The sequence below is a fragment of the Pseudogemmobacter hezensis genome (genome assembly GCF_013155295.1).
GTDB classification, from domain to species: Bacteria; Pseudomonadota; Alphaproteobacteria; order Rhodobacterales; family Rhodobacteraceae; genus Pseudogemmobacter; species Pseudogemmobacter hezensis.
Genome location: NZ_JABJXT010000011.1, coordinates 1 through 54,969 on the forward strand (window position 1 = coordinate 1; position 54,969 = coordinate 54,969).

Consider the following 54,969-nt stretch of genomic DNA (forward strand, 5'->3'; position numbering starts at 1 on the left):
GTTCAGATCCGCATCGCACTCATGAACCGCTTCACATCACTCGGAACGCCCGAGACCGTCCGCATGCGCTGAAGATAACCGGGAAAGGGGTATCTGCGCCCCCAAGCCGAATAGCGCAACAAAGCCCCTTCGAGGCAATACCTCGGCAGCCCATTGGTAAAATGAAGATGTGGATGGTGGCGGAGCTGGCGAGGCACCCCTTTGCCGGACTGCTCATTTAGGCTTTCGGCAATCCGAGTATCCGAGACTTCGCCGAGCATCATCCGAGTCCCCTGAGCGCTGCTGTATCAGCTCGGGGGAGCATCCTGCGCAGTCAGGATCGGTCTGAACGTCGTCAGGCCGAACTGCTGGTGTTCTGTGAGGCCCTTGCCTGACATGCTGATTGTCAGAATAGGAAATCCCGTGCCGAATTTTTGCACCCATAACGCCCTGATCTGATTGGGTGAATAGGTGGGCAAAAAGCCAAACCCGAACAGGGCCCGATGAATCAGCTATCCCAATATGAGAGCTATAACCTGGAAGTTGCGAGCGAAGAGGCCAAAGGTCAGTTTCTTCGCCACATGCTTGCGGGAAATGGTCCGATGCAAGCTGCCAGGTTGGCGGGTTGCGGGGTATTTGAGCTCTATCTGGCCCGCTGTGCAGATGCTGACTTTTCGGACCTCTGGCACCTCGCCGAATTGGCGCGGCGGGATGAGATAATTCATTCGACCCTGGCGAAGGCGATGGCAGCCTCCGGGACCGTTGTTGACGATTGGTTACGGGATGAGCGGGGGGAGTTCATTCTTGATGCCGATTTCAATCCTGTCCGCGCGCAACGCCTCGTCGGCGGTAACACTGCTATCCTGTCAAAGCTGTTGGAGAAGGTGCTTGCATCAGCCGATAAGCCCGCCCCCGGCGCAACGGTCCAGATCAATAATTCGCAGTCGTCGGCCGATGTTCTCCCGCCCATGCCGCGCCTTGTGAACCCTGCGGAGGACTTCGATGGCTGACACTCTTCAAATCATCACGCTCTATGTGACAGCGGGCGGTGTGGCGACAGTTCCAGTCCAGGGCGGGCACGTGACCTGCCGGGTCACCCTGGGCCACATTTCTGCCGAAGACGGCCTGTTGTCTGAACTTGAAGGCGGCGCCGAGCGGCTGCCATGGGCGTCGAAACAGAGCAAGTTGGAAGCCGCAGAGGTGATCCGATCAAGAGACAGCCTTGACGGTCTGATGAAGGAAAAGCTGCTCCGGCTGCTGGCGCAGGCGTCATTCTATGATCCCGGCATTGGAGTTGATTGATATGAGGAACCCGCGCAAAGCACGGCAGTTCTCGCAGATCGTGGGCGAAGCGTGCGGCAAGGCTGGCCTCGGCGCTGATTTCTCTGATGCTCGCAACGCCTGCCGACTTGTCGCTGCTACTATGGCAGTACAGGGCACGACCGATCTGCCTTATGGCAGCACAGTCGTTTTCCAGGACGCACTGGAGGCAGCGATCGGTCGGCGTCCTTCGAGCCAATCCATGCGTTGGTATGCGTCGAAGGTCCGGACAGACGCTAGCGCAATGGCCGCTGCCTTTGACTTCCCGCCGGAGTGGCGCGAACTGCTGGTTTGCGGTCCTTAACCTTCCCGGCATCGTGAGTGCAGCCAGAGGACTGCACCATGAACATCGCCGCCATCAAAGAAAAGCTTGCCGAACTCGCGCCCAAGGTCGCGCAGTTCCAAGCGCGAGGTCGCAAGCCGCGCGACCTCAGTGCAGACGAAAAGCGCCTTGCGCTGACAGACGGTGCGGCATTCGACGCCGTTGCCAAATCGATCCAGGACGAGACGCTCGCTGATATGCGCGCCGAGGCGGCCTATCAGACATTGCAGCAGGATTTGCAGGCCGCCGAGGCCGCCGAGCGCACGAAAGCAATGGAAGTTGCACGGGCAGAGCGCGCCGAGCTCCTGGCTCTTCGTGGTGAGGCCTCGCAGCAGGTTGATGCTGCCCTCGCTGATGCAGATGCTGCTGTGGCTCACCTGCTGGCGCTGTCAGCGAAAATTAGCCAGCTTGACCGGGCATGTGGTGAGCCGGACGCCAATCGGGCTTCGCACGGCCTGCTGACCTTGGCGCTGCGCCGCACGGTATCAGCGAAGGCCCCGGCGCTCCACAAGCTGATCGGTCAGCACATTCCGAACGCCGCAGCGCGGGGGCGCGGGCTGTCCGACATCATGACGCCAGCGGGCTATGACTTCGGGCAGCACAATGCCGCTGACCCATTTTAATGAGGGAAATCAATATGGACCCGAGGCTCAACGCTTTGCTGGCGAAGGTCGCCGAAGAAAAGAACCTTCGGAAGCGCGCGGAAATCATCCGCTCCAACGCCGACGAGATGCTTGACGATATGGCGAAGGAACACGCTGCGCAGAGCAATGTCGGCTATTTCGACGCCTACGACGCCGTCACCAAGTCTGAGCTCGGTGCCCGGATTCTTGGCACGCGCGAAGAGGCGGCAAGGCTGATCGAAGGTCAGTCGCCCAGCGAGTAACAAGACGCGACCGCTCTCTCCTTTTTCTTTGCCGTGTCCTTTCGGCAGATGTCCCCGGAGAGGCGGCGACAGGGACCCCTCGTCCTGTGTGCAGGTTGTAAGGGTGCGTTCCCGGGGGGCAGGGGTCAGTGCCTGCCTCCGCATATATACCCGAGGGGGCTTCATCCTTCTTCTCGGGGTGGCCCATCGGCTGGGCGGAAGAGGTCGGGGTTTTCACCCCGGCCTCTTTTTCATTGGCGCGGTATTCGTGTTTCGACCAGTAGCAAAGAGTGAATTTTCGACCCCGAGCCATGGTCGATAAACGAAATAAGAAAAATACGTTCCTGCCTGGTGTTCTTCATAAGCATTAATTGTATCCCATGCTTGGCAGATTTTCGCTTATCTTGTCCAATTAATAGTTGTCTGGATATTTTTATGGTCCCCGATTCTATTGCTTTTGCGGCCGACCGATTCGATTGAAATGATAGTCGACTTACCCCTTTACAGCTGCGAACTTGATGGAGCCGATTCGATGAAAAGGCCGGGATGAGCCGAGGTGGGCGAACCCTGCGATGCATCACGGTGACTGATATGCAGTCGCCGCTTACAGGAGATTACTATGACTACAGGTAACCAGGATTTCACTGGGCTTTCCAGTCATGCCCAAATGCTCGACTCGACTTTCCCCAACGGGGTTATCGGGCTGAACCGCGTAGAGAAAGTATTTATCGCAGCAAACGCACTGCAAACCACCAATGCAGAAGCAATTTGCGACCTGATTGGAATTCCCCAGAAGGAGGCGATCTGGTTGCTTGGGTGCCTAGAAGATGCTGATTGGAATGTTGCGGATGCCATCGAGCGCGACGCGAATTGCCAGAGCATTAACCATGCTCTGAACCAAGAGACCTATTCGATCCTTCGCATGAATGGAGTTGCAAAATGAAACGGCATAAATTCAATGACGTTGAACTCGTAAAGCTGCTGGTAATGGCAAATAACTCTATCACAGGTCGCCATATCCACGACCTTACCGGTATTCGCGTTTCTTCCGCCCAGAGCAACGTTAGTGCTGCACGGCGCGCGTTGCGGGAACAGCGCGAAGAACAGGCCAGCGCGTAACACAGAAGTCCTTGGTTCGGGTATCTTTAATCACCCGGACCAAGGGCTTATCACGGGGATGGGCAGTCGAGGCCAGATATGGACTCGACCGCTGGCCTAATTTTCATCACGTTCGATCTTTCGCTTTGCCCGGTTTCTGATATTCCAGCGCCTCTTTGCCGCAACCCGCTTCTGCTGTGCCTCACGGGTGTGGGCTTTATCGTGCAGCCAATTGTCAAGCGTTGATGCCGCCCATGTTTTCCCCAGGGCGTTCATGGCGACCGCCGCCACGCTCCGCCTGTCCCGGCGTTCTATGTGTCTGACGATGACCCTGCAAAACGACTGGCATGTTTTCGTTCTGGTCAGGCGGGGGAGCAGTTCTGCTGCCATTGCCTCGGCTTGCTCGGGTGTCATGGGCGGCTCCTTCACGCCGATCATGCCCCGGAACACGCTGACCGTGGACCGCCAGATATGCCCCCTGGTTCGATATGGCTGCGGCTTGTGCTTTCGGTGCACGGCGCGCTCAGGTGCATCTGGCCGATGGCCGCCGAAGCGAAATGTCATCTAAAGTTGGGGTATAGGGCGCTCGCTTCCGCCGTCTCTCGCGACAGCATCCAATCATCCCTGCCATGGCGGCCGGGCGGATATGGAGTTACCGCATGACTAGCGAGAAATCGGGATCCCTGAGCGATGCGACAATGGAAGACGAAAAGCGCCCGACCATCGGGGCGGAGGTGGCGACGCTTCTGATGGACGCCGGCCTCTCATACCCTGACATCGTAGATGGGATCCTGGTGATTTTCCCCAACGCGAAGACCACGGCAAGGTCGGTTGCATCCGTTGCAGCCCGACTGCGAAAGTCCGGCGTTGAAGTTCCCCTTCGCCGCGCAGCCAAGGGGAGTGCGGAAAAGTGAGGCCGCTCTTGTTGCTAAACCGGGTCGACCTTGATGAAAGCGTGGTTGAGCGCGCCACCCGGCGCGCAACCTCTTTGCGCAAGTTCAACCACGGGCGTCGGGCCGCTGACTTCATCGGCCCTGAGGATTGCCCAGACCGATACCCCGATGAGGACGCACTGGCTCAGCTGAGACTGGCGTTCGCTACATGAGGCGTTCCCCCGAATGGTAGATGAAAGGCCCTGATGGCGGGCCTTGTTCATTCCGCCATCAGGGCTTCCACCGCTCGGGTCAGCGATGCGATTGAGGTATGCCTATGCCCCACGTATCTGTCGGCTGAGGCCTCCATTCTGCTCGGCGCCATCACGTATTTGTTGGCCTGTTCGGTGGCCAAAGATGGCAAGTCTCGAAGCGGGATCAGCCATCCCATGGCCATCGTCAGTGTCTCCGGGTCCATAACGACTGCGATAATGACGCCGCCCGACACCTCAGAGTAAGTGGCTTTCCTGACATCAAACTGGACTGTCTTCACCGGCCGGTCTGGCGACAGGAGCCAGGACTAGACTTGGATGGGCAGGGCTCTGCCGGTCACCTTGTCCATAATGACCAAGTCAATCCCATGGTCGTCGGACAGTGGTTCGAAGGGCGAAAGCCGTCCACCGGACTGTGTCATAAGGGCGGTCGCTACATGGCGTTCGGCGATCTTGCCGCGCTGTGTTGAGGTGAGATTTGCCAGAAGTTCCATAATAATATCCTGATATGGGATAATCCTGATCTGGCATTACCGATGCCCGCATAGCTGGTCAAATGGAATGTGCGGGTTGGCGAAGAGCATCTACGATGAAGAGTATCGGGGGCTCATCCGCGCCTTGAAGGATGCGCGGAAGTCGGCGGGCCTGACGCAGCAGGACGTAGCCGACAAGCTTGATCGGCCCCAGTCGTTCGTGGCGAAAGTGGAAGGCTGCGAGAGACGCTTGGACGTGGTGGAGTTCTTGCGCCTGTGCAGAGCTATAGGAATCTCCCCAGCAGCAGTGCTACGAGAGGCATAGGGACGCGATTCTCACGGGGAAGGGTGAGAGATTTTGACCGTGCTCGTATCTTTGACAGTCGATTGGGATATGGTGGTTTTGGGGACTTGGTCGCGACAATGCAAAGTTGCTCGAAGCGCGGCAATTGGCGAGTTTGGTGGATGGCAGGGCAAGTTGGAAAATTGCTTTGCACATTATTGGTGATAGTTCGCGTTTTTCGTAACAACAACAACGTTTCGGCCTGCTTCCGGCAAGAGTAGGCTGTAAACTTAGTTCTGAATGAAGGAATTTCAGGTTTGCAGCCATTCATTAAGTGGGCAGGAGGAAAACGCTGGCTTGCATCGGATCCTTCCTTTAATTTTCCAACCTTTTCTGGGCGGTATATAGAGCCCTTCTTGGGCGGAGGTGCCGTATTTTTTCACCTGAAGCCTAAATTATCAATCATAAGTGATGTAAATCCTCGTTTGATTGAGGCTTATCGTGCGATTCGAGACAATTGGAGTGCCGTTTATTCTGAGTTGAGGCGAATGCAGCGATTGCATTCAAAAGATTATTACTATGAGGAGCGCTCAAGGCGGAGAAGAACATCTCACACGCGGGCAGCGCAGTTTATTTATCTTAATAGGACGTGTTTTAATGGTTTGTATAGAGAGAATCTTCGTGGGGAATTTAATGTTCCAATTGGAACAAAGGATAGCGTTATTTTCGAGGGGGAGGATTTCTCAAAAATAAGTGATGCTCTAAAGTTGGCGGATATACGTGTTTCTGATTTTTCGGATACACTGTCTGAGGCAAGGGAAGGTGATTTTGTGTTCGCCGATCCCCCATATACTACCGCGCATAATCTTAACGGGTTCGTTAAGTATAATCAGAAAATTTTCAGCTGGGATGATCAGATAAGACTCCGAGATGCGATATATTCGGCGGTGGACCGAGGTGCGGTTGTTTATCTCACTAACGCGGATCATGAGAGTATTCATGAGCTCTATAAGGGGGGTGGGGAGTATAGGTCTATTGGTAGAGCATCTGTAATGGCCGGAAGCTCGCATTTTCGCACTAAAACGACTGAGGCATTTTATGTCTTCAGGTGATGATGGGAATAATGGGAAAACATCATGGAAACCAAATATTGAGGTTTGTATGGAGTGGCTATCAGACAAACTGCCGGGGTTCACGAAATCACTTTTTGAGGTGATCGTCACAGTCGGATTTACGTTTATACCATTTTTCTTTCTTTCAATTAAGTGGTTGAAGTCGGACGGTGCTAATACCGCCTCGTCTTTGTCAGGGTCATTTTTGGGTTTTTGGCAATCTGGCGAAGTGGTTTTGCCTATTCTGGGAATGTGCGGAGCTGTAGTGGCGCTCTTGGCGCTGAATGTTGGTTATTTTTCTTGGTGGGTTCATGCTATTGTAGGACTAGTCGTTCTCATATTCACCATAGGATCTGGTGCGGTGCTGATTGCGACTGGGGGGATGAAGCAGTCGTTGAACTCGGAGCTAATTACTGTCGGCTTCGTCAGCTATGTGTCTCTCGCATTAATATGGCTTTTCCTGGCGGCGGTTGTTCGCACAACCGAAGCCCGGCCCCGAGGATCTGACAGGTATGCTCGCAAACTGCTCGATCAGGTCAATAAGCAACGCGATATTAAAGAGAGTCAATCATGACCGTCATCAATGTTCTTCGCGTCGCGCAGCCGATTGGCGAATTTTATATCGGAGCAATAGATTCTCGCGCTTTGCTTGAGATCACAACTGTTGATGTTCGCAACTTCAGTTTGGGCAATGCAGGGGAAATAGACGGGATTCAACGAGAGCTGTCTCGAACCAGATTGCGAGATCTGAGCCAGTATGTGAACTTGGATTATGCCACTTTTCCAACGTCTGTTATTCTCGCAATTGACAGCAGATGTGTGGACTTGTCAGATATTCCGGGATGTCAGGGCCTTAAAAGGCTGGAGATTTCGTCCTACGATGGCGAGGATGGTGGGAAACCTATACCGCTTGAGGCGTCTGCGTTTGTAATTGATGGACAGCATCGTCTCGCTGGGTTGGCGAATAGAGATGATAGTAAGGGGCCGTTTGATGTGAATGTTTCGATATTTGTTGGGGCTGACATATCTGATCAGGCGGAAATATTTTCACGTGTTAACTTGGCGCAAACAAAAGTTAATAAATCTCTAACATATGATCTTCTCGATTATGCTAGAGACAAAAGCCCCTATAAGGTAGCTCACGATATTGTTGTGGCGCTCAATGCTGATGAACGGGGGCCTTTTTATCGGAAAATTAAAAGGCTTGGGGTTCGGACACCAGGAGTCGATGGTGAGACATTGGCGCAAGCTACGGTCGTCGAGGGGCTGCTTCGATACCTTCCTCAAAACCAAGAGAAGGAAAGGACGAAAAGTATATTTGGGCGCTCTAGGTTTACGGAGCCAAATGAAGACTGGAGGCAGAGGATCTTTGCTAAATTTTACAGAGATGATGATTCTCTTTCCATATACATGAATGTTTCTAATTTTTTCGAGGCAGTCTCGGATAAGTGGGGGGATGCATGGACGAGCCCGGGGGAGGGTCAAATTCTTCCGCGGACGACTGGATACAATGCTCTTATAAGATTCATGAAAGATGCCTATCTTTCAGTCGTGTCGGAGCCAAGGATTGTTGAAAAAGAGGAATTTGCGGCTATACTGGAATTGGTGAATATTGATGGAGCTGATCTGAACAAAGATAATTACTTGCCAGGAAGCGCGGGTGCTGGGAAATTGTACGGACAACTCGTTCAGCAAGCGTTGCCGAGCAAATACTCTCAGGGGACGCTTTTCGACTAAGTGAGGTTGAGATGAGTTCCCTTCCATCTCTATGAATTTTTGCGTGCACATCCTTAGGTCATGCAGATACGCAGCTGCATGACCTAAGATGTTTGATTGTTAGTAACTGGCGCCATATCATTGATTATTGGTTTGGATATTTTGACGTCTTTTATGGTCCAGATCGGGTCTGAAACACCGGTGGAGGTCGAAAATACCAGGAAAATAAGGCCCCCGAGCGTTCTGGCACTGTAATCGACAATTACATGCCGCTGTCTGACTGGCGTGAGGGAGACGACCATGCCGATGCGACATGGGGGGCGGTCTGGAACCTTGAGTACCTCATGGCAAACATCGCCGGGGGCGAGGGATATGACTGGTATTATGACAGCCCCGAGGGCGAGACCGCGCAAAACCGTCTGCCAATCACCGATGGTGCCTATGACGAGCCCTGGGTCTTCCGCGTCAAAGATCTGCACAGCTGGTGGGGCAATCACCATCACAGCCGCAGCAATGGCAACCGAGCGCTGGCTCCGACAGCCTGGCAGCCTGGCTCAAAGCCGATCATCTTCACCGAATATGGCTGTGCGGCGCTGGATAAGGGAACCAATCAGCCGAATAAATTCCTGGATCTCTATTCCTCGGAATCCGCCCTGCCGCGGGCCTCGAATGGCGGGCGTGATGATCTGATCCAGATGCAGTATCTGCGGGCAATGGCCACCTATTGGGAGGATACTGCCCATAATCCGCGTGCCTCCCTCTATGAGGGGCGGATGGTGGATTTCAGCCGCGCCCATGTCTGGGCCTGGGATGCGCGGCCTTTCCCCGAGTTTCCGGGCAGGCGCGATTTGTGGAGCGATGGCGCATCCTATCTGCGCGGCCATTGGCTGAACGGACGGGCCACCAATCAGCCGCTGGCAGCCGTTCTGCGCGAGATCTGCGCGGGCGCGGGGGTGACAGAGCCCGAGAGTGCGCAGGCCTATGGGCTGGTGCGCGGTTATCTGGTCGATCAGGTGCAAAGTGCGCGTGCCTCGTTGCAGCCGCTGTTGCAGACATTCGGGGTGGATGCCTTCGACAGCGAGGGGCATCTGAACTTCGTGCTGCGTCAGCCCGGCATCGACCACCAGCTTGATCCGGCCGATTATGCCGTGGATGATCTTGCCGGGCATGGCGAGATCACACGCGCCCCCGCGCAGGAGACGGGCACGACGATACGGCTGGGCTATCTCGATGCCGACGGGAATTATGAGGCCCGCATGGCCGAAGCCCGTCACCCGGGCGAGGCTTTGCACAGCGTCTCGGGAACCGAGGTTCCGCTGGTTATGACCCAAAGCGAAGCAGGGGCCGCGACGCGGCGCTGGCTGGCCGAGACCCGGATCTCGCGCGATGCGCTGCGTCTTAGCCTGGCACCGTCCCGCATTGATGTGGGTGCAGGCGACCGGATCGCCACCGCAGATGGCAGCACCTGGCGGGTTGACCGGGTCGAGCAGGCCAGCACGCGCCGGATCGAGGCCACCCGGATCGAAGGCGGCATCTACGAGCCGGGCGATCATGAGGAGATGCCTGTCGCTCTTTTGCCCTTTGTCGCGCCGGTTCCGGTCTGGCCGCTCTTTCTGGATCTGCCGCTTCTGAAAGGCACTGAGGTCGCATGGCAGCCGCATATCGCGGTCGCCGCAAAACCCTGGCCCGGCGCAGTGGCCCTGTGGTCTGAGCTGGCAGCGGGTGGCTTTGGCCTCAGCCGCCTTGTGACCGCGCCTTCGGTCATGGGGCGGACCGAGACGCCCTTGCTTTGGGCACCACCGGGGCGGTGGGATCACGGCGCGCCTTTGCGCCTGCGCCTCTCGTCCGGGGTGCTGAGTGCGGCAGATCCGGTTGCGGTGCTGAACGGGGCCAATGCGATGGCGATCGGCGATGGCTCTGCCGGGAATTGGGAGGTCTTGCAATTCGCCCATGCCGAACTGGTCGCCCCGCAGACATGGGAGGTCTCTGTCCGGCTGCGGGGGCAGGCGGGGACAGATGGCATCACGCCGCCCACCTGGCCTGCTGGCAGCACTGTGGTCTTGCTGAACGGGGCTCCTGGACAGGTCGATATCGGCCCCGATGTCAGAGGCCTTGCGCGACGCTATCGCATCGGGGTTTCGGGCCGGGGCTATGATGATCCGAATGTGGTTGAGATCCGGACGGCCTTTGACGGCATCGGCCTGCGCCCCTATCCGGTGTGCCACCTGAAAGGTCGGGGCAGGCCGGGAACGGATGTCGCACTCAGCTGGATAAGGCGCACGCGAACAGGCGGCGATAACTGGCAGCAGCCAGAGGTGCCGCTTTCAGAGGAAAGTGAGGCCTATCTGCTGCGTGTTCTGGTGGCCGGGCAGATCGTCGCCGAACATACGACCACCGTGCCGCGCTTTGACTATCCGGCCAGTTCCCAGGCCGCCGACGGCGCAAGCGCAGGGTTCCGGCTGGAGGTTGCCCAGCTTTCGGCAAGTTTCGGGGCGGGGCCGTTCCGGGGGCATGCATTTACAGTCTGAGGTGGCTGGCCTTTCCGCGCCTGACACAACCGCGGGCCGGGTGAACCCTGGCCGGGGCAGATGCTCTGGCCAGGGTTCCGGTCCCGCCTTCGCGCCCCGCCATTACGCATTGCCGAAGGTGTCACAATAAAGGATACTCTGCCCGTGCTTTCTGTGATCCCCCGGGGATCGCAAAAGAAGGGGATATGTGATGGCGGAAACAAGACAGCTGGTGACCAGCCTTGACCCGGTCTGGACACGGATCTGCAGCGAGGCGGTCGAGGCCGTGCGCAATGAGCCGCTTCTGGGCGCGCTTGTGCATTCCGGCCTCTTGCATCACGCCACATTTGAGCGGGCGCTGGCCTTCCGTTTCTCGCTGAAACTGGCCTCGGGCGAGATGAGCGAGCAGATCCTGCGCGAAATCGCCGATGAGGCTTATGGCGCTTCGCCAGAGCTGGGGGCTGCCGCCCGCGCCGATCTGATGGCCGTTTATGAGCGTGACCCCGCCTGCCACCGCTATCTGCAGCCGGTGCTGTTTTTCAAAGGCTATCAGGCGGTGCAGGCCTATCGCATCGGCCATTGGCTTTGGCAAAAGGGCCGCGTCGATCTGGCCTATTTCGTGCAGATGCGGGTGTCTGAAACCTTTGGCGTCGATATTCACCCGGCCGCCCGGATCGGCAAAGGTATCATGATCGACCATGCCCATTCCATCGTGATCGGTGAGACGGCGGTGGTTGGCGACAATGTCTCTATGCTGCATTCGGTCACTCTGGGTGGCACCGGCAAAGAGGATGGCGACCGCCATCCCAAGATCGGCAATGGCGTTCTGATCGGCGCGGGCGCCAAGGTGCTTGGCAATATCAGCGTCGGAAACTGCTCGCGTATCGCGGCGGGCTCGGTTGTGCTGGAAGAGGTGCCGCCGAATACCACCGTCGCGGGCGTTCCGGCCCGGGTGGTCGGCAAGGCCGGATGTGCCCAGCCCGCCCTGTCGATGGACCAGCAATTCAGGGCGGAGTAACTTCGCTTTGGCGATTTCCGGCTTCTTTACAAAGCCTGCCTTGCGACGGGTCCTGGCCGGGGGTGCGGGGGCTGCGATCACGCTTTTCGCCCGCCTCGTGACCGCGCCGCGTGCGATCTGGGCGGGGATAGAGCCTGTTCAGAAGCAACGCGTCTATTTTGCCAATCACACCTCGAACGCCGATTTCGTGCTGCTCTGGACGGTGCTGCCGCCTGCTTTGCGCCAGCATACCCGCCCGGTTGCCGCGCTGGATTACTGGCTGAAAACGCCGCTGCGGGCCTTTATCGGCCGCGATGTCTTTAACGCCGTGCTGATCGATCGCCGCCCCGAAGAGCGCGTCGCTGATCCGGTGGCGCTGATGGGCGAGGCGCTGGCGGACGGCGCATCGCTGATCCTTTTCCCCGAGGGCGTGCGCAATATGACCGAAGAGCCGCTGCTGCCGTTTCGCAGCGGACTTTACCATCTGGCACGTCAAAATCCCGAAATCGACCTGGTCCCGGTCTGGATCTCTAACCTGAACCGGGTGATGCCCAAGGGGGAAATCGTGCCTCTGCCTCTGATCTGCACGCTGACATTCGGCGCGGCTTTGCATCTGGCCGAGGGCGAAGATAAGGCCGATTTTCTGGCCCGCAGCCATGCCGCCCTGCTGGCGCTGCGTGAGGGGGGCGGCCAATGAACGTGGCCCCGCATCTGATCTGGCTTTTGCTGGGGGTGGCGGCGATCCTGGTGGTCGCCACGCTGATCGGTGCTTTCTTGCGCGCGCGGGTTGGGCCGAAGGGCGACAATCCGGTCATTGAAAACCTGAATGCCCGTATCGCCGCCTGGTGGGGGATGGTGATCCTGCTGTCGCTGGCCTTTCTGGCCGGGAAAGCGGGGGTGGTGATCCTGTTTGCGCTGCTGTCCTTCTCGGCCCTGCGTGAATTTCTGACCCTGACCACCAAGGCCCGCGCCGATCACTGGTCGCTGGCGGGGGCATTCTTCCTGGTCCTGCCGCTGCAATACTGGCTGGTTTCTGTTGACTGGTATGGGTTTTACTCGGTTCTGATCCCGGTCTATGCCTTCCTGCTGATGCCGGTCGTTTCTGCCCTGCGCGGCGAGCCGAAAGACTTCCTGACCCGCGTGGCCGAGACGCAATGGGCGCTGATGATCTGCGTCTTTTGCGTCAGCCATGTGCCCGCGCTGCTGAACCTGAAGATCGTAGGATATGAGGGGCGCTCGGTCATTCTGATCGCCTGGCTGATCTTCACGGTGCAGTTGTCGGATGTGATGCAATATGTCTGGGGCAAGCTGTTCGGCCGCCACCCGGTTGCGCCGAAACTCTCGCCCTCAAAGACATGGGAGGGGCTGATCGGTGGGGTCCTGACCGCCAGCCTTGCAGGCGCGGCGCTGTGGTGGATGACGCCTTTCACCCTGCCAGAGGCGGCCGGGCTGGCGCTGATCGTCACCGTGATGGGCTTTTTCGGCGGCCTGGTGATGTCGGCGATCAAGCGTGACAAGGGCGTCAAGGATTGGGGGCATCTGATCCCCGGCCATGGCGGCTTTCTGGATCGTCTGGACTCGGTGGTCTTTGCGGCCCCGGTATTTTTCCACATCATACGTTGGTATTGGACCTGAGTAATGCGTGAAATCTTTACGGATGATGAGCCGCAACCAGAAGCACAGGCGCAGCCCGAGCAGAACCGTCGCCCGATAGAGGCACGGCGCAATCCGCTGATGCGGCGTCTGGCGCATGCGCTGGCGGCGCGTGAGATCACCCCCAATCAGATTTCCCAGGCGTCCGTATTCTTCGCGGCATTGGGGCTTTTGTTCTTCTGGGCGGCGCTGGTGTCCGGGCCGATCATGCAAAGCGTGCTGCTGGTGCTGGTGGCGGTGATGATCCAGCTGCGGCTTTTGTGCAATCTGCTGGACGGAATGGTGGCTGTCGAGGGCGGGGCGGCCACGCCTTCGGGCGCGTTCTGGAATGAGGCCCCGGACCGGGTGGCGGATCTGCTGTTGTTCTGGGGCGCGGGCATCTTTGCCGGATCGGCGGCCCTTGGCCTTGGGGTCGGGGCGCTGGCGCTGATCACCGCCTGGCTGCGCGAGCTGGGCCGTGCCGAGGGCTTTGCGCCGGATTTTCGCGGTCCGATGGCCAAGCCGCATCGGATGGCCGCGCTGACCGTGGTGGCGCTGGCTGCGGCGCTTTTACCGGTTTCATTCAGCGCGGGCAGCATCGTTTACTGGTCGCTGGTTGCGATCGCCCTTGGTATCCTCGGCACAATCTACCGCCGCGCAGAGCGCCTTTTGCGCCAGCTGGAGGTGCGTGGATAAGCGGCTGCCTGAAGGGACTTGGCCAGTCGGGATTGCACTGTCAGATTATTAAAATGAAAAGGCGGGGATTGCTCCCCGCCTTTGTTGTTTTTCCCGATGAGGCCAGGGCCTCAGGCCAGCATGGTCACCGGGTTTTCCAGCGCCTCGACCACGGCTTTCAGGAATTGCGCGCCGAGCGCCCCGTCAATCACCCGGTGGTCGACTGAAAGCGTCATCGACATCACCGTCGCCACGCCGATCGTGCCATCTTCCTGCACGACTGGCTTTTTCAGGCCCGCACCGACCGCAAGGATCGAGCCATGCGGCGGGTTGATCACCGCATCGAAATTCTCGATCCCGAACATGCCGAGATTTGAGATCGCAAAGCTGCCGCCCTGATACTCATGGGGCGCGAGCTTTTTCGACTTTGCCCGATGCGCCAGATCCTTCATCTCGGCCGAGAGCGCCGAGAGCGATTTCTGATGCGCGTCGCGCAGCACCGGGGTGAAAAGCCCGCCCTCGACCGCGACGGCAACCGCCACATCCGAGGGTTTCAGCTTCAGGATCCGGTCGGACGCCCAGACGGCATTGGCGTCTGGCACCTCTTGCAGGGCCAGTGCGCAGGCCTTGATGATGAAGTCATTGACCGAAAGCTTCACGCCGCGCCCGGTCAGGGCGTGGTTCAGCTCGGCCCGGAACGCCATCAGCGCGTCGAGTTTGACGTCACGGCGCAGATAGAAATGCGGGATGGTCTGTTTGGCCTCGGTCAGGCGGGCGGCGATGGTGCGACGCATGCCGTCGAGGGCGACCTCTTCGAAGTCGCGGTCCTGATACATTTTCAGAACCGTCTCGGTCGAGAGACCTGCCGCCGGCGCTTTTGCCGGGGCAGGGGCCGCCGCCACAGCGGGCATCGAGCCCGCCGCGCCGGCTGCTGCCGCGCCCGCTTTGGCGGCGGTCGCACCAGGCTGGGCCTGTTCGACATCCGCTTTGACGATGCGCCCATGCGGGCCTGTTCCCGTGACGGTCGTCAGGTCAACGCCACGGTCTTTGGCGATACGACGCGCCAGCGGCGAGGCAAATACCCGCGCGCCCGTCTGTTGCGGTGCCGGGGCGGCTGCGGGTGCGGCCACCGTTGCGCTGACGGCAGCTGCCGCCGCAACAGGAGCCGCCGCAACAGGGGCCGAAGCCGCAGGGGCTGCAACGGCAGCCGATGCATCCTCGCCCTCTTCCAGCAGCACGGCGATCGGGTCATTGACCTTCACACCTGCAGTGCCCTCAGCGATCAGGATCTTGCCGATCACGCCTTCGTCAACCGCCTCGAACTCCATCGTGGCCTTGTCGGTCTCAATCTCGGCGATCACCTGGCCGGATTTGACCACGTCACCCTCTTTCACCAGCCATTTCGCCAGCGTGCCCTCTTCCATGGTCGGAGAAAGCGCGGGCATCAGGATCTGAATAGCCATTCTTTCATCCTCCTCAGCGGTAGCAGACCGATTTCACGGCGGTGACGATTTCCGCAGGCGTGATCAGCGCCAGCTTTTCAAGGTTGGCGGCATAGGGCATCGGCACATCCTTGCCGGTGCAGGTCACGACCGGCGCATCCAGATAGTCAAACGCGCGCTGCATGATCGTCGAGGCCAGATGGTCACCGATGGATCCCACCGGGAAACCCTCTTCGACCGTCACGCAGCGGTTGGTTTTCTGCACCGATGCCAGCACGGTGTCATAGTCGATCGGGCGCAGGGTGCGCAGGTTGATCACCTCGGCCTCGATGCCCTCTTTCGCCAGCTCTTCTGCGGCGGCCAGCGCATGGCCAACCCCGATCCCGAAGGAGACCAGCGTCACATCCGACCCCGCCCGCATGATCGAGGCCTTGCCGAAGGGGATGGTAAAGTCATCGCCCACCGGCACCTCGAACGAACGGCCATACATGATCTCATTCTCGAGGAAGATCACCGGGTTGTTGTCGCGGATGGCGGATTTCAGCAACCCTTTGGCGTCAGCCGCTGAATAGGGCATTGCCACCTTCAGCCCCGGGATCGCCGAGTACCAGGCCGCATAGTCCTGGCTGTGCTGCGCACCAACCCGCGCCGCCGCCCCGTTCGGGCCACGGAACACGATGGGCGAGCCCATCTGGCCGCCCGACATATACAGCGTCTTGGCGGCCGAGTTGATGATGTGGTCAATCGCCTGCATCGCGAAGTTGAAGGTCATGAACTCGACAATCGGGCGCAGACCACCCCAAGAGGCGCCGACGGCGATCCCGGTAAAACCATGCTCGGTGATAGGCGTATCGACAACCCGCCGTGGGCCGAACTCATCCAGAAGCCCCTGGCTGATCTTATAGGCGCCCTGATATTCACCAACCTCTTCCCCCATCAGGAAGACGGTGTCATCGCCGCGCATCTCTTCGGCCATGGCCTCGCGCAATGCCTCGCGCACGGTCATGGTCTTGGTCGCCACACCTTCGGGCAGGTCCGAATGCGGCCAGCCTTTCGCGGGCTCGCTGACCACAGGGCGCGCGGCAGCTGCCGCCGGGACGGCCTCAATGGCCGGAGCGGCGGCGGGTTCCGCAGCTGCAACCGGGGCAGGGGCCGCAACAACGGCATCCGCGCTTTCACCCTCTTCGACCAGCACCGCGATCGGCGTATTCACCTTCACGCCCGCCGTGCCCTCGGCGATCAGCAGTCGACCCACGGTCCCCTCATCCACCGCTTCGAATTCCATCGTCGCCTTATCGGTCTCGATCTCGGCAATGACCTGGCCCGATTTGACCACGTCACCCTCTTTCACCAGCCATTTCGCCAGCGTGCCCTCTTCCATCGTCGGAGACAGGGCCGGCATCAATACTTCAACTGCCATGATCTCTCTCCCCCTCAGACGGTAATATCGGTCCAGAGATCGCTCAGCGGCGGCTCCGGGCTTTCTTTCGAGAACTCAGCCGCCTCATTCACCAGCGCTTTGATCTCTTTGTCGATGTTCTTCAGATCGTCTTCCGAGGCCAGGCCGCCCTGCAACAGCAGATCGCGGACATGCTCGATGCAATCCTTCTCGGTCTTGATCTTCTCGACCTCTTCGCGCGTCCGGTATTTCGCCGGATCCGACATCGAGTGACCACGGTAACGATAGGTCATCATCTCAAGAATGTACGGCCCTTTGCCCGCGCGGCAATGCGCCACAGCCTTCTCGCCCGCCGCCTTGACCGCCAGCACATCCATGCCGTCGACCTGCTCGCCCGGGATGCCATAGGCTACGCCGCGCTCATAAAGCGTGGTCGATTTGGTCGAGCGCTTCATGCTCGTCCCCATGGCGTATTGGTTGTTTTCAATGACGAAAATAACCGGCAGCTCCCAAAGCTCGGCCATGTTGTAGGTCTCATAGACCTGGCCCTGGTTGGCCGCACCATCGCCGAAATAGGTGAAGGTCACATTGTCATTGCCAAGGTATTTGTCGGCGAAGGCAAGTCCCGCGCCCAGCGGCACCTGCGCACCAACGATCCCATGCCCGCCGTAGAAATGCTTCTCGCGCGAGAACATATGCATCGAGCCGCCCTTGCCCTTCGAGTAGCCCCCGATGCGGCCGGTCAGCTCTGCCATGACGCCCTTCGGGTCCATGTCGCAGGCCAGCATATGCCCGTGGTCCCGGTAAGAGGTCAGACGCTTGTCACCCTCTTTCGCCGCGGCCTCCAGGCCAACGACAACAGCCTCCTGGCCGATGTAAAGGTGACAAAAGCCCCCGATCAGCCCCATGCCGTACAGCTGACCGGCTTTTTCCTCAAAGCGGCGGATCAGCAGCATTTCGCGGTAGTATTTCAGCAGCTCGTCTTTCGAGACGTTGGGCCTTGTATCAGGCTTACGTGCCATCAGGCTCCTCCCGGGAGAATGGTTTAGCGTTAAACCATCTATACAGCATCGGGGATTATTGGGTCAAAGCCAAAATGCAGCACAGGCGGTCTCTGGTTTCGGGCCTGCCCACAGGACCCCTGGAGGGGCCATAAAACGGCGCAAGGAAGGGGGGCGGGCATCGACCCTGATGGCTTCTGCAGGGGCTGCATCTTGCACCAGGCGGCAGGAGTTGCTACATATCCTCTGTCCGCAAGGACTATGGATATAAACGCGCATGGAATAGCTGGCTCGGACCCGGGGGCGGTACCCGGCGGCTCCACCAATACACCCCGGCATTGCGGGTGGATGGGGCCGAAACAGGATCGACGGACAGTCAAAGATGTTAGCTTTATCCCGGTGAGCTACTACCGTTATCGGTGCAAGCACAATAGTTGCCAATGACAACCGTGCTCCGGTGGCGATGGCTGCGTAAGCAGCTCTCAATACCAAAACTAAGTCCTTGCGCTTAGCCGCGTAAGGCGGGGCCCCCAGGAGCCTGGCAACAGAATCCTGGACCTTATCCCCCGCAATTGCCCCCGGACAGCCGCAGGCCCTATGCTGCGGCCCTGCCCATTTTTGCCGTCAATGGGCTGCGGGCCTCTTTGAAACGGCTGCTATTCGCAATTCCTCATGTTGAACATGAAGGAATTTCCGATACCGGCGCATTGACAGTTTTGCCTGAGAGGGCAAATTCTGCGCATGATTCAGGTGCCGGGGGAAGCCCCGGTTAAAAGGGAATCCGGTCACGGCAAATGCCAAAATCCGGAGCTGCCCCCGCAACTGTAAGCGGCGAGCCTGTCCGAATTGCCACTGGTGCATTTTGCGCCGGGAAGGCCGGACAAGGCAAAGACCCGCAAGTCAGGAAACCTGCCTGAATTGATCACCTGTTCCGGCCGCGGTGGGCGTGTCGGGGGCGGCTTTTCCGCAAAGGTGACTGCAAAGGCTTGCGCGATCTCTGTCGCGCGGGGCCGGCTTCGCAACATTCGTTGCGAAGTGTCTGTGTTTTAACGGCCTGAGAATTCAGGCCGCTCAGAAGGCATGTCGCAATGACGGATGAATTTACATTCCGGGTCACGAAAATAGACTTCGACGAGGATTACATCCCGGCGGAGACCACCCGTATCACCACCAATTTCGCCAACCTGGCCAGGGGGCAAAGCCGCAAGGCCAATTTGCACAATACGCTGCGGATGATCGACAATCGCTTCAATGCTCTGGCCTGTTGGGACAATCCGGCGGCAGACAGATATGCGGTGGGGCTCGAGATAATCTCGGTTGATATGACGATTGATGGTGTCACCACCGGAGGCATTTTTCCTCTGATCGAATTGCTCAGGACGGTTATCACCGACCGCAAAAGCGGCGATAAAATTGACGGCGCCGCGGGCAATAATTTTTCTTCTTACGTTCGTGATTACGATTTCAGCGTATTGCTGCCGGCATACAACAGGGGGAAGCCAAAATTCGACGTTCCCCAGAGCTTTGGCGAGCTTCACGGAAATCTGTTCAGATACTTTGTGAAATCTGAGGCGTACCGCAGCAATTTCAACAAACCCCCTGTGATCTGCCTCAGCGTATCCAGCAACAGAACCTATCACCGCACAGACAACTGCCATCCCATTTTGGGCTTTGAATACCGGCAGGATGAAAACTCTCTGACGGACAGGTATTTTGAGAAAATGGGAATGCAGATGCGGTGCTTCATGCCCGCCGGGGCTGCCGCTCCGCTGGCTTTCTATTTTATGGGGGATTTGCTGTCCGACTACACAAATCTTGAGTTGATCAGCGCGGTCAGCACCATGGAAACATTCCAGAAAATCTACCGCCCTGAGATTTACAATGCCAATTCACGGGCGGGCGCGGTTTTCCAGCCCAGCCTCAGCCACCAGGATTTCTCGCTGACGCAGATTGTCTATGACCGCGAAGAGCGCAGCAGGCTGGCATCTGAACAGGGGAAATTCGCCGAAGAGCACTTCATCAAACCGCATCAGGCCAGGCTTGAACAATGGTCGGCAAATTTCTCTCTGTGATCCCCGGCAATAAGGTTTACCGCTATGAATAAACTTCTTCCCACCGCCACTGCAGGCAGCCTTCCCAAACCCTCCTGGCTGGCAGAGCCCGAAAAACTTTGGTCGCCCTGGAAACTGGAAGGCGAGGTTCTTCATGAGGGCAAGCAGGATGCGCTGCGTCTTGCGCTGGATGATCAGCGACAATCAGGCATTGATATTGTCAGCGATGGCGAACAAACCCGTCAGCATTTTGTCACCACCTTTATTGAGCATCTCGAAGGTGTTGATTTTCAAAAACGTGAAACAGTTCGCATCCGGGATCGCTATGATGCCAGCGTGCCGACCGTCACCGGGGCCGTTGCGCGGCGTAATCCTGTCTTTGTCGAGGATGCGAAATTCCTGCGGCAGCAAACCAGCCAACCGATCAAATGGGCGCTGCCTGGTCCGATGACCATGATCGATACACTCTATGACGCGCATTATAAAAGTCGTGAGAAACTCGCCTGGGAATTTGCAACCATTCTGAACCAGGAGGCTCGCGAACTTGAGGCGGCCGGTGTCGATATCATCCAGTTTGATGAGCCAGCTTTCAATGTGTTCTTTGATGAGGTGAATGACTGGGGCATCGCCACGCTTGAACGCGCGGTTGAAGGTCTGAAATGCCAGACGGCCGTTCATATTTGCTATGGCTACGGTATCAAAGCCAATACCGACTGGAAGGAAACGCTTGGCGCAGAGTGGCGTCAGTATGAAAAGGTGTTTCCAAAACTCCAGGGATCAAGCATCGATATGATCTCGCTGGAATGCCATAATTCGCATGTGCCGATGGAGCTGATCGAGCTGATCCGCGGTAAAAAGGTGATGGTCGGCGCGATTGATGTCGCCTCAGAGCGGGTTGAGACCCCGGAAGAAGTGGCCGCTACGCTGCGCAAGGCGCTGCAATTCGTCGATGCCGAAAATCTTTGTCCCTGCACCAATTGCGGCATGGCACCATTGCCGCGCCATATTGCAAAGGCCAAACTGCAGGCCCTTGGGGCAGGGGCCGCGATTGTCCGCAAAGAGCTGGCGGGATAATCAGATCACGCCCTGCCGCCGCGACTTGCAGGCGGCAGGGCATATAAGCAGGGCGTATAATGCGCCAGGCAGGCGCGGGTCTGCGTTACAGTGTCAGCCGGTAACGCAGATGCCCGTCGCTTTTGACGAAGCTGTCATACAGCGCCTGGGCGCGTTTATTGGTCTCGCTGGTGTGCCAGTAAAGGCGGTTCCAGCCCTGCTGCCGCCCAAGCGTGACCAGATCCTCAATCAGCGCCCGCCCGATGCCGCTGCCCCGTGCATCGCTGGTCACGCAGAGATCCTCGAGATAACAATCCTCGCCGATCACCCAGGTCGAGCCATGCGTCAGATAAAGCGCAAAGCCCAGCACCTGGCCGTCACGCAGCCCGACCCGCCCCTTCAGGGGCGAAGCCGGATCCATCAGCCGCGCCCAGGTATGGGCGGTGACCTCGGGCGTCAGCGTGACCTCGTAAAAGGTCAGATATTCGTCCCAGATGCCGCGCCAGGCGCTCTCGTCGCCCGGTCGCAGCCCTCGGATCGTGATCCCGCTCATGCGATGCGGTCCAGCACCCGCGCCCAGGAGCGGATGCCTTTGTGGAAGCTTTTCACATCGTATTTCTCATTGGGCGAATGGATCGCGTCATCGTCATTGGCAAAGCCGATCAGCATCGCATCCATGCCAAGGATGGTTTTGAAGAAACCGGCAATCGGGATCGAGCCGCCCATCCCGGTGATCACGGCTTCGCGGTTCCATTCATCCGACAGCGCCTGGCGGGCGGCTTCAAACTCGGGGCGGTCGGTGTTCATCACGGCCGCGGGCGAGCCCTCAAGATTGTTGTCCCAGGTCACCCGCGCGTCAACCGGCAGGCGGGCCTCGACATGGGCGCGGACCTTTTGGCGCAGATCATCGGGGTCCATGTCGCCAACCAGGCGGCAGGTGATCTTGCAATGCGCCTCAGCCGGGATCACGGTTTTCGAGCCCGCGCCCTGATAGCCGCCCCAAAGCCCGTTGATCTCAAGCGTCGGCCGGGCCCATTGCTGTTCCAGCGTGGAATAGCCGCGCTCGCCATGCGGGACCGTATAGCCGACCGATTCGAGATAGTCCTTCTCGTCAAAGCCGCAATCTTCCCATTGCGCCTTCAGCGCGTTTGAGACCTCATGCACGCCGTCATAAAAGCCCTCGACGGTGACGCGGCCATTCTCGTCATGGAAGCTGGCGATGATCTTTGCGATCTCGCGCAGCGGGTTCAGCCCCGGGCCGCCATAATGGCCAGAGTGCAGGTCGATCTTCGGGCCATGCAGAGTGAATTCATCCTTCAGCATGCCGCGCAGCTGGCCCGCGATTGAGGGCACGCCGGGCGAGACCATTGAAGTGTCGCAGATCAGCGCCAGATCCGAGGTCAGCTCGGCTGCGTTTTCCTTCATGAAGGGGATCAGCGAGGGCGAGCCGGATTCCTCTTCGCCCTCAAGGAAGATCGTGATGCGGCAGGGCAGGGTGCCATTCACGGCCTTCCAGGCACGGCAGGCCTCGATGAAAGTCATCAGCTGGCCCTTGTCATCAGACGAGCCACGGCCCCGGATCACATCGCCTTTGGCGGTGGATTCGACAGTCGGATCAAAGGGATCGCGGTGCCACAGGTTCAGCGGGTCAACCGGCTGCACATCGTAATGGCCGTAGAAAAGGATATGGCGCTCGCCCTCGCCGGCATGGGCGACGACCATCGGATGGCCGGGCGTCGGGCGGGTGCTGGCGTCAAAGCCAAGCGCCTTCAGATCCTCGACCAGCCAGTCGGCGGCACGGGCGCAATCCTCTTTCCAGGCCGGATCGGTCGAGATCGAGGGGATGCGCAGCAGTTCCTTCAGCCGCTCGATCGCCTCTGGCAGGGCCTGGTCGATTCCGGCGAGAACTTCATCCAGACGGTGTTTGCTGGTCACGTCAGACATCAGCGACTCTCCTCAGATTGGTTTGGCGCGAAGGTGCGCCCTTGCAGCCCGACTGTCCAGAGCACCCCGGCTTTCGGCGCGGCTTCGGGCCTGGTTCGGGTATGGGTCGGGGCTGGTTCGGGGCTGGTTCGGGCCGGGGCCGAAAAGTCCCGCAGCCCAGACCCGCCCAAAAGCCCAGGTCCGCCCAAAAGCCCAAGGCCCGCCCAAAAGCCACAGCGCTTTTCGAAAAGCCGCCATGCGGGCGGGGATGGTTCCCTTTCGCGGCTTTGCGCGGTAAAGCCTCGGCCGAAGATATCGCATCAGGGGCGACAATTCGCCCGCTTTCATTACGCCCCTCTTTGACACATATCAGGGCCGGGCATGCGGATCCGCATCAGGATGGATCTGCAAAGACGTGAGGACGGACCCATGGATTATACTGCTGCGCTTGATGCTGCTTTGGGCAGGCTGCATGATGAGGGGCGCTATCGCACCTTCATCGATATCGAGCGCCGCAAGGGGCATTTCCCCCATGCAATCCGCACCCGCGCCGATGGTTCTGAGCAGAAGATCACCGTCTGGTGCGGCAATGATTACCTGGGCATGGGCCAGCATCCAGAGGTGCTGGCGGCGATGCATGAGGCGCTTGAGGCCACGGGCGCAGGCTCGGGTGGGACGCGCAACATCTCGGGCACCACGGTCTATCACAACCGTCTGGAAAGCGAGATCGCCGATCTGCATGGCAAAGAGGCGGCGCTGGTCTTTTCCTCGGCCTATATCGCCAATGATGCCACGCTTTCGACGCTGCGCGATATTTTCCCCGGGCTGATCATCTATTCCGACGCGCTGAACCATGCCTCGATGATCGAGGGCATTCGCAAAGGCGGCGGCGCGAAGCGGATTTTCCGCCACAATGACCTGGCGCATCTGCGCGAATTGCTGGCGGCTGATGATCCGGCTGCGCCGAAGCTGATCGCCTTTGAGTCGATCTATTCGATGGATGCCGATGTGGCGCCGATTTCCGCCATCTGCGATATCGCCGAAGAGTTTGGCGCCCTGACCTATCTTGATGAGGTCCATGCCGTTGGCATGTATGGCCCGCGCGGCGCAGGCATTGCCGAGCGTGATCGCCAGATGCACCGCATCGACATCATCAACGCGACGCTCGGCAAGGCTTACGGCGTGTTCGGCGGCTATATTGCTGCATCTGCGAAGATGGTGGATGCGGTGCGCTCCTATGCGCCGGGCTTTATCTTCACCACCTCGATCCCGCCGGTTGTTGCGGCAGGGGCGGCGGCGGCGATCCGTTTCCTGAAAGGCGAGGGCGGTCGCGCCCTGCGCAAACAGCATCAGGATCAGGCGAAAGCGCTGAAGCTGCGGCTGCGCGGCCTGGGCCTGCCGATCATCGATCATGACACACATATTGTGCCCGTCCATGTGGGCAACCCCATCCATTGCAAGATGCTCTCGGATATGTTGCTTGAGCAATTCGGCATCTATGTGCAGCCGATCAATTTCCCCACTGTGCCGCGTGGCACGGAAAGGCTGCGCTTCACGCCCTCGCCGGTGCATGGGGCAGCGGAAATCGACCAGCTGGTGAAGGCGATGGACCTGCTCTGGGGGCAATGTGCGCTGAATCGCGCCGAAGCTTCCGCCTGAGCGCTCTCGCATGTGCAAAAACTCTTGCCCTGTGTTAGGGTTTTAGCAATACGAGGTGAGATGAGTCGCGCGAATGTGAAGACTTATCTCGTGAAATCCGCCACCAGGGGCGCTGTCGGCATAAGGCAGCCCGCAAGGCAGGCAGGGTGTGGCGTGAATACAGGCTGGGGGACAGACATCGCATGATCAGCTGGAGGTCGAAACCTCAGGCAGTTGAACCGGAGAAGCCGAAGGGCTTTGACGACTTTGACTTGCGTCTCGGCGATATTATGCGCGGAGAGCGGGCGACGCTGGGGAAATCCCTGCTCGACGTTCAGCGCGAGCTGAAGATCAAGGCCACCTATATTGCCGCGATTGAGAATGCCGATATCTCGGCCTTTGAATCGCCGGGCTTTGTGGCGGGCTATGTGCGCTCTTATTCGCGCTATCTGGGCATGGATTCGGATCAGGCCTTTGCCCGTTTTTGCCGCGAGGCGAATTTCACCCCCGCGCATGGCATGTCGGCCCAGGCCGGAACGCCCCGGGCCGCCCAGGCGCGTCCGCGCAATGATTTTTCCGACCCGCTGGCCAATCCCGATCTCAGCTTTATCCCGCGCGGGGAAAGCTGGCTCTCAAAGGTCGAGCCGGGCGCTGTCGGCTCGCTTGCGGTGCTGCTCGCGCTGATCGGCGCGATTGGCTATGGCGGCTGGTCGATCCTGCAAGAGGTGCAGCGCGTGCAGCTGGCCCCTGTCGATGAGGCCCCTGCCGTCGTGGTCTCTATTGACCCGCTGCAGCAGGATGTCCCGGGCCAGGCGACGGCGGCGGATGCTGGCAATCGTGAGCCTGTCACCAGAACTGCAGCTGCCGGGGCAGAGCCCGATCTGATGGATCGCCTCTACCGCCCGCAGGCGCTGGACGTTCCGGTTTTCGTGTCGCGCAATGGTCCGATCGGGGCGATTGACCCGCGCAGTGGCGGGCAGGTGGCGAATGGGCAGGTGGCGCAGGCGCAAAACGGCCAGCCCGGCGATGCGTCGGGTGTGGTCCGCACGGCCGATGCTGGCGCGGATGGCGTGATCCAGCTGACGGCCGATGCGCCGCAGGGCGTGCAGATCCTTGCCGTACGTCCGGCCTGGATGCGCGTCAGCTCGGCCGATGGCACCGTATTGTTTGAGAAAATCCTCAACACCTGTGAAAGCTATCAGGTTCCCGCGCTTGAGGATGTGGCCTCGCTGCGCACCGGAAACTCGGGCGCGGTCTATTTCGTGGTGGGCGGCAAGACCTATGGTCCTGCGGGTCCTGGCGCGAATGTGGCCAGCAATATCGCACTTTCGCCTGAAGGGGTTACCGGCAAATATGCCGAGGCCAATCTTGAGAAAGACCGCGATCTGGCGCGGATCATGACGGCGGATGCCGATGGCGGCGTGGTGCCGAACCTGGCCGCCAGCTGTGCGACGGGCACCCAGCAGACGGGCACCCAGCAATAGATCCCGTATCTCTTTTGCAGATCGCAACAGCCCCCGCTAAAACGGGGGCTGTTCGCTTTGTGACCGCGGCGGGTTCCGGGGCAGGTTGCTCTGTCTGGCACTCAGGACTAAACAGGGCAGGACAGCACCGGAGTATGCGGGAATGAGTCTGAACCCGATCCGCCCCTGGCGGAACATAGAGCGCCGCCAGAGCCGCCAGATCATGGTTGGCAATGTGCCCGTGGGCGGGGACGCGCCGATCTCGGTGCAGACGATGACGAACACCATCACCTCAGACGTGCGGGCGACGCTGGATCAGGTGATCCGCGCGGCGGATGCCGGGGCTGATATCGTTCGGGTCTCGGCCCCGGATGTGGAAAGCACCGTCGCCCTGCATGAGATCTGCCGCGAAAGCCCGGTGCCGATCGTCGCCGACATCCATTTCCACTATAAGCGCGCGATTGAGGCCGCCGAGGCAGGCGCCGCCTGTCTGCGGATCAATCCGGGCAATATCGGCGATGCAAAACGCGTGGCCGAGGTCGTGCGGGCCGCGAAAGACCATGGCTGCTCGATCCGGATCGGGGTGAATGCCGGGTCTTTGGAAAAGCATCTCCTTGATAAATATGGAGAGCCATGCCCGGATGCGATGGTTGAAAGCGGGCTGGACCACATCAAAATCCTCCAGGATCACGACTTTCACGAGTTCAAAATCTCGGTAAAAGCATCCGACGTATTCCTCGCCGCTGCAGCCTATCAACAGCTGGCAGCTGCAACCGATGCGCCGATCCATCTGGGCATCACCGAGGCAGGCGGCCTGATGTCGGGCACCGTGAAATCTGCGGTGGGCCTTGGAAGCCTCTTGTGGTTCGGCATCGGCGACACGATCCGGGTGTCGCTGTCGGCGGATCCGGTTGAGGAGGTCAAAGTCGGCTATGAGATCCTGAAATCGCTGGGCCTGCGCACCCGCGGCGTGCAGATCATCTCTTGCCCGAGCTGTGCGCGTCAGGGGTTCGACGTGATCAAAACGGTCGAAAAACTCGAGCGCAGGCTTGAACATATCAAGACGCCGATGAGTCTTTCGATCATCGGCTGCGTGGTCAATGGGCCCGGTGAGGCGCTGATGACTGATATTGGCTTTACCGGCGGCGGCGCTGGCAATGGCATGGTCTATATGGCCGGAAAACAAAGCCATAAAATGTCAAATGACGCGATGATCGACCATATTGTTGAATTGGTCGAAAAACGCGCAGGCGAGATCGATGCGGCAGAGGCAAAGGCCGCCGAATAAGCGAAACCCGCAATCTTTGAAGATTGCGGGCCGATTTCTGCAAGAAATCGTTGCGGATCCTTGCAAGGATCCGTGTCAGCCTTCGCGCTGACGCTCGACAATCTGGCGCATGCCATCAAGCGGCACATAGCCACGCACCATTGCGTCATCAATCACGAAAGTCGGCGTGCCATTGATCGCCATTTTGTCGGCGAGGGCGTAGTTGGCCTCAATGACCGCCTGCACCTCTGGCGTCTCTGCCTTTGCAAGGATCGCTGCGGGATCGAGGCCCATATCCGTGGCAACACGTGACAGCGATTCCGGTGTCATATCGCCCCGCATGGCGAAAAGCGCGTCATGGGCCTTCTTGTAAGCCTCATCGCCGTGGATCATCCGCACTGCGATGGCGAATTTTGCCGCAAGCACCGATTGCTCGCCGAGGACCGGAAACTCTTTCAGCACAAAGCGAATATTGCCGTCGGTTTTGACCAGCTCTTCCACTTCGGCAAAGGCTTTGTGGCAATAGCCGCAGCGGTAATCCATGAATTCGACCACGGTGACATCGCCTTGCAGATTTCCACCCGCCCAGTCATTCGCATTGTTGAAAATCGCATCGCGGTTTTCGGCCAGCATATCGATGTCCCGCTGGGCCGATGCGTCATCCTCACGCGATTGCAGAACCTTCATTGCCTCCAGGATGATCTCCGGGTTTTCCAGCAGATAATCGGCCACAGCCTGGTTGAACACCTCGGGCTCAGAGGCGATCATATCCTTCAGCCCCTCGGCCTGGGCGGCAGAAAAAGTGACTGCCGTAAACAAAGCAGCGAGGGTAAGCGCGGGACGCATGGGAAATCCTTCCGGGTTGACCTTTGCACGTGCCGGGGGCAGTCAGCCCTGAAGATGGCCGGAACGCGGTTGGTGGCACTTTAGGGGGCATGGGATGGACAGATCAAGTCAGCGGGCCAGGCGGGGCGATGTTGATCCCTTTATTGTGATGGATGTGATGGAACATGCGCGCGCCCTGGAAGAGGCCGGGCGCAGCATCATCCATATGGAGGTCGGCCAGCCCGGCACCCCCGCCCCAAAGGGCGCACGTCAGGCGCTGGCCCGGGCGCTGGATCAGCCGCTGGGCTATACGGTCGCGCTTGGTCTGCCTGCCCTGCGTCAGGGTATCGCCGATCTATACCACCGCTGGTATGGGATCACGCTTGATCCGGCGCGGGTGGTGGTGACGGCAGGCTCTTCGGGCGCTTTCCTTCTGGCCTTCACAGCGCTGTTCGAGGCCGGGCAGCGGGTGGGCCTTGGTGAGCCGGGCTATCCCAGTTACCGCCAGATCCTGCGTGCCCTGTCGCTGGTGCCAGTCGGCATTCCTGCCCAGCCCGAAAACCGCCTGCAGCCGGTGCCTGCCGATCTTGCGGGCCATGACATTGACGGGCTGATCGTGGCCTCGCCGGGCAATCCCTCGGGCACCATGCTTGATCATGCGGCGCTCAGCGCCCTGATCTCCTGGGCCGAGGCAAAGGGCGTCCCGTTCATCTCGGATGAGATTTACCACGGGCTGCATTATGGCGAGCGCGCGGTCTCGGCGCTGGAAATCAGCCAGAGCCCCTGGGTGATCAATTCCTTCTCGAAATATTTCTCGATGACCGGCTGGCGGATCGGCTGGATGGTGGTGCCCGAAGATCAGGTCCGCCGGGTCGAGCGGCTGGCGCAGAATATGTTCATCTGCCCGCCCCATCCCGCGCAGCTGGCCGCGCTGGCCGCGCTGGACTGCGAGGCCGAGATGGAGGAAAATCGCGCCGTCTACCGCGAGAACCGCCGCCTGATGCTGGAAGGCCTGCCCGAGGCTGGCTTTACCAAAATCGCGCCGCCTGACGGGGCCTTTTATATATATGCCGATGTCTCGGATCTGACCGATGACAGCCTGGGGCTGGCGCGTGAGATCCTTGAGGGGGCAGGGGTTGCGGTCACGCCGGGCCTCGATTTCGACCCAAAGCGCGGTCATCAGACGCTGCGCTTTTCCTATGCCCGCTCGACCGCTGACATTGCCGAGGGGCTGCGCCGTCTGAAGGCCTTCATGGCGGCAAGGTGAATGGACTTTTCCGCCCCCGCTTTCCATAGTCTGGCCAGGGGGCAGAGGGCTTGCCCTGACATTGGCAGACAGATTGCGCTGGCAGGCAGATTGCGCGGGATTACAGGATGCGGGTTTTCATTCGGCTTTTGACGCTGTTGCTGATGCTGGTGACGGCGACGGTGACGGGGGGGGCGGCAAGGGCCGAGGCCCAGGAGTTCACCGCGCTTGCCCGCTTTGAACCGGGCCTTTCGCAACTGCGCGAAACCCAGGGGGCGCTGCATCTTGATCTGGTGATCAGCCAGCCCGTGCCCTGGCGGGTGCGTATGCTGGACAATCCGCCCAGGATGGTGCTCGACATGCGTGAGGTCGACTGGGCGGGGCTGGAGCGGATGACCCGTGACGCGCCGGCGGTGAAATCCCTGCGGGCAGGGGCCTTTCGTCCCGGCTGGTCGCGCCTCGTGATAGAGCTGGACGGGCCGTGGCTGGTCTCACGCGCCGGGATGGAAACCGGGGATGGCGCAGAGAACAGCGCGGGCGGGCCGACGCGGGTGGCGATCACGCTTGACCGCAGCTCGCGTGAGAATTTCGCCCGCCTTGCCGCGCTGCCAGAGCCAGAGGAATGGGCGCTGCCGCCCGCTGCGGATCTGCCGCCGCCCGTGCGGCGCAAGGGCGGGCCGATTGTGGTCGTGCTGGATCCGGGCCATGGCGGCATTGATCCGGGCGCAGAGCGCGATGGCCATAAAGAGGCCGATCTGATGCTGGTCTTTGCCCGAGAATTCAAAGAGTTGCTGTCCCGCGACGAAAGGTTCCGGGTGGTCATGACCCGCGAAGAGGACATCTTCGTGCCGCTTGAGGCGCGGATCTCGCTGGCCCGTGCGGCGGCGGCGGATCTGTTCATCTCGCTGCATGCCGATGCCCTGGCCGAGGGCGAAGCGCATGGAACAACCCTTTACACCCTGTCGGATGAGGCCAGCGATGCCGCCGCCGCCGCCCTGGCTGAACGCCATGCCCGCGACGATCTGCTGGCGGGCATTGACCTCTCGGCGCAGGATGATCTGGTGGCAACGGTGCTGATCGACATGGCCCGCACCGAGACGAAACCGCGTATCGCGCGGCTGGTCACCGCCCTTGAGGCGTCGATCCGGGCGGCGGATCTGCGCATGCACCGCAAACCGCATCAGGAGGGGGGCTTCTCGGTGCTGAAATCGCCCGACATCCCCTCGGTGCTGGTCGAGCTGGGCTTTTTGTCCTCATCGCGGGATCTGAAGCGACTGACAGATGCCGAATGGCGCGCGAAAATGGCGGCGGCTTTGCGCGACGGCATTCTGGCCTGGGCCAAAGAGGATGCCGCGCTTCGGGCGGTGCGCGACTAGCAGGGCCCCGGGATGGCTGAGGGGGGGCAGGCCCGCGCAATCCCGCCTCTGTCACCGGGTGTTGAAGCCCGGGGTTTTGACGCAGCAGCGCGTCTGATATAGTGAGAACCCGATCAGCCGGAGATTTCAGCAGTGTTGCGATTCACCGCCTCTTTTCTTGGGGCCATCTTTTCCGCCGTCACGCTGGGGATTTTCTTCGGTGCGCTGACGATTGGTGCGATCTTCTGGATGTATTCGCGCGATCTGCCCAGCCATGAAAGCCTTGCGCAATATGCGCCCGCGACCATCAGCCGGATCTATTCCGGCGAGGGGCGTATCCTTGACGAATTCGCCGAAGAGCGCCGGCTTTTCGTCTCGGCCGAGGATATTCCGGATCTCGTGAAAGAGGCCTTCGTCTCGGCTGAGGATAAGGATTTCTTCAAGCACCAGGGCTATGATGCGCGGGCAATGGTTGCCGCCTTTACCGAGGCCGTGCGCTCGCGCGGGCAGGACGTGCGCGGTGCCTCGACCATCACCCAGCAGGTGGCGAAGAACATGTTGCTGGATGGCACCCGCAAGGGCGCGGCCGGGGTTGAGCGCAAGATCAAGGAAATCATTCTGGCAACCCGGCTGGAAGAGACGCTGTCCAAGGACCGTATTCTTGAAATTTACCTCAATGAGATTTTCCTTGGTCAGAACTCTTATGGGGTGGCCGCGGCCGCCCAGACCTATTTCAACAAAAGCCTGACCGAGCTTGCGCCCCATGAGGCCGCGATGCTGGCCTCGATGCCGCAGGCGCCCGGGCGCTATCATCCGGTCACCGCGAAACAGCGCGTGACCGACCGGCGCAATTACGTCCTGCATGAGATGTGGGACAACGGCTATATCGACGAGGCGACCTACCGCGCTGAGCGCGAGCTGCCGCTGAAATCGGTGCAGAACGGCGATTTCCAGTCCTATCGCCAGGAGTTGCCGGGGCGGACCTATTTCACCGAAGAGGTCTCGCGCCAGCTGTCACGGGATTTCGGCCGCAAAGAGTTCTTTGAGGGCGGCATGACCATTCGTGCCACCATCGACCAGGACCTGCAGGACATCGCCGAGGCAGCCCTGCGTCGTGCGCTTGAGAAATATGACCGTGGCATCGGCGTCTGGCGTGGCACCGGCAAGGTGATCCCTGCCGATCTTCTGTCGCGCGAAGAGGATTGGCGGGCAGCTTTGGCCGCCAGCGATGTGCCGCGCGATATCGACGGCTGGTATCCGGCGGTGGTGCTGTCTTTGGGCGAGCGCTCGGCCCGGATCGGCATCGAGGATGTCGCTGAGGATGGCGAGGGCCATTTCATTCCTGCCGATGATGTGACCTGGGCGCGCAAGCGGCTGGCCGATGGCAAGCTGGGCAAGAAGGCCACGCGCGCCTCGGATCTGGTGGATGTCGGTGATGTGGTGCTGGTCAGGCGGATGACCAAAGACAGCGATGGCTCTTTCATCCGCTGGACGCTGCGCCAGGTGCCAGAGGTGCAGGGCGCCTTTATGGCGATGGACGTCAATACCGGCCGCGTTCTGGCGATGCAGGGCGGCTTTTCCTATCAGTATTCGGTATTCAACCGCGCCACCCAGGCCGAGCGTCAGCCCGGATCCAGCTTCAAGCCCTTCGTCTATGCGGCGGCTCTGGACAGTGGCTATACACCGGCCACGATCGTGGTCGATGCGCCGATCGAGATCTCGACGCCGCAGGGGCTGTGGACGCCGAAAAACGCCTCGAACAAATTCTATGGCCCGACGCCTTTGCGCACCGGGATCGAGCAGTCGCGCAACCTGATGACCATCCGCCTGGCGCAGGAAGTGGGGATGAATACCGTCGCCTCTTATGCCGAGCGCTTTGGCGTCTATGACCGTCTGAACCCGCTTTTGGCCAATAGCCTTGGGGCGCAGGAAACCACGCTTTACAAGATGGTCGCCGCCTATGCGATGTTCGCCAATGGCGGCGAACGGGTCGAGCCGACGCTGGTTGACCGGGTGCAGGACCGTTACGGCCGCACCATCTATCGCCACGACAAGCGCAGCTGCGAGGATTGCACCCTTGGCGATCTGCCGCGCGGCGAGGGGGTGCGGATCACCTCGAACCGCGAGCGGGTGATGGATGCGATCACCGCCTATCAGCTGACCTCTATGATGGAGGGGGTTGTGCAGCGCGGGTCCGGTTCGGGCGTCAATCTGCCGGTGCCGGTCGCGGGCAAGACCGGAACCACCAATGACGCGAAAGACGTGTGGTTCATCGGCTATACCTCGAATGTGGTGGCGGGCTGCTATATCGGCTTTGACCAGCCGCGCACCCTGGGGGCGCGGGCCTATGGCGGCACGCTTTGCGTGCCGGTCTTCCAGGAGTTCATGAAAGACGTGGTCAAGAAATACGGCGGCTCGCAGTTCCGGGTGCCGCCGGGGGGCTATTTCGTGAAGATCGACCGCTTTACCGGGGCGCGGCTGTCGCCGGATGCGACCGGGGCGAATGTGGTCTCGGAATATTTCCGCGAGGGCGAGGATGTGATCTTCGGCCAGGGGGCGCTGGTTGATGGCGGCTTTGAGATGGGGCAGAACCTGCCGCTCTTTGCCTATGGCGAGACCGAAAGCGGGGCGGTGACGGCGACGACGGCCTCGGGGCAGACGACGGTGATCCCGGGCAAGGCCGATTTCGGCACGGTATCCTCTGGCGGGCTTTACTGATCAGAGGGCCCTGAACAGACGGAGCGGGCCTGCGCACTTTCGGAGGCGCAGGCCAGGCCTTTGGCCTCTGCAGCATCGGTTGCACGAAGCCTGCGCACGCGAGGTCTTTTGGCCTGCCTCTCGCGCCTTTGGGCCTGTTGTGCCCCTTGTGAGCGGGCAAACCAGGCGATATGACGCCGGACGACGATTGAGAGGGTGAAAGATGCGCGCCGAGACGCAAGCGAATATTGAACAGATCCGCAAATCCCTGAGCCTTCTGGGCCAGAGGGTTGATCTTGAGATGGCGCCGCATCGCCTGGAGGAATTCAACGCGCTGATCGAGCAACCCGATCTGTGGAACGATCCGGCCCGCGCCCAAAAGCTGATGCGCGAGCGTCAGTCGCTGATGGATGCGCTGAACGGCTATCGGATGATCGAGAACGGGCTGAACGACAATATCGGCCTGATCGAGCTGGGCGAGGCTGAGGGCGAGGATGCGCTGGTCACCGAGGCTGAGGAGGCGCTGAAGGCGCTTTTGGAGGTTGCCGCGCAAAAAGAGCTGGAGGCTTTGCTGAATGGCGAGGCTGACGGCAATGACACCTTCCTTGAGATCAACGCAGGCGCCGGTGGCACGGAAAGCCAGGACTGGGCCGAGATGCTGGCCCGGATGTTCACCCGCTGGGCCGAGCGTCGCGGCTTTACCGTCGAGATGCTCTCCGAGGAAGCCGGGCAGGAGGCGGGGATCAAATCGGTCGCCTATAAGATCTCGGGCCACAATGCCTATGGCTGGCTGAAAACGGAATCGGGCGTGCACCGCCTGGTGCGGATTTCGCCCTTCGGCTCGGGCGACAAGCGGCAGACCTCTTTTGCCTCGGTCTGGGTCTATCCGGTTGTTGACGACAATATCGAGATCGAGGTGCTGGACAAAGACATCCGCATCGACACCTTCCGCTCCTCGGGCGCGGGCGGCCAGCACGTCAACAAGACGGATTCGGCGGTCAGGATCACCCACTTCCCGACAGGCATCGTGGTGACCTCATCTCTGAAATCGCAGCACCAGAACCGCGAGATCGCGATGAATGCGCTGAAGGCGCGGCTTTATCAGATCGAGCTGGACAAGCGCTCGGCCGCGATCAATGAGGCGCATGACGCCAAGGGCGATGCGGGCTGGGGCAACCAGATCCGATCCTATGTGCTGCAGCCTTACCAGATGGTGAAGGATCTGCGCACCAACCATGAAACCTCGGACACCCAAGGCGTGCTGGACGGCGATCTTGACCCCTTCATGGCGGCGACCCTGGCGCTGGATATGGCCGGGAAAAGCCGCGCCGACGCCGAGGGCTGACGCCAGGACCGACTGACGCGCCCCTGAAAATGGGGCGCAGACCTGCGTCATCTTCCCTGCCGCATTGCAAATGGCGCGATTTGACGCCAATTAGGCAGGGCAATTCCCTCTTCCTCGCAGGACGACGCAAATGACCTTCCGTATCGCCATTCTGGGGGCCTCGGGCTATACCGGGGCCGAGCTGGTTCGCCTGATCGCAGGCCATCCGCAGATGCGCATCACCGCACTTTCGGCGGATCGCAAGGCGGGTATGGCGATGGCCGATGTATTCCCCTTCCTGCGCCATCTGGATCTTCCGCGCCTGGTGAAGATCGACGAGATCGACTTTACGCAGATCGATCTGTGCTTTTGCGCCCTGCCGCATGCGACCAGCCAGGCGGTGATCTCACAGCTGCCGCGCGATCTGAAAATCGTCGATCTCTCGGCTGATTTCCGTCTGCGCGACCCGGCGGAATATGAAAAGTGGTACGGCCAGCCGCATGCCGCCCTCGATTTGCAGAAGGAGGCCGTCTACGGCCTGACCGAGTTCTACCGTGATGAGATCCGCAACGGCCGCCTGATCGCGGGCACCGGCTGCAATGCGGCGACCGGGCAATATGCGCTGCGCCCGCTGATCCAGGCGGGGGTGATCGACCTTGATGAAATCGTGATCGACCTGAAGGCAGGCGTCTCGGGCGCGGGCCGTTCGCTGAAGGAAAACCTGCTTCACGCCGAGCTCTCTGGCGGCACCCATGCCTATTCCGCAGGCGGCAAACACCGCCACCTGGGCGAGTTCGATCAGGAATTCTCGAAAATCGCAGGCCGCCCGGTGCTGGTGCAGTTCACGCCGCATCTCCTGCCGATGAACCGCGGCATCCTTGCCACCACCTATGTGCGCGGCGATGCGAAAGTCGTGCATCAGACCCTGGCCGCCACCTATAGGGACGAGCCCTTCCTCCAGGTGCTGCCCTTTGGCAGCCTGCCCTCGACCCGCGACATCGCAGGCTCGAACCAATGCCATATCGGGGTGACCGCTGACCGGATCGCAGGCCGTGCGGTGGTGGTTGCGGTGCTTGACAATCTGACCAAGGGCTCGTCGGGCCAGGCCTTGCAAAACGCCAATCTGACGCTGGGCCTTGATGAGACTGCAGGCCTGACCATGGCGCCGATCTTCCCCTGATATCGGCCCGATTGATCGAAATCACAGAAGTCCCGGCGCCGCCATGCCAGTCTGGTGCCGGGATGACTAGGAAAGCGCCATGCAAAGCACAGCCAAGCCAAAGTTTCGCGGGATGAAGGGGCTGAAAAAACAGCGCCGGATCCAGATCATCATCCTCGCTTTCCTGGCGCTGTTCCTGACCACGGTTTTCGTCGGCATCGCGCTGACTGATGGCATCAATTTCTTCCGCAGCCCAACCCAGACCCTGGAAGAAAAGCCTGACCCGGATGAGACCTTCCGCCTCGGCGGCCTCGTGAAACCCGGCTCGATCGTCAACCGCCCCGGCGTCCATTTCGATTTCGTCATCACCGATGGCGCGGCCGAGATCCCGGTCAGCTATATCGGCAAAGACCCGCGCCCGGATCTTTTCACCGAAAACACCGGCACGATTGCCACCGGAAATCTGATCGACGGCACCTTCCATGCCACGACACTTCTTGCCAAACATGACGAGACCTATATGCCCAAAGAGGTGATGGACGCGCTTAAAGAACAAGGCGTCTACAAAGCGCCCCAATAATGTCCCGGCCCCTGGCAGCCCATAAAACGGCCTGCTTCACTGCTGCCTTTCATCTGTCGAAAAATACCCGGGGGTCAGCGCGGCACGCGCGGCAGGGAGCAGAGCCCCCTGTTCCGACGTCTGCGACCAGCGCTTCGCTTGACCAATCCCCCCGCCTCTGGCAATGCCTCTTCTGTCAGAACAGGATTTGATCAGATGAACCTCTTTGCGGATATCCGCGGCGCGGTGGTGGATGCTCTGGGCCGGATGGCCGGGGAAGGCACGCTTCCCGCAGGTCTCGACCTCTCGAATGTCGCGGTCGAGCCGCCGCGTGACGCCGCCCATGGCGATATGGCGACCAATGCGGCAATGGTCTTGGCGAAGCCCGCGGGCCTGCAGCCGCGCGCGATTGCCGATGCGCTTGCCCGCCATCTGATGGCAGACCCACGCATCGCGGGGGCCGAGGTTGCGGGCCCGGGCTTTCTCAACCTGCGGCTTGATCCTGCGCTCTGGCAGGGGCTGGTGCGCGTCGCGCTGACCGAGGGCACCGATTTCGGCCGCTCGGCCATTGGTGGCGGTGAGAAGGTCAATATCGAATTTGTCTCGGCCAATCCGACCGGCCCGATGCATGTCGGCCATGTGCGCGGCGCGGTGGTGGGCGATGCGCTCTCGAACCTGCTGGCTTTCGCGGGCTGGAACGTCACCCGCGAATATTACGTCAACGACGGCGGCGCCCAGGTCGATGTGCTGGCCCGCTCGGCCTATGAGCGCTACCGCGAGGCCAATGGCCTGGAGCCTGAGATCCGCGAAGGCCTTTACCCCGGCGATTACCTGATCCCGGTGGGCGAGGCGCTGAAAGAAAAATACGGCACCAGCCTGATCGATCAGCCTGAATCCGTCTGGCTGGCCGATATCCGCGAATTTGCCACCGATGCGATGATGCAGATGATCCGTGAGGATCTGGATGCGCTTGGCGTCAGGATGGATGTCTATTCCTCTGAAAAGGCGCTTTACGGCACCGGAGAGATCGAGGCTGCAATCGCCGAGCTGCGCGAGAAGGGCCTGATCTATGAAGGCGTGCTTGAGCCCCCGAAAGGCAAGCAGCTGGAAGACTGGGAGCCGCGCGAGCAAACGCTGTTCCGCTCGACCGCGCATGGCGATGATGTGGACCGCCCGGTGATGAAATCGGATGGCGGCTGGACCTATTTCGCGCCCGACATCGCCTATCACTACAATAAGGTGAAGCGCGGCTTCGATCAGCTGATCGACATTTTCGGCGCTGACCACGGCGGCTATGTCAAACGGATGAAGGCGGCCGTGGCAGCCCTGTCCGGTGGCCGGGTGCCGCTGGACATCAAGCTGATCCAGCTGGTCAAGCTGTTCAAAAACGGCGAACCCTTCAAGATGTCCAAGCGGGCAGGCACCTTTGTGACCCTGCGCGACGTGGTCGAAGAGGCGGGGGCCGATGTCACCCGTTTCATCATGCTGACCCGCAAGAACGACATCGCGCTGGATTTCGACTTTGCCAAAGTGCTGGAGCAGTCGAAGGACAATCCGGTCTTCTACGTGCAATATGCCAATGCCCGGGTGAACTCGGTTTTGCGCCGCGCGCGTGAGGCCGGGATTGCGGTCGATGACACCACGCTGATGGCCGCAGATCACAGCGGTCTGTCGCATACGGCCGAGATCGCGCTTTTGAAAAAGATCGCCGAATGGCCGCGTCTGGTGGAAATCGCCGCCCGCAACAACGAGCCGCATCGCATCGCCTTCTACCTCTATGAGCTTGCCTCGGAATTCCATGGATTGTGGAATCGTGGCAATGATGAGCAGGAATTGCGCTTCGTTCAGGAAAAAACGGCTGATTCTCAGGCGAAAATCGCATTGGCCCGTGCCACGGGCGTTGTTATTTCCGCCGGTCTTGCTATCCTTGGCGTGACACCGGTCGAAGAGATGCGCTGATAAAACTGCGCCCGTGATCGGTCCTTCAGGCAGGGTGAAAATCCAGGGTTGATCAGGCGCAGAGGGCAGGCATGGCAAACGCTGATTATGGCGCTGAGCATCGCGGGCATGCATCGCAGTCCGCAGCCGGAAACGGTCCCTCGCAGCATTCGCGGGGGGCTGATGACATGGCCGCCCGCCGCTTTGCAGCGCCCCCGGCCTATGGGCGCCAGCCAGCCGCCCAGGGCTATGCCCAGCCGAACCGCGCGCCGATAAACCCGGCCCCTTTGCCTGCCGCGCCGATGACGCGGGCGCAGCGTATGGTCAATATCGCAGGCGCTGTCGGTTCTGTGGCGCTGGTCGTCTCGCTTGCCTATTGGGGCTGGGAGCTGGCCGTGCGTGACGTGCGTGGCGTTCCCGTGGTTCGCGCGATGGAAGGGCCGATGCGCGTCGCGCCCTCTGGTCCCAGTGGGCTGGTGGTCAGCCATCAGGGGCTTGAGGTCAATGATGTCGCGGCGCGTGATGGCGGCAACCGCTCCGACACGGTGCGTCTTGCCCCTTCGGCCACAGAGCTGACCGCTGAGGATGTGGCCGGCCTGTCTGTTGCCGGGCCTGCCGCGCCTGAACTTGGTGCGCCGGAACCTGGTGCGCCAGAGACTGCGCTGATGGGCGAGGCGGCTGCCGATACGGCCCCGGTCACGCGCATGTCTGCGGCCGAGGAATCCCCGGCCCCGCTGGAGGTCGCGCCCGAGGCGCTGGCCCCGGCCACCACGCCAGATACGGCCGCGCCGGTGATCAGCCAGGATGAGGCCGTCGCGCTGGCCCTGGCCGAGGCGCTTGGCATGGATGATGCGGCTTCGGCCGAGCTGGTGGCCCAGGCCTCCCCGGCCTTGCCTGCGGGCGCAATGGCCACCTCACCGCGCCCGCGCGCGCGCCCAGGCAGCCTGAGCGTCGCCGCTGCCGGCGGCGCTGCTGCAGCACCTGCCCTGGCCGCGGGCACCGCGGCTGAGGGTGCGGCGGCTGCGACCCAGATTGATCCCGCCAGCCTGCAGCCGGGCACCCGCCTTGTGCAATTCGGTGCCTTTGAAAGCGAGGCCGATGCCGTTGCGGAATGGAGCAGGATCGCCGCGAAACTTGGCCCGCTGATGGGTGGCAAGGCGATGGTGGTGCAATCCGCCGAAAGCAGTGGTCATACCTTCTGGCGGCTGCGTGGCCATGGTTTCGCCAGCGAGGATGATGCGCGGCGCTTTTGCTCGGCCGCGGTGGCAGAGCAGATCAACTGTATCCCGGTGACCCAGCGATGAGTGGCAGTGACGTATCGGTGCAAGAGGGCGCGGCAGGGGCTGGCGCGGCGATTTTTGGCACCGCAGGCCCCGAACTTTTGCCGCAAGAGCGGGATTTCTTCCGCGATTACAACCCCTTCGGCTTTATCCTTTTTGCCCGCAATGTCGAGGATCCGGCGCAGCTTTCCCGCCTGACCGCCGAGCTGCGTGAGGCGGTGGGCCGCGACGCGCCGATCCTGATCGACCAGGAGGGCGGGCGCGTGCAGCGGATGCGTGCGCCGCACTGGCGTGAATGGCTGCCGCCGCTGGATCTTATCGGCCGTGCGGCAAGCCCCGAGGATGCGGCGCGGCTGATGGAGATCATGGCCCGCCTGATCGCATCTGAACTTCGCGCGGTCGGGATCGACGCGAATTGCGCACCTGTTGCCGATGTGGCCCGTGCAGACACCCATCCTTTCCTGAAAAACCGCTGCTATGGCACCGGGCCAGAGGCGGTGGCGCGGATCGCCCGCGCGGTGGCCGATGGCTATCTGGCCGGCGGCGTGCTGCCGGTGATGAAACATATGCCCGGCCACGGGCTTGCCCGCCAGGACACCCATCTGGAGCTGCCGCGCGTCACCACCTCTCGGGCAGAGCTGGCAGAGGTCGATTTCTGGCCCTTTACCGCGCTGGCCGATCTGCCGATGGCGATGACCGCGCATATTGTTTTCACCGAATATGACCCGCTGCACCCCGCCACCCAAAGTGCGGAAATGGTGCGGGTGATCCGCCATGAGATTGGATTCAAAGGTCTTTTGATGACCGATGACCTGAATATGGAGGCGCTTTCGGGCAGCCTGGATCAGCGCACCTCGGCCTCGATGCAGGCGGGCTGCGATATCGCGCTGCATTGCAAGGGCGATATGCGCCAGATGATCGAGGTGGCCCGCGCCGCAGGGGATATGACCCCGGCCGCCCGCAGCCGCGCCCTGGCCGCGCTGGCCTGCCGCACCGCACCTGCGCCCGTCGATATCCCCGCCCTCGAGGCAGAGTTTCAGGCTCTGTCCCGGGGATCTGCCGGATGAATGACGAAAGACAACTGCCGCTGGCAGATGACTGGACCGCGCCAGAGCGCCTTGACCCGACGGCGCGCCTGGCCGCCGAGGCGCTGATCGTCGATGTCGATGGTTTTGAAGGCCCGCTTGACCTTTTGCTGACGCTGTCGCGGACGCAGAAGGTGGATCTGCGCCGGATCTCGGTGCTGCGGCTGGCCGAGCAATATCTTCTGTTCGTGAACAAGGCGGCGAAGCTGCGGATCGAGCTGGCCGCTGATTACCTGGTCATGGCGGCCTGGCTGGCCTTTCTGAAATCGCGCCTTCTCCTGCCGCCCGAACCCGGCGAGGCGGGGCCTTCCGCTGAAGAGCTGGCCGCTCACCTCGCTTTCCAGCTGGAACGTCTGCAGGCGATGCGCGAGGCTGCGGCCCGGCTGATGGCCCGCGACCAGAAGGGCCGTGATTTCTTTGTGCGCGGCCAGCCCGAGACGGTCAGCCTGCAGCGTAAGGTCAGCTGGGAGGCCAATCTGCTGGATCTGATGCGCGCCTATGCCCGCATCCGCACCCGCGATGAGTTCCGCCCCTTCGTCATGGACCGCGAGCATGTTTTCACGATGGAGCAGGCGCTTGACCGGATGCGCGGCTTGATCGGCTATGTCGGCGAATGGTCGGATCTGTCGGGATTTCTGCCCGAGGGCTGGGATGCAACGCCGATGGCGCGGCGCTCGGCCACGGCGGCACATTTCGCGGCGGTGCTGGAGATGGCCAAGCGCGGCCAGCTGACGCTGCGCCAGGGCGAGACCTTCGCGCCGATCCAGATCCGCCGCGCAAGCCCTGAATGAGACCAGAGTTGAGATGAGCCGAGAGCCCGAAGAACAAAGCCTGTTCGACGCGCCGCCCATGGGCGAGCAAGAGCGTATGGTCGAGGCGATGCTGTTTGCCTCGGTCGAGCCGATGACGGTGGCAGAGCTGACCAAACGCATGCCGCATGGCTGCGACCCCGCCGAGGCGCTGGCTTACCTGCGCAAACGCTATGAGGGGCGCGGCGTGCATCTGGTGCGGGTGGGCGATGCCTGGGCCTTTCGCACCGCGGGCGATCTGGGCCATCTGATGGTGCGCGAATCGGTCGAAAGCCGCAAACTGTCACGCGCGGCGATCGAGACGCTGGCGATCATCTCTTATCACCAGCCGGTGACGCGGGCAGAAATTGAGGAAATCCGGGGTGTTGCGGTTTCCCGTGGCACCATCGACCAGCTGATGGAGATGGAGTGGATCCGCTTTGGCCGCCGCCGGATGACGCCGGGAAGGCCAACGACCTTCGTGGTCACGGAAGAGTTTCTTGACCATTTCGGCTTAGAATCGGCACGTGATCTGCCGGGGCTGAAAGAGCTGCGCCAGGCGGGACTGCTGGAAAGCCGTCCGATGCCGGGCCAGGATGCGCCGCGTGACGATGAGGATGAGGCCCAAAGCGGCCAGAGCGAATTGTTCGAGGATTGAGGGGAACAGGATGGACCTGAACCGTCTGATTCAGATGCTGATGCGGATGTTCTTGCAAAAAGCGGTGAACAAAGGCGTGCGCAGCGCGGCTGACTATGCGGCGCGTCGTGGCAAAACCCCGGCCGAGATGACCCCCGAAGAGCGCGAGCAGGAAAGACGCGCCAAAGACCTGGCGGATAAGGCCAAAAAACTGTCACGGCTGGGCCGCCGTCTCTGAGACGGCAGCAGCTGACGTAATTATTGGCGCACCTGCCAGATTTCAGCGAAACTGCTTGGCCAGTTTCAGCCCCTGGCCCTGATAATTCGATTTCAGATCGGCGCCATAGATGCGCTCGGGCAGGGCGGCCATACGCTCATAAACCAGACGCCCGACCACCTGGCCATGTTCCAGCACGAAGGGGGCCTCATGGCAGCGCACCTCAAGCACCCCGCGAGAGCCGTGCCCCCCCGCCGCGTCATGGCCAAAGCCGGGGTCAAAGAACCCGGCGTAATGTACGCGGAACTCGCCCACCATCGCCAGATAGGGGGCCATTTCGGCAGCATGATCGGGGGGAATGGTGACCGCCTCACGCGAGACCAGAATGTAGAAGGCACCAGGGTCCAGGATGATCCGCCCGTCGTCGCTGTGCACCTCTTCCCAGAAGTCACGCGCCGGGTAATGTGCGATCCGATCCAGGTCGATCACCCCGGTATGGGGCTTGGCGCGGTAGCCAACCAGCGTGCCGCTGGCCGGGCGCAGGTCGACCGAAAAGCCCAGGCCCTCGGATATCACGGGCGTGCCATCGACCAGCGGGGTTCTGTGGTGCAGGCTGGTCAGATCGCTGTCTGAAAGCGCCGCCTGGCCTGCGCGAAAGCGGATCTGGTTCAGCCGCTGTCCGGCGCGGACCAGGACTGAGAAGGAACGCGGGCAGACCTCGGCGTAAAGCGGGCCGTGATAGCCCTCGGGGATACGGTCAAACTCGGTGCCGCCATCGGTGATGGTGCGGGTCAGCAGATCCAGCCGCCCGGTCGAGCTTTTGGCATTGGCGACGGCGGTGATTCCCTGGGGAAGGGCCAGCGTCTCGGCCAGTTCGATCACATAGACGCAGCCCTTTTCCAGCACGGCGCCTTCGGTCAGGTCAACGCGGTGCATGGCAAATTCAGCGATACGCCCCGCCACGTCGCGGCCCTTCCCGGCCAGAAACGAGGCCCGGACCCGCCAGGCGGTGGTGCCAAGTCGAAGATCCAGGCTGGCGGGCTGGATCTGAGGATCTGTGATCTGGGGGGCTGCGGAAATCGCACCGCGGCCGATCAGACTGCGGATCGCATGATCGGGCAGGACGCCCGTGTCAGGGGTGGGGCGGTTGATGTCTTGTGCCATGCTTGCCTCCTGTGGGTGCGCCTGATTGGGCCGTGGCTGCGCGAGGGTTCGCCAGGGCACTGACATTACAAATGAAAACCGCCCGCGCTGCGAAAAGCAGGCGAGCGGTTTTTCGATGGTCGGGCCGGTGAGATTCGAACTCACGACCTCCCGCCCCCCAGACGGACGCGCTAAACCAGGCTGCGCTACGGCCCGACACTGAGCGTCTGAATAACGATTTCCCGGGCGGGTTCAAGCATAAAGCGGCAGGTTTTGACGGGAATTTCATCACCGAGCTTTGGCATTGGTTTCGGGCAGGCGGCAAAGGACCAAAAAGCCCTGAGGATTTGGCCTGATCCGGCGTTAACGGGCGGATTTTTCCGCAAGTTCAAGCCGTTCGCGCAGCGCGGCGATGCGGCCGGCCAGTGGGTAAAGCCTGTCGCGCTGCGCGGTCAGGGCGCCTTTGGGCAGGGCACGCAGCCTTGCCGCCAGGCTGTGACGGGGCAGGGTGGCCTCGGTCTGCAGCCCTGCCGCCAGGGCCCCTGGTGAGACAGGCTCGGATGTCACTGGCCCTGACGTCATTGGCTCGGATGTCACTGGCCCTGACGTCATTGGCTCGGGCGTCACTGGCTCTGGCGTGATTGGCTCTGACGGGGCCATATCTGCCGGGGCAGCTGCAGGCGGGAAGGGGGTAATGGTGGCGCTGACGGGCGCGGCTTCGTCCTCGTCGTCAATGTCAAAGACGAAGGGGGCCTCGTCATGATGATCAAGGTGGCTGTTGTCTGTGAAGGCGCGATTGTCAGCCTGCTCTGCCAGACTGTTCTCTGCCAGACTGTGCTCGGCGAGATCATGATTCTCTGCGGCCTGTCTGGCTGCGATGCGGTAGGTTTCAGCCGGATCACCCTGAGGCGGCTGATCTGAGGCCTGCTTTGGCCTGGCATCATCAGGAACAGAATCACCTGATACAGAATCATCTGTCCGGCTGTCATCTGCCCCGGTGTCTGAGGCGAAACCCGGGAAACTGATCTGGCGGGGGTCTTCGGCGGGCAAAGAACTGTCTTTCCGGAAGAGGTCTTTGGCCCCTGCACGTGGAGCCAGAGAGGGATGGGCCAGAGAGGGGGCGGCCAGAGAGGGGCCGGCCAGAGAGGGGCCGGCCAGAGCGGGAGGGACCGGAGAGGGCGCGTCAGAGGGCAGGAAAAAATCTGCCAGCAGGTCCAGAGGCGCCTCGGTCTGGCTTTCCAGCGGGAAGGCGATCACCTCTGCGCTTTGCCCGCCTTTGGGCAGAGCACCCGGCTTCACCCCGCCCGCACTGACGGAAGCATGATCTGTATCTGCTTCGGGCCCGGAATGAGAGGCGGCAGTATCCGTCAGCGATTCCGGCTGTTCGTCCATCTGATTGGGGGCTGGCTGAATGGCCTCCGGGTCTGCCTCCGGGTCTGCTTCCTGACGGCCTTCCGCAGAGGGAGCACGCGGCGCAAGTCGGGTGACCTCTGCCGCCGCTGGCGGACTGGTCATTGCCGAGATCAGCGCCTCTTCTTCCGGCGAGATCTCATCGCTCAGGCCTGCGACATGGCGCACGCCCTGTTCGCGCAACACCTTTTGCACGCCGCGAATGGTCATGCCTTCTTCGTGCAAAAGCCGCTTGATCCCGATCAGCAGCGCAAGATCCGAGGGGCGATAATAACGCCGCCCACCCGCCCGTTTGACCGGGCGGATCTGCGGGAACCGCGTCTCCCAGAAGCGCAGTACATGGGCCGGGGTGTCCAGCGCCTCGGCGACTTCCGAGATGGTGCGGAAGGCGTCGGGTGATTTGTCCATTTGCTGCCCTGCCTGGCCTTTGGCTGACGCCGCCCCTGGCTGATGCCCGAGGCGGCCTGGCCGTGGCTTACCTGTGGTTTGCCTGCGGCTTACTGGCCTGCGCCAGCCGCCACACGATCTTTCATCAGATGCGAAGGCCGGAAGGTCAGCACCCGACGCGGCGAGATCGGAACCTCATCGCCGGTTTTCGGATTGCGCCCGACCCGGGCCGATTTCGCCCTGACCGAGAAGGTGCCGAAGGATGAGATCTTGACCGTCTCACCCGCGACCAGCGCGTCAGAGATGTGCTGAAGCACGGCTTCAACCAGATCGGCGGATTCATTGCGGCTAAGGCCAACCTCGCGGAAAACCGCTTCGGTCAGATCCATACGCGTCAGTGTCTTTTCACTCATAGGTCCAATGTCCCCCCCGGGGTTACCGGCAAAGGATGGCTGGTTCGGAATTGCTTTGTCAATATCAAAGGCTTGGACAGTGTGGTTCAGGCGCGGTTTGGCCGATTTTACCAGCGCAGAACCACCGAGCCCCAGGCCAGACCGCCGCCGATCGCCTCGGCAACCAGCAGATCACCCTCTTTGATCTGCCCGCGTGCCCGCCCGACCGACATGGCCAGGGGAATCGATGCAGCCGAGGTATTGCCGTGATCCTGCACGGTGACGACCACCCGCTCCATCGGCACTTTCATCCGTTTCGCGGTTGATTCGATGATGCGGATATTGGCCTGATGCGGCACGATCCAGTCGACATCCTCGCCCGTCAGCCCCAGCTTATCCAGCGAGGCATGCGCGGTTTCGGCCAGCTTCTCGACCGCGTGGCGGAAGACCTCTTTGCCTTCCATTCGCAGGTGGCCGGTGGTGCCGGTCGAGGTGCCGCCATCGACATAAAGCAGATCGCGGAAACGCCCATCCGAGTTCAGATCGGTCGCCAGAATGCCGCGATCCGAGGCGTCGCCCTTGCCCTCAACCGCCTCAAGCACCAGCGCGCCAGCGCCATCGCCAAAAAGCACGCAGGTCGAGCGGTCGGTCCAGTCCATCAGGCGCGAAAATGTCTCGGCCCCGATCACCAGCGCCCGTTTGGCCTGGCCGGAAACGATCAGCGCATTGGCATTTGAAAGAGCGAAAACAAAGCCCGCGCAGACCGCCTGCACGTCAAAGGCAAAGCCCTTGACCATGCCCAGCCGCGCCTGGACCATGGTGGCCACAGAGGGGAAGGTCAGATCCGGGGTCGAGGTCGCAACCACAATCGCGTCGATCTGGTCGACCGTCATTCCGGCATTGGCCAGCGCGGCCTCGGCGGCTTTGCAGGCCAGATCCGAGGTCATCTCGCCTTCGGCGGCGAAATGGCGGCGCTCGATGCCCGAGCGTGAGCGGATCCATTCATCCGAGGTGTCGACCAGGGTTTCGAACTCGGAATTTGGCACCACCCGCTCTGGCAGATAATGCCCGACGCCCCTGACAACCGCGCGCAAAGTCATACGGAAGTTCCGCTCCCTGTTCCGGGGGGGGGCGTCTGTGCCACCTCTCCCACCGGGGGCACAGCTGCCCCCGTTCCTTCAGACCCGCCATCCTGCCGCGCCATGTCGACAGATGCAAGCCGGGCCGCGATCCGTTCGGTCAGCCCGCTTTGCGCCAGACGACGGGCAAGGCCAATGGCCGCCGAAATCCCGGTTTCATCCGAGCCGCCATGCGATTTGACGACGGTGCCCTTCAGCCCCAGGAAAACCCCGCCATTCACACGGCGCGGGTCAATATTCTTCTGAAACCGCTTCAGCGAGCGCATCGCCAGCAAAGCGGCGAGTTTGGCAAAGAAGCCGGCGGTAAAGGCCTCACGCAGCCGCTCGACCACCAGTTTCGCGGTGCCTTCGCCGGTTTTCAGCGCCACATTGCCGGTGAATCCATCGGTGACGATCACATCGGCGCGGGCGCCGGGGATGTCATTGCCTTCGACAAAACCGACATGGCTGAACCCGCCAGATGCAGCGTTCAGGGCCAAAAGCTCATTGGCCTCTTTCAGCTCGGCCCGGCCCTTGTGCTCTTCCGTGCCCACATTCAGCAGGCCGACACGCGGGCGCGGGATCGACAGCCCCAGCGAGGCATAGGCCGCGCCCATCACCGCATATTGCAACAGATCACCGGGGTCGGCTTTGATATCGGCGCCCACATCCAGCATGACATTGAAGCCACCAGGATTGCGCGAGGGCCAGAGGCAGGCAATGGCGGGCCGGTTGATTCCCGGCAGCTTGCGCAGGCGGATCATCGAGACCGCCATCAGCGCCCCGGTATTGCCGCATGAAACCGCCGCCGCCGCCTCGCCGTTGCGGACGCAGTCGATCGCCGCCCACATCGAGGTGTTCTGGCCATGGCGCATCACATGGGCGGGCTTGTCTTCCATCGTCACCACCTCTGCGGCATGACGAATCTCAACCCGGTCTTTCAGATCCGGGTTGCGGGTGATCTCACGCTCGGTCAGCGGGCGCAGCTGCGCCTCATCGCCGTGCAGGATCACTGAAAGGTCAGGATTGCGGGCCAGAGCGTCAACAAGCCCGGCGACAAAAGCCACCGGGCCGCGATCTCCACCCATCGCATCAGCGGATATGATAATCCGCCCGGCTGCGCCGGATTTGGAAGCGCCAGAGGCGGTGGTGCCAGAGGCAGAGGTGTCTGTCACGCTCTTCATTCCCGGGCGCCGCCGCCAGATACAGGCTTATGCTGCGTCTTCGTCGATATCGACTTCGCGGGCCACTGCCACGACTTCTTTCGAATCGTAGTGACCGCAGGACGGGCAAACATGGTGCGGGCGCTTCAGCTCGCCGCAGTTGTTGCACTCATTGGGATTCGCAGCCGACAGCGCGTCATGTGCACGGCGCATGTTGCGGCGGGATTTGGTAACTCGGTTCTGAGGGACGGCCATGTCACAACCTCGGGGCTTGGCTAGCGGGGACAAGCCCCTGATTTCTATGGGATCTTCTGCAGGCAGCAGACCCGGCTTTTTCTGCGCTTCAGCTCTGGCCCTCTCTCTTTTGTCAAAGGATCAGCAGATCCGATGCCAACAGAAAACCACTGCTGTTTCACAGCTTGAATGAGGCGCGGAAAATACTCGCTTTCGGCAAAGGTTCAAGCCCTAATCCGCTGCGTGTATTTCTGCGCCCTTGCAGACGCTTTCCGGGCCGGATTTCTCCGGTCCGGGCAGGTCTCAGGGCTTGTCGTCTTTTTTCATCAAAGCCGCAAGCCCGGCAAACGGTTTAAGCACATCTTCGGTCAGAGGTGTCTCGCCGGGGGGGGCGAAAACCGCCTCGCCCAGATCCGCGCCCTCGGCCCGGGGCCAGGGCGGCAGGGCCAGCGACAGCGCCTCGCAGGCGACGGCTGCGATATCAAGAAGCTCTGGGATCGCCTCCTGGCTGTCATCTTCCGGGATCTCGTATTCATCGGCCTCGGGATCGACCCAATCGGCCAGATAGCGCCGTGTCACCTCTTCGTCGATGCTGGCGGGGACGGGGGCGAGGGTGATGCTGCAGGCCTGGGTCAGCTGGGCTTTCAGGCTGGCGGTCAGGCGGAAATCGGCGCGGCCTTCGGGGGTGATTTCACCGACAAAGCTAAGCTGATCGATTCGCGGCAGGTCCAGATCGCGGGCCAGGGCTGCGCGGGCAGGGCCGTCGGGCAGCCAGCGAAAGCGGGTGGGCTTGCGATGCGACAGGGTGGCGGTGCGATATTGCGGTGCCTCGGTGGCGCCGGTTTTTGCGGCACTGGCTTTGTCGGCAGGACGGTCGGCAGGAAGGTCATCGGCCATGAGGGAAGGGTCTTTCTTTAACGGGCTTTGTGCAAATGGCGCGGCTGCGGCATGGCCCCCGGGCATGCGCGGCCTGCGGCATGACGGGGGCGCAGGGCCGATTGAGGGTGCCCGGGGCGCTGGCCCGGACGGCGGATTTCATGCCGGCATCTGGCGGTCTGTCTGTGTAACCTTGAACACAGGGGGATCCTTCTGCTATCTCAGGGCGCAAGAGGGCCGCTGGTCGTATTTGGCTGGTGGCTGAGTTTACCGCAAAGATTTCGGACAGAGCAACGGGGCAGGAATGGCAGGCAGAACGGGAATGGCGCTGCGTATGGCGGCCCTGGGGCTTCTGCTGCTGGTCGCAGCCTGTGCGAAGATCTATCGCAATCACGGATATGTCCCTGATGATGTCGAACTGGCGAAGGTCCAGGTCGGCGTTGATACGCGCGAGACGGTAACAGAGAAGATCGGCCGCCCCTCGGCGCAGGGTCTGCTGAATGATCTGGGCTGGTTCTATGTGCAAAGCCGGTTCGAGCATTATGGCCCGCAAGAGCCGACCGAGGTCGAGCGTCAGGTCGTCGCCATCAATTTCACCGAATCGGGTAAGGTTGCCAATATCGGCCGCTACGGTCTGGAGGATGGCCGCGTGATCGAGCTGTCGCGCCGGGTGACCGAAAGCAATATCCGCGGCGTCAGCTTTATCGGCCAGCTTCTGGGCAATGTGGGCCGGCTTAACGCAAGCGACCTGGTCCGCAACTGAGGCAGCCGCCCCGGGGCCGGGTGGTCGATATGGAAACAAAAAGGCGCTGCAGGGATTTCTGCAGCGCCTTTTTTTATCTGTGTTCCCCTGGCGGGGTGTCAGCGTCAGGCCTGATCTTCGGCATCAAAGGCCATTGCAACACCGTTGATGCAATAGCGCAGGCCGCCCCGGTCAGGCGGGCCATCGGGGAAGACATGGCCCAGATGCGCGTCACAGCGGGCGCAATGCACCTCGGTGCGGATCATGCCATGGCTGACATCGCGTGAGCCCTCGATGCTTTCGGCGTCAACGGGGGCGGTAAAGGCGGGCCAGCCACAGCCGGAATCAAACCGCTCTTCCGAGGTGAACAGCGGTGCGCCGCAACAGATGCAGTGATAGGTGCCTTCGCCTTCGGGAAATTCGTCATGGCTGAAGGGGCGCTCGGTTGCATGTTTGCGCGTGACCTCATAGGCCAGATCAGACAGCTGGGCGCGCCATTCCTGATCCGATTTGACGATCTTGCTCATATCGCGCTCCTTTGGGGATGATGGCGGGGTGGTTTCACCTGACGAATCTAGGATGCGGAGCGGGAATGTCGAGGGGGGCAGGGCAAGCCGGGCTGCGAACCGGGCTGATTGCGCCGCAGATGCTGCCGCTTGCGCGGGGCGGCATGCGGGCGCGGCTGGCCGGGGGGGCGCAGGATCTGGCGCGGGTGCAGGCGCTCAGGGCGCTTTGCTGGCCGGGTGAGACGCCGGACCCGCTGGATACCCAGGCCGGGCATCTGATGATCGAGGGCCGGGATGGCAGGCTGCTGGCCGCGATGCGGGTGGCGGTGGCGGGCTCTGGCGCGGCGCTGCACGATTGCTACGCGGCCCGCTATTATGATCTGTCAAATCTGCAGGCCACGGAAGGGCCACTGATCGAGCCGGGGCGATTTTCCCTGGCCCCGGGTGCGGCGAACTGGGAGGTGCTGCGCCTGACCTGGGCTGCGCTGGCACGGCTGGTTTTGCAAATGGGGGCGGGCCATCTCTTTGGCTGTGCGTCTTTTCCGGGCACTGACTGGCATCCGCATCGTGAGGCGCTGGCGCTCCTGGCCGGGCATCAGGGGCCTGATGCGCTGCGCCCCGGCCCCCGCGCGCCTGAGCGTGTCGCTTACCCTGCGCTGACGGGGGCGGTGACGGATCACAAGGCCGCGCTGGCGGGCCTGCCGCCCTTGCTGCGCTTTTACCTGACGCTGGGGGGCTGGGTTTCAGATCATGCCGTGGTCGATCGCCAGCTGAACACGCTGCATGTTTTCACCTGTGTCGAGGTCGCAAAAATGCCAAAGGCGCGACAGGTTTCCCTGCGCGCCCTGGCGGTTGACTGACCCGGATCTCAGCCCCTTGCGCGGCGTCCGCCACGACGCCCGCCTGCTGCGCTGCTGGCGGCAGCCGCCGAGGCCTCGGAAAAGCTCGCGCCTTCCCCGACCGCCTCGATCACCTTTGAAAAGCGGATCCACTCGCCGCCATTCGCGTCGTGGTTCATCAGGAAATTGGCGGCGCGGATCGCCTCCATCTCCTGCTGGCGCACCGGGTTCATAATGGCCGAGGTCATGCCGGCGCAGATCGCCATCGGCAGGAAAGCCCCGTTGATCCCATGGCGATGCGGCAGGCCGAACGAGATATTCGAGGCGCCGCAGGTGGTGTTCACGCCCAGCTCGTCACGCAGGCGGCGCACCAGGGTAAAGACCTGCTGGCCCGCCGTGCCCATTGCGCCAATCGGCATTACCAGCGGATCGACGACGATGTCATGCGCGGGAATGCCGAAATCGGCGGCCCGCTGGACGATTTTCTTCGCCACCGCAAAACGCACATCCGGGTCGGGCGAGATGCCGGTGTCGTCGTTCGAGATCGCCACCACCGGCACGTTGTATTTCTTGACCAGCGGCAGAACCAGCTCAAGCCGCTCTTCCTCGCCGGTGACGGAATTCAAAAGCGGACGCCCCTCGGCCGCCATAAGCCCGGCCTCAAGCGCACCGGGAACCGAGCTGTCGATGCACAGTGGCACATCAACCGTTTGCTGCACGATTTCGACCAGCTGCTTCATCAGCGGCGGCTCGACAAAGTTGTTATCGGCATAGCGGGGGTCTTCGGCCATTTTATTGGTGAAAACCGCGCCCGAGTTGATGTCGAGCACCGTTGCCCCGCAGGCGACCTGCTCCAGCGCATCGCGGATGACGGTCTCGAAATTCCCGGCCTCCAGCTCGGCGGCCAGCTTTTTGCGCCCGGTGGGATTGATGCGCTCGCCGATCACGCAGAAGGGCTCATCAAAGCCGATGACTACGGTTTTTGTTTTAGATTCAATGACGGTGCGGGTCATTCTTAAACCTTTTTGTGAAGATGTTTTGCGGGCTCAGGCAGCGCGTGCGGGCTTGCCTGAAAGGCCGCCATTGGCGGTGACCCATTCGGCATTGGTTTTGATCCCGCCCAGCGGGAAGAAGTGGACCTGCTCGATCCCAAAGCCGGGATTGGCGGCTTTATGGGCGGCAAGGCCGGCCAGAACCTCGGTCGGCTCATAGGGCAGCAGCAGCTTTGTCACATCAAGGGCGCGTTTTTGCAGCACTTTTAAAGACGGCCCAACGCCGCAGGCAATGGCAAATTTGATCAGCGTCTGCAGCTTTGCAGGCCCCGCGATACCGATATGGATCGGCAGGCCGACACCCTCTTGCTGCAGGCGATTGGCCCAGGCGATCACCGGATCTGCGTCGAAACAGAACTGCGTCGCCATGGCCATTTTCGCGTCTGTCCGCTCGGCAAAGGCCGATTTCCAGCGGGCCGCCTCCATCACGGCGCGGTCAGAGCCGTCGGCGTCGATGTCTTTGTTGCCCTCGGGGTGGCCCGCGACATGCAGGCGCTGAAAGCCGTCAAAGGCCCCGGATTCAAGCAGTTGCATCGAGGAGTGAAAGTCGCCCTGCGGCTGCGCCAGGCCGCCCGCCAGCAAAAGCCCCTGCGCCACGCCCACATCTTTGTAACGCGCCACCCAGTCGGTAAGGGTCGCTTTGTCTTTGATGATGCGGGCCGGGAAATGCGGCATCACATCATAGCCCTCGGCCCCGATCCGTTTGGCGGTGGCGACCATATCCTCAATCGGGGTGCCTTCGATATGGGCGATATAGACGCGGGTGCCCAGCGGCAGCAGGGCGCGAAAATCCTCAACCTTTTCGGCGGTGCGCGGCATCACCTCGATCGAATAGCCCTTCAGAAAGCCTTCAAGATCGGGGCCAGCGGCGGCAGGAGCGGCGGATTTGCGAAAGGAAAACAAGGCCATCAGTCGTTCCTTTAAGGTTGATTGCATCATGGATCACGCGCTGTGGGTCAGGTAACAGGGGCTTTAGGTATTGGCCGCAGGTGTTTCCCAGCCGTCTGCAGCGATCAGCGCCTTGATCCGCTCCTGGTCGTATTCCGCCTCCAGCCGGGCGGCGGTGTCTTTGGCGATCTGGTCGGGATCGCCCTCGCCCTCGGCCTCGCCCTCAACGGATTTGCGCCATTCGGCCAGATAGGCGTCTGAATCGCGGGCGCCGATCTTCATCGCGCAGCGGTCAATCGCCTGTTCAAACCGCTCTGGCAGCTGCACTTTCGAGCCGCGCCGCCCTTTGCCGACGATGACCTGGGCGGGAATATCCCGCCAGCGGACGATGGTGATTTCCGGCATGTTCTGCGATTCCCCCCGTTTCTCTCTCTTTGTGTAGACGTCGCAAACCGGCTTTCATGGTCGGTTTTCGACATGGCGCGACCTGGCAGCGACAGCCGCCGCCTCTGCAGGCGCGCACAGCTGCGGTGCGCCACCACCCTGCGTTCGCGGGCGCATTGGCGCAAGCGGGGCGGTGATGAAACCTTGTCATGAAACCGATGCGCGACTACATTCATTTTCAACCACATATGGAGGGCGGTATGACGCCCGAGCGTCCCCAAGGGGCGGACGCAGCACCAGATCGCGTCGAGGCGGATGTTCCCGCCTCCCTCTCTGGTGTTCCGTCACCCCGCGATGGCCGGGGAACAGCGCTTTATGCGGCGCTGGACCTTGGCACGAATTCGTGTCGCATGCTGATCGCCCAACCACAGGGCGCGCAGTTTGAGGTCACGGACAGTTTTTCCAAGACCGTGCAACTGGGCGCGGGGCTGGAATCATCGGGCCGGCTTAGCCGGGCCTCGATGGCGCGCACCATTCAGGCGCTGCGCATCTGTCAGAAAAAGATTGAGAAACACGGTGTTACCCGGATGCGGCTGGTCGCAACCGAGGCCTGCAGGCGTGCCCGCAATGCCCGCGAGTTTATCCGCCAGGTGCGGCGCGAAACCGGGATGAGCCTTGAGATCATCTCGGCCGAGGAAGAGGCGCGGCTTGCTGTCGTATCCTGTGCGCCGCTGGTCAGCCCAAAGACCGAGCAGCTTCTGGTTGTCGATATCGGCGGCGGCTCGACCGAGCTGGTCTGGATTGACCTGTCGGATGTCGCACCCGAGGATCGGGCGCAGTCGATCATGCGGATGCGGATGGGGTTCAACCATCAGTTCGATGGCCCCCAGGCGCGGGTGGTTGACTGGATCTCGGTCAAGCTGGGGGTCGCCACGCTGAAAGAGCAGTTCCAGGATGTCGAGGATGACGCCGCGCGTTTCGCGCTGATGTCCTGGTTCTTTGAGGAAAACCTCAGCAGTTTCAGCCCCTACCACTCGCAGGCGGGGCAATCGACCACCGGGCGCGAAGGGTTCCAGATCATCGGCACCTCAGGCACCGTGACCACGGTCGCGGCCTCCTGGCTGGGGCTGAAACGCTATGATCGGGCCAAGGTGGACGGGTTGCAGATGACCAGCGGCCAGATCGACGGGGTGATCCGCGACTATCTGGCGCTTGGGCCAGAGGGACGCCGGACCGACCCGCGCATCGGGCGAGACCGCCATACGCTGATCATGTCGGGGGCGGCGATCTTACAGGCGCTGATGCGGATCTGGCCCACCGACCGGCTGTCGGTTGCGGATCGCGGTCTGCGCGAGGGTCTGCTAT

At 61.3% G+C, this 54,969-nt stretch carries 58 protein-coding genes, 1 tRNA gene, 1 other RNA gene and 1 riboswitch (1 of these 61 only partly in view); of the genes, 38 read left to right on the plus strand and 22 right to left on the minus strand.

Features of this window, described 5'->3' with window-relative positions:
- Positions 1-2 precede the first annotated feature (2 nt).
- Positions 3-263 carry a hypothetical protein gene (locus HOY34_RS13005; RefSeq protein ID WP_172363547.1) on the minus strand — a complete coding sequence of 87 codons (261 nt, stop codon included), beginning with the start codon at positions 261-263 and terminating at the stop codon, positions 3-5.
- A gap of 219 nt (positions 264-482) precedes the next feature.
- Between HOY34_RS13005 and HOY34_RS13010 the strand changes: the two genes are divergently transcribed.
- The 7 genes from HOY34_RS13010 to HOY34_RS13040 all read left to right on the plus strand — a co-directional run bounded on the left by HOY34_RS13010 (position 483) and on the right by HOY34_RS13040 (position 3,605).
- The gene (locus HOY34_RS13010) at positions 483-989 is read left to right on the plus strand and encodes a hypothetical protein (RefSeq protein WP_172363549.1); all 507 of its coding nucleotides are present in this window, start codon (positions 483-485) and stop codon (positions 987-989) included.
- On the plus strand, positions 982-1,281 hold the full coding sequence (locus tag HOY34_RS13015; protein WP_172363551.1) for a hypothetical protein: 300 nt from the start codon (positions 982-984) through the stop codon (positions 1,279-1,281). The genes HOY34_RS13010 and HOY34_RS13015 overlap by 8 nt, the downstream gene beginning before the upstream one ends.
- Positions 1,256-1,603 (plus strand): hypothetical protein, encoded by a 348-nt coding sequence (locus tag HOY34_RS13020; protein ID WP_172363553.1) that lies wholly within the window; start codon positions 1,256-1,258, stop codon positions 1,601-1,603. The genes HOY34_RS13015 and HOY34_RS13020 overlap by 26 nt, the downstream gene beginning before the upstream one ends.
- A gap of 38 nt (positions 1,604-1,641) precedes the next feature.
- Positions 1,642-2,244 (plus strand): hypothetical protein, encoded by a 603-nt coding sequence (locus tag HOY34_RS13025; RefSeq protein WP_172363555.1) that lies wholly within the window; start codon positions 1,642-1,644, stop codon positions 2,242-2,244.
- A gap of 14 nt (positions 2,245-2,258) precedes the next feature.
- A complete protein-coding gene (locus HOY34_RS13030; RefSeq protein ID WP_172363557.1) occupies positions 2,259-2,507 on the plus strand; it encodes a hypothetical protein in 249 nt (82 codons plus the stop codon).
- Positions 2,508-3,105: 598 nt separating this feature from the next.
- Positions 3,106-3,429 carry a hypothetical protein gene (locus HOY34_RS13035; protein WP_172363558.1) on the plus strand — a complete coding sequence of 108 codons (324 nt, stop codon included), beginning with the start codon at positions 3,106-3,108 and terminating at the stop codon, positions 3,427-3,429.
- Complete coding sequence (locus HOY34_RS13040) at positions 3,426-3,605, plus strand: hypothetical protein (RefSeq protein ID WP_172363560.1); 180 nt, start codon at positions 3,426-3,428, stop codon at positions 3,603-3,605. The genes HOY34_RS13035 and HOY34_RS13040 overlap by 4 nt, the downstream gene beginning before the upstream one ends.
- 96 nt (positions 3,606-3,701) lie before the next feature.
- Here HOY34_RS13040 and HOY34_RS13045 read toward each other — a convergent pair whose 3' ends face one another.
- Positions 3,702-3,998, minus strand: coding sequence for a hypothetical protein (locus tag HOY34_RS13045; protein ID WP_172363562.1), 297 nt, complete (start codon positions 3,996-3,998; stop codon positions 3,702-3,704).
- 245 nt (positions 3,999-4,243) lie between these two features.
- Between HOY34_RS13045 and HOY34_RS13050 the strand changes: the two genes are divergently transcribed.
- A complete protein-coding gene (locus HOY34_RS13050; RefSeq protein ID WP_172363564.1) occupies positions 4,244-4,498 on the plus strand; it encodes a hypothetical protein in 255 nt (84 codons plus the stop codon).
- Between the two features lie 238 nt (positions 4,499-4,736).
- On the opposite strand, the gene HOY34_RS13055 is transcribed toward HOY34_RS13050, so the two are convergent.
- Together HOY34_RS13055 and HOY34_RS13060 are read right to left on the minus strand one after the other, a co-directional pair.
- The gene (locus HOY34_RS13055) at positions 4,737-5,009 is read right to left on the minus strand and encodes a hypothetical protein (RefSeq protein ID WP_172363566.1); all 273 of its coding nucleotides are present in this window, start codon (positions 5,007-5,009) and stop codon (positions 4,737-4,739) included.
- A gap of 27 nt (positions 5,010-5,036) precedes the next feature.
- On the minus strand, positions 5,037-5,222 hold the full coding sequence (locus HOY34_RS13060; RefSeq protein ID WP_172363568.1) for a DUF4365 domain-containing protein: 186 nt from the start codon (positions 5,220-5,222) through the stop codon (positions 5,037-5,039).
- Positions 5,223-5,289: 67 nt separating this feature from the next.
- Between HOY34_RS13060 and HOY34_RS13065 the strand changes: the two genes are divergently transcribed.
- From HOY34_RS13065 to HOY34_RS13105, 9 genes are all read left to right on the plus strand, one after another.
- Positions 5,290-5,526 (plus strand): helix-turn-helix domain-containing protein, encoded by a 237-nt coding sequence (locus tag HOY34_RS13065; RefSeq protein ID WP_172363570.1) that lies wholly within the window; start codon positions 5,290-5,292, stop codon positions 5,524-5,526.
- A 275-nt stretch (positions 5,527-5,801) separates the two neighbouring features.
- Positions 5,802-6,596, plus strand: a complete 795-nt coding sequence (locus tag HOY34_RS13070) for a DNA adenine methylase (RefSeq protein ID WP_172363572.1) — start codon at positions 5,802-5,804, stop codon at positions 6,594-6,596.
- Positions 6,583-7,170: a hypothetical protein gene (locus tag HOY34_RS13075; protein WP_172363574.1), complete on the plus strand. Its 588-nt coding sequence runs from the start codon at positions 6,583-6,585 to the stop codon at positions 7,168-7,170. Before HOY34_RS13070 ends, HOY34_RS13075 begins: the two co-directional genes overlap by 14 nt.
- Entirely contained in the window at positions 7,167-8,333 is a 1,167-nt protein-coding gene (locus HOY34_RS13080; protein WP_172363576.1) for a DGQHR domain-containing protein, read from the plus strand. The genes HOY34_RS13075 and HOY34_RS13080 overlap by 4 nt, the downstream gene beginning before the upstream one ends.
- Positions 8,334-8,566: 233 nt before the next feature.
- A complete protein-coding gene (locus HOY34_RS13085; protein WP_366926961.1) occupies positions 8,567-10,840 on the plus strand; it encodes a baseplate multidomain protein megatron in 2,274 nt (757 codons plus the stop codon).
- Positions 10,841-11,030: 190 nt separating this feature from the next.
- Positions 11,031-11,837, plus strand: coding sequence for a serine O-acetyltransferase (gene cysE / locus HOY34_RS13090; protein WP_172363580.1), 807 nt, complete (start codon positions 11,031-11,033; stop codon positions 11,835-11,837).
- Between the two features lie 40 nt (positions 11,838-11,877).
- The gene (locus HOY34_RS13095; protein WP_172363582.1) at positions 11,878-12,513 is read left to right on the plus strand and encodes a lysophospholipid acyltransferase family protein; all 636 of its coding nucleotides are present in this window, start codon (positions 11,878-11,880) and stop codon (positions 12,511-12,513) included.
- Positions 12,510-13,451 (plus strand): phosphatidate cytidylyltransferase, encoded by a 942-nt coding sequence (locus HOY34_RS13100; RefSeq protein ID WP_172363584.1) that lies wholly within the window; start codon positions 12,510-12,512, stop codon positions 13,449-13,451. Before HOY34_RS13095 ends, HOY34_RS13100 begins: the two co-directional genes overlap by 4 nt.
- Positions 13,452-13,454: 3 nt before the next feature.
- On the plus strand, positions 13,455-14,144 hold the full coding sequence (locus HOY34_RS13105) for a CDP-alcohol phosphatidyltransferase family protein (RefSeq protein ID WP_253944442.1): 690 nt from the start codon (positions 13,455-13,457) through the stop codon (positions 14,142-14,144).
- 110 nt (positions 14,145-14,254) lie between these two features.
- Here HOY34_RS13105 and HOY34_RS13110 read toward each other — a convergent pair whose 3' ends face one another.
- From HOY34_RS13110 to pdhA, 3 genes are read right to left on the minus strand one after another with little or no spacing between them, the layout of a single operon-like run.
- Positions 14,255-15,586, minus strand: coding sequence for a pyruvate dehydrogenase complex dihydrolipoamide acetyltransferase (locus HOY34_RS13110; protein WP_172363586.1), 1,332 nt, complete (start codon positions 15,584-15,586; stop codon positions 14,255-14,257).
- Between the two features lie 13 nt (positions 15,587-15,599).
- Positions 15,600-16,985, minus strand: coding sequence for a pyruvate dehydrogenase complex E1 component subunit beta (locus tag HOY34_RS13115; RefSeq protein WP_172363588.1), 1,386 nt, complete (start codon positions 16,983-16,985; stop codon positions 15,600-15,602).
- A 14-nt stretch (positions 16,986-16,999) separates the two neighbouring features.
- Positions 17,000-17,986, minus strand: a complete 987-nt coding sequence (gene pdhA / locus HOY34_RS13120; RefSeq protein WP_172363590.1) for a pyruvate dehydrogenase (acetyl-transferring) E1 component subunit alpha — start codon at positions 17,984-17,986, stop codon at positions 17,000-17,002.
- Between the two features lie 188 nt (positions 17,987-18,174).
- Between pdhA and ssrA the strand changes: the two genes are divergently transcribed.
- The 3 genes from ssrA to HOY34_RS13135 all read left to right on the plus strand — a co-directional run bounded on the left by ssrA (position 18,175) and on the right by HOY34_RS13135 (position 21,090).
- Positions 18,175-18,524: a transfer-messenger RNA gene (ssrA, locus tag HOY34_RS13125) on the plus strand.
- 172 nt (positions 18,525-18,696) lie between these two features.
- Positions 18,697-18,896, plus strand: a riboswitch (cobalamin riboswitch).
- 157 nt (positions 18,897-19,053) lie between these two features.
- Complete coding sequence (locus HOY34_RS13130; protein ID WP_172363592.1) at positions 19,054-20,037, plus strand: DUF1852 domain-containing protein; 984 nt, start codon at positions 19,054-19,056, stop codon at positions 20,035-20,037.
- A 24-nt stretch (positions 20,038-20,061) separates the two neighbouring features.
- Positions 20,062-21,090, plus strand: a complete 1,029-nt coding sequence (locus HOY34_RS13135; RefSeq protein ID WP_172363594.1) for a methionine synthase — start codon at positions 20,062-20,064, stop codon at positions 21,088-21,090.
- 85 nt (positions 21,091-21,175) lie between these two features.
- Here the strand turns inward: HOY34_RS13135 and HOY34_RS13140 are convergent, their stop codons facing one another.
- Positions 21,176-21,622 (minus strand): GNAT family N-acetyltransferase, encoded by a 447-nt coding sequence (locus HOY34_RS13140; protein WP_172363596.1) that lies wholly within the window; start codon positions 21,620-21,622, stop codon positions 21,176-21,178.
- On the minus strand, positions 21,619-23,013 hold the full coding sequence (locus tag HOY34_RS13145) for a dipeptidase (RefSeq protein ID WP_172363598.1): 1,395 nt from the start codon (positions 23,011-23,013) through the stop codon (positions 21,619-21,621). The genes HOY34_RS13140 and HOY34_RS13145 overlap by 4 nt, the downstream gene beginning before the upstream one ends.
- A gap of 408 nt (positions 23,014-23,421) precedes the next feature.
- Here HOY34_RS13145 and hemA point away from each other — a divergent pair, with 408 nt between their 5' ends.
- The 3 genes from hemA to ispG all read left to right on the plus strand — a co-directional run bounded on the left by hemA (position 23,422) and on the right by ispG (position 27,381).
- Positions 23,422-24,651: a 5-aminolevulinate synthase gene (hemA, locus tag HOY34_RS13150; RefSeq protein WP_172363600.1), complete on the plus strand. Its 1,230-nt coding sequence runs from the start codon at positions 23,422-23,424 to the stop codon at positions 24,649-24,651.
- Positions 24,652-24,833: 182 nt separating this feature from the next.
- A complete protein-coding gene (locus HOY34_RS13155) occupies positions 24,834-26,114 on the plus strand; it encodes a helix-turn-helix domain-containing protein (protein ID WP_253944444.1) in 1,281 nt (426 codons plus the stop codon).
- Positions 26,115-26,256: 142 nt separating this feature from the next.
- Positions 26,257-27,381, plus strand: coding sequence for a flavodoxin-dependent (E)-4-hydroxy-3-methylbut-2-enyl-diphosphate synthase (gene ispG, locus HOY34_RS13160; RefSeq protein ID WP_172363602.1), 1,125 nt, complete (start codon positions 26,257-26,259; stop codon positions 27,379-27,381).
- A gap of 75 nt (positions 27,382-27,456) precedes the next feature.
- Here ispG and HOY34_RS13165 read toward each other — a convergent pair whose 3' ends face one another.
- On the minus strand, positions 27,457-28,206 hold the full coding sequence (locus HOY34_RS13165) for a DsbA family protein (protein WP_172363604.1): 750 nt from the start codon (positions 28,204-28,206) through the stop codon (positions 27,457-27,459).
- A 94-nt stretch (positions 28,207-28,300) separates the two neighbouring features.
- On the opposite strand from HOY34_RS13165, the gene HOY34_RS13170 reads away from it, so the two are divergent.
- The 12 genes from HOY34_RS13170 (at position 28,301) to HOY34_RS13225 (ending at position 42,491) form a co-directional block, all read left to right on the plus strand.
- Positions 28,301-29,452: a pyridoxal phosphate-dependent aminotransferase gene (locus tag HOY34_RS13170; RefSeq protein WP_172363606.1), complete on the plus strand. Its 1,152-nt coding sequence runs from the start codon at positions 28,301-28,303 to the stop codon at positions 29,450-29,452.
- Between the two features lie 143 nt (positions 29,453-29,595).
- A complete protein-coding gene (locus HOY34_RS13175) occupies positions 29,596-30,807 on the plus strand; it encodes an N-acetylmuramoyl-L-alanine amidase (protein WP_253944459.1) in 1,212 nt (403 codons plus the stop codon).
- A 132-nt stretch (positions 30,808-30,939) separates the two neighbouring features.
- Positions 30,940-33,504: a penicillin-binding protein 1A gene (locus HOY34_RS13180; protein WP_172363610.1), complete on the plus strand. Its 2,565-nt coding sequence runs from the start codon at positions 30,940-30,942 to the stop codon at positions 33,502-33,504.
- 202 nt (positions 33,505-33,706) lie between these two features.
- A complete protein-coding gene (gene prfB / locus HOY34_RS13185) occupies positions 33,707-34,828 on the plus strand; it encodes a peptide chain release factor 2 (protein WP_172363611.1) in 1,122 nt (373 codons plus the stop codon).
- Positions 34,829-34,958: 130 nt separating this feature from the next.
- The gene (argC, locus tag HOY34_RS13190) at positions 34,959-35,987 is read left to right on the plus strand and encodes an N-acetyl-gamma-glutamyl-phosphate reductase (protein WP_172363612.1); all 1,029 of its coding nucleotides are present in this window, start codon (positions 34,959-34,961) and stop codon (positions 35,985-35,987) included.
- A 112-nt stretch (positions 35,988-36,099) separates the two neighbouring features.
- Entirely contained in the window at positions 36,100-36,546 is a 447-nt protein-coding gene (gene ccmE / locus HOY34_RS13195) for a cytochrome c maturation protein CcmE (RefSeq protein WP_172363816.1), read from the plus strand.
- Between the two features lie 195 nt (positions 36,547-36,741).
- Positions 36,742-38,484: an arginine--tRNA ligase gene (gene argS, locus HOY34_RS13200; protein ID WP_172363818.1), complete on the plus strand. Its 1,743-nt coding sequence runs from the start codon at positions 36,742-36,744 to the stop codon at positions 38,482-38,484.
- Positions 38,485-38,555: 71 nt separating this feature from the next.
- Positions 38,556-39,767 carry an SPOR domain-containing protein gene (locus HOY34_RS13205; RefSeq protein ID WP_253944445.1) on the plus strand — a complete coding sequence of 404 codons (1,212 nt, stop codon included), beginning with the start codon at positions 38,556-38,558 and terminating at the stop codon, positions 39,765-39,767.
- Positions 39,764-40,810, plus strand: a complete 1,047-nt coding sequence (gene nagZ / locus HOY34_RS13210; RefSeq protein WP_172363613.1) for a beta-N-acetylhexosaminidase — start codon at positions 39,764-39,766, stop codon at positions 40,808-40,810. Before HOY34_RS13205 ends, nagZ begins: the two co-directional genes overlap by 4 nt.
- Entirely contained in the window at positions 40,807-41,619 is an 813-nt protein-coding gene (locus tag HOY34_RS13215) for a segregation and condensation protein A (RefSeq protein ID WP_172363614.1), read from the plus strand. The genes nagZ and HOY34_RS13215 overlap by 4 nt, the downstream gene beginning before the upstream one ends.
- Before the next feature lie 13 nt (positions 41,620-41,632).
- On the plus strand, positions 41,633-42,274 hold the full coding sequence (gene scpB, locus HOY34_RS13220; protein ID WP_172363615.1) for an SMC-Scp complex subunit ScpB: 642 nt from the start codon (positions 41,633-41,635) through the stop codon (positions 42,272-42,274).
- A gap of 10 nt (positions 42,275-42,284) precedes the next feature.
- Positions 42,285-42,491: a hypothetical protein gene (locus HOY34_RS13225; RefSeq protein ID WP_172363616.1), complete on the plus strand. Its 207-nt coding sequence runs from the start codon at positions 42,285-42,287 to the stop codon at positions 42,489-42,491.
- Positions 42,492-42,533: 42 nt separating this feature from the next.
- On the opposite strand, the gene HOY34_RS13230 is transcribed toward HOY34_RS13225, so the two are convergent.
- From HOY34_RS13230 to HOY34_RS13265, 8 genes are all read right to left on the minus strand, one after another.
- Positions 42,534-43,634 (minus strand): 2'-deoxycytidine 5'-triphosphate deaminase, encoded by a 1,101-nt coding sequence (locus HOY34_RS13230; protein ID WP_172363617.1) that lies wholly within the window; start codon positions 43,632-43,634, stop codon positions 42,534-42,536.
- Between the two features lie 116 nt (positions 43,635-43,750).
- A tRNA-Pro gene (locus HOY34_RS13235) sits at positions 43,751-43,829 on the minus strand.
- A gap of 147 nt (positions 43,830-43,976) precedes the next feature.
- Entirely contained in the window at positions 43,977-45,431 is a 1,455-nt protein-coding gene (locus tag HOY34_RS22115; protein WP_253944447.1) for a MerR family transcriptional regulator, read from the minus strand.
- An 89-nt stretch (positions 45,432-45,520) separates the two neighbouring features.
- Positions 45,521-45,823 (minus strand): integration host factor subunit alpha, encoded by a 303-nt coding sequence (ihfA, locus tag HOY34_RS13245; RefSeq protein ID WP_172363618.1) that lies wholly within the window; start codon positions 45,821-45,823, stop codon positions 45,521-45,523.
- A gap of 107 nt (positions 45,824-45,930) precedes the next feature.
- Positions 45,931-46,902 (minus strand): beta-ketoacyl-ACP synthase III, encoded by a 972-nt coding sequence (locus tag HOY34_RS13250; RefSeq protein WP_172363619.1) that lies wholly within the window; start codon positions 46,900-46,902, stop codon positions 45,931-45,933.
- Positions 46,899-48,104, minus strand: coding sequence for a phosphate acyltransferase PlsX (gene plsX, locus HOY34_RS13255; protein ID WP_172363620.1), 1,206 nt, complete (start codon positions 48,102-48,104; stop codon positions 46,899-46,901). Before plsX ends, HOY34_RS13250 begins: the two co-directional genes overlap by 4 nt.
- 27 nt (positions 48,105-48,131) lie before the next feature.
- Positions 48,132-48,338 (minus strand): 50S ribosomal protein L32, encoded by a 207-nt coding sequence (gene rpmF, locus HOY34_RS13260; protein WP_172363621.1) that lies wholly within the window; start codon positions 48,336-48,338, stop codon positions 48,132-48,134.
- A 282-nt stretch (positions 48,339-48,620) separates the two neighbouring features.
- The gene (locus HOY34_RS13265) at positions 48,621-49,214 is read right to left on the minus strand and encodes a YceD family protein (RefSeq protein WP_172363622.1); all 594 of its coding nucleotides are present in this window, start codon (positions 49,212-49,214) and stop codon (positions 48,621-48,623) included.
- Between the two features lie 283 nt (positions 49,215-49,497).
- Between HOY34_RS13265 and HOY34_RS13270 the strand changes: the two genes are divergently transcribed.
- Positions 49,498-49,956 carry an outer membrane protein assembly factor BamE gene (locus tag HOY34_RS13270; protein ID WP_253944448.1) on the plus strand — a complete coding sequence of 153 codons (459 nt, stop codon included), beginning with the start codon at positions 49,498-49,500 and terminating at the stop codon, positions 49,954-49,956.
- A gap of 104 nt (positions 49,957-50,060) precedes the next feature.
- Here HOY34_RS13270 and msrB read toward each other — a convergent pair whose 3' ends face one another.
- On the minus strand, positions 50,061-50,462 hold the full coding sequence (gene msrB, locus HOY34_RS13275; RefSeq protein ID WP_172363623.1) for a peptide-methionine (R)-S-oxide reductase MsrB: 402 nt from the start codon (positions 50,460-50,462) through the stop codon (positions 50,061-50,063).
- A 65-nt stretch (positions 50,463-50,527) separates the two neighbouring features.
- Here msrB and HOY34_RS13280 point away from each other — a divergent pair, with 65 nt between their 5' ends.
- Positions 50,528-51,301 carry a GNAT family N-acyltransferase gene (locus HOY34_RS13280; RefSeq protein WP_253944450.1) on the plus strand — a complete coding sequence of 258 codons (774 nt, stop codon included), beginning with the start codon at positions 50,528-50,530 and terminating at the stop codon, positions 51,299-51,301.
- A gap of 8 nt (positions 51,302-51,309) precedes the next feature.
- On the opposite strand, the gene HOY34_RS13285 is transcribed toward HOY34_RS13280, so the two are convergent.
- From HOY34_RS13285 to HOY34_RS13295, 3 genes are all read right to left on the minus strand, one after another.
- The gene (locus tag HOY34_RS13285) at positions 51,310-52,293 is read right to left on the minus strand and encodes a methyltetrahydrofolate cobalamin methyltransferase (RefSeq protein ID WP_172363624.1); all 984 of its coding nucleotides are present in this window, start codon (positions 52,291-52,293) and stop codon (positions 51,310-51,312) included.
- 33 nt (positions 52,294-52,326) lie between these two features.
- A complete protein-coding gene (locus HOY34_RS13290) occupies positions 52,327-53,241 on the minus strand; it encodes a methylenetetrahydrofolate reductase (RefSeq protein ID WP_172363625.1) in 915 nt (304 codons plus the stop codon).
- A gap of 63 nt (positions 53,242-53,304) precedes the next feature.
- Positions 53,305-53,625 carry a virulence factor gene (locus tag HOY34_RS13295; protein WP_172363626.1) on the minus strand — a complete coding sequence of 107 codons (321 nt, stop codon included), beginning with the start codon at positions 53,623-53,625 and terminating at the stop codon, positions 53,305-53,307.
- Between the two features lie 239 nt (positions 53,626-53,864).
- Here HOY34_RS13295 and HOY34_RS13300 point away from each other — a divergent pair, with 239 nt between their 5' ends.
- Positions 53,865-54,969, plus strand: partial view of a Ppx/GppA phosphatase family protein gene (locus HOY34_RS13300; protein ID WP_172363627.1) — the 5' portion only. It continues 44 nt past the right edge of the window; the window shows 1,105 of its 1,149 coding nt (coding positions 1-1,105); its start codon is at positions 53,865-53,867; the stop codon falls past the right edge of the window.

Bases quoted from the DNA above. Each gene is read 5' to 3' on its own strand.
- HOY34_RS13005 (WP_172363547.1), bottom strand. From the start codon at position 263: ATGATGCTCGGCGAAGTCTCGGATACTCGGATTGCCGAAAGCCTAAAT.
- HOY34_RS13010 (WP_172363549.1), top strand. From the start codon at position 483: ATGAATCAGCTATCCCAATATGAGAGCTATAACCTGGAAGTTGCGAGC.
- HOY34_RS13015 (WP_172363551.1), top strand. From the start codon at position 982: ATGGCTGACACTCTTCAAATCATCACGCTCTATGTGACAGCGGGCGGT.
- HOY34_RS13020 (WP_172363553.1), top strand. From the start codon at position 1,256: ATGATCCCGGCATTGGAGTTGATTGATATGAGGAACCCGCGCAAAGCA.
- HOY34_RS13025 (WP_172363555.1), top strand. From the start codon at position 1,642: ATGAACATCGCCGCCATCAAAGAAAAGCTTGCCGAACTCGCGCCCAAG.
- HOY34_RS13030 (WP_172363557.1), top strand. From the start codon at position 2,259: ATGGACCCGAGGCTCAACGCTTTGCTGGCGAAGGTCGCCGAAGAAAAG.
- HOY34_RS13035 (WP_172363558.1), top strand. From the start codon at position 3,106: ATGACTACAGGTAACCAGGATTTCACTGGGCTTTCCAGTCATGCCCAA.
- HOY34_RS13040 (WP_172363560.1), top strand. From the start codon at position 3,426: ATGAAACGGCATAAATTCAATGACGTTGAACTCGTAAAGCTGCTGGTA.
- HOY34_RS13045 (WP_172363562.1), bottom strand. From the start codon at position 3,998: ATGACACCCGAGCAAGCCGAGGCAATGGCAGCAGAACTGCTCCCCCGC.
- HOY34_RS13050 (WP_172363564.1), top strand. From the start codon at position 4,244: ATGACTAGCGAGAAATCGGGATCCCTGAGCGATGCGACAATGGAAGAC.
- HOY34_RS13060 (WP_172363568.1), bottom strand. From the start codon at position 5,222: ATGGAACTTCTGGCAAATCTCACCTCAACACAGCGCGGCAAGATCGCC.
- HOY34_RS13065 (WP_172363570.1), top strand. From the start codon at position 5,290: ATGTGCGGGTTGGCGAAGAGCATCTACGATGAAGAGTATCGGGGGCTC.
- HOY34_RS13075 (WP_172363574.1), top strand. From the start codon at position 6,583: ATGTCTTCAGGTGATGATGGGAATAATGGGAAAACATCATGGAAACCA.
- HOY34_RS13080 (WP_172363576.1), top strand. From the start codon at position 7,167: ATGACCGTCATCAATGTTCTTCGCGTCGCGCAGCCGATTGGCGAATTT.
- cysE (WP_172363580.1), top strand. From the start codon at position 11,031: ATGGCGGAAACAAGACAGCTGGTGACCAGCCTTGACCCGGTCTGGACA.
- HOY34_RS13100 (WP_172363584.1), top strand. From the start codon at position 12,510: ATGAACGTGGCCCCGCATCTGATCTGGCTTTTGCTGGGGGTGGCGGCG.
- HOY34_RS13105 (WP_253944442.1), top strand. From the start codon at position 13,455: ATGCGTGAAATCTTTACGGATGATGAGCCGCAACCAGAAGCACAGGCG.
- HOY34_RS13110 (WP_172363586.1), bottom strand. From the start codon at position 15,586: ATGGCTATTCAGATCCTGATGCCCGCGCTTTCTCCGACCATGGAAGAG.
- HOY34_RS13115 (WP_172363588.1), bottom strand. From the start codon at position 16,985: ATGGCAGTTGAAGTATTGATGCCGGCCCTGTCTCCGACGATGGAAGAG.
- pdhA (WP_172363590.1), bottom strand. From the start codon at position 17,986: ATGGCACGTAAGCCTGATACAAGGCCCAACGTCTCGAAAGACGAGCTG.
- HOY34_RS13130 (WP_172363592.1), top strand. From the start codon at position 19,054: ATGACGGATGAATTTACATTCCGGGTCACGAAAATAGACTTCGACGAG.
- HOY34_RS13135 (WP_172363594.1), top strand. From the start codon at position 20,062: ATGAATAAACTTCTTCCCACCGCCACTGCAGGCAGCCTTCCCAAACCC.
- HOY34_RS13140 (WP_172363596.1), bottom strand. From the start codon at position 21,622: ATGAGCGGGATCACGATCCGAGGGCTGCGACCGGGCGACGAGAGCGCC.
- HOY34_RS13145 (WP_172363598.1), bottom strand. From the start codon at position 23,013: ATGTCTGACGTGACCAGCAAACACCGTCTGGATGAAGTTCTCGCCGGA.
- hemA (WP_172363600.1), top strand. From the start codon at position 23,422: ATGGATTATACTGCTGCGCTTGATGCTGCTTTGGGCAGGCTGCATGAT.
- HOY34_RS13155 (WP_253944444.1), top strand. From the start codon at position 24,834: ATGATCAGCTGGAGGTCGAAACCTCAGGCAGTTGAACCGGAGAAGCCG.
- ispG (WP_172363602.1), top strand. From the start codon at position 26,257: ATGAGTCTGAACCCGATCCGCCCCTGGCGGAACATAGAGCGCCGCCAG.
- HOY34_RS13165 (WP_172363604.1), bottom strand. From the start codon at position 28,206: ATGCGTCCCGCGCTTACCCTCGCTGCTTTGTTTACGGCAGTCACTTTT.
- HOY34_RS13170 (WP_172363606.1), top strand. From the start codon at position 28,301: ATGGACAGATCAAGTCAGCGGGCCAGGCGGGGCGATGTTGATCCCTTT.
- HOY34_RS13175 (WP_253944459.1), top strand. From the start codon at position 29,596: ATGCTGGTGACGGCGACGGTGACGGGGGGGGCGGCAAGGGCCGAGGCC.
- prfB (WP_172363611.1), top strand. From the start codon at position 33,707: ATGCGCGCCGAGACGCAAGCGAATATTGAACAGATCCGCAAATCCCTG.
- argC (WP_172363612.1), top strand. From the start codon at position 34,959: ATGACCTTCCGTATCGCCATTCTGGGGGCCTCGGGCTATACCGGGGCC.
- ccmE (WP_172363816.1), top strand. From the start codon at position 36,100: ATGAAGGGGCTGAAAAAACAGCGCCGGATCCAGATCATCATCCTCGCT.
- argS (WP_172363818.1), top strand. From the start codon at position 36,742: ATGAACCTCTTTGCGGATATCCGCGGCGCGGTGGTGGATGCTCTGGGC.
- HOY34_RS13205 (WP_253944445.1), top strand. From the start codon at position 38,556: ATGGCAAACGCTGATTATGGCGCTGAGCATCGCGGGCATGCATCGCAG.
- nagZ (WP_172363613.1), top strand. From the start codon at position 39,764: ATGAGTGGCAGTGACGTATCGGTGCAAGAGGGCGCGGCAGGGGCTGGC.
- HOY34_RS13215 (WP_172363614.1), top strand. From the start codon at position 40,807: ATGAATGACGAAAGACAACTGCCGCTGGCAGATGACTGGACCGCGCCA.
- scpB (WP_172363615.1), top strand. From the start codon at position 41,633: ATGAGCCGAGAGCCCGAAGAACAAAGCCTGTTCGACGCGCCGCCCATG.
- HOY34_RS13225 (WP_172363616.1), top strand. From the start codon at position 42,285: ATGGACCTGAACCGTCTGATTCAGATGCTGATGCGGATGTTCTTGCAA.
- HOY34_RS13230 (WP_172363617.1), bottom strand. From the start codon at position 43,634: ATGGCACAAGACATCAACCGCCCCACCCCTGACACGGGCGTCCTGCCC.
- HOY34_RS22115 (WP_253944447.1), bottom strand. From the start codon at position 45,431: ATGGACAAATCACCCGACGCCTTCCGCACCATCTCGGAAGTCGCCGAG.
- ihfA (WP_172363618.1), bottom strand. From the start codon at position 45,823: ATGAGTGAAAAGACACTGACGCGTATGGATCTGACCGAAGCGGTTTTC.
- HOY34_RS13250 (WP_172363619.1), bottom strand. From the start codon at position 46,902: ATGACTTTGCGCGCGGTTGTCAGGGGCGTCGGGCATTATCTGCCAGAG.
- plsX (WP_172363620.1), bottom strand. From the start codon at position 48,104: ATGAAGAGCGTGACAGACACCTCTGCCTCTGGCACCACCGCCTCTGGC.
- rpmF (WP_172363621.1), bottom strand. From the start codon at position 48,338: ATGGCCGTCCCTCAGAACCGAGTTACCAAATCCCGCCGCAACATGCGC.
- HOY34_RS13265 (WP_172363622.1), bottom strand. From the start codon at position 49,214: ATGGCCGATGACCTTCCTGCCGACCGTCCTGCCGACAAAGCCAGTGCC.
- HOY34_RS13270 (WP_253944448.1), top strand. From the start codon at position 49,498: ATGGCAGGCAGAACGGGAATGGCGCTGCGTATGGCGGCCCTGGGGCTT.
- msrB (WP_172363623.1), bottom strand. From the start codon at position 50,462: ATGAGCAAGATCGTCAAATCGGATCAGGAATGGCGCGCCCAGCTGTCT.
- HOY34_RS13280 (WP_253944450.1), top strand. From the start codon at position 50,528: ATGTCGAGGGGGGCAGGGCAAGCCGGGCTGCGAACCGGGCTGATTGCG.
- HOY34_RS13285 (WP_172363624.1), bottom strand. From the start codon at position 52,293: ATGACCCGCACCGTCATTGAATCTAAAACAAAAACCGTAGTCATCGGC.
- HOY34_RS13290 (WP_172363625.1), bottom strand. From the start codon at position 53,241: ATGGCCTTGTTTTCCTTTCGCAAATCCGCCGCTCCTGCCGCCGCTGGC.
- HOY34_RS13295 (WP_172363626.1), bottom strand. From the start codon at position 53,625: ATGCCGGAAATCACCATCGTCCGCTGGCGGGATATTCCCGCCCAGGTC.